At 39.1% G+C, this 47,619-nt stretch carries 50 protein-coding genes, 1 tRNA gene and 2 pseudogenes; 20 read left to right on the forward strand and 33 right to left on the reverse strand.

Annotation, left to right across the window (positions count from 1 at the left end; genetic code table 11):
• The first annotated feature begins 843 nt into the window (after window positions 1-843).
• A complete protein-coding gene (locus tag ACFING_RS04900) occupies window positions 844-1,167 on the forward strand; it encodes a hypothetical protein (RefSeq protein ID WP_375630071.1) in 324 nt (107 codons plus the stop codon).
• 924 nt (window positions 1,168-2,091) lie between these two features.
• On the opposite strand, the gene ACFING_RS04905 is transcribed toward ACFING_RS04900, so the two are convergent.
• The 6 genes from ACFING_RS04905 to ACFING_RS04930 form a co-directional block, all read right to left on the reverse strand.
• A complete protein-coding gene (locus ACFING_RS04905) occupies window positions 2,092-3,252 on the reverse strand; it encodes a DUF6990 domain-containing protein (protein ID WP_375630072.1) in 1,161 nt (386 codons plus the stop codon).
• A gap of 17 nt (window positions 3,253-3,269) precedes the next feature.
• Entirely contained in the window at window positions 3,270-3,641 is a 372-nt protein-coding gene (locus tag ACFING_RS04910) for a hypothetical protein (protein WP_375630073.1), read from the reverse strand.
• A 352-nt stretch (window positions 3,642-3,993) separates the two neighbouring features.
• On the reverse strand, window positions 3,994-4,200 hold the full coding sequence (locus ACFING_RS04915) for a hypothetical protein (RefSeq protein ID WP_375630074.1): 207 nt from the start codon (window positions 4,198-4,200) through the stop codon (window positions 3,994-3,996).
• 135 nt (window positions 4,201-4,335) lie between these two features.
• A complete protein-coding gene (locus tag ACFING_RS04920; RefSeq protein ID WP_375630075.1) occupies window positions 4,336-4,902 on the reverse strand; it encodes a hypothetical protein in 567 nt (188 codons plus the stop codon).
• Between the two features lie 289 nt (window positions 4,903-5,191).
• Window positions 5,192-5,749, reverse strand: coding sequence for a hypothetical protein (locus tag ACFING_RS04925; RefSeq protein WP_375630076.1), 558 nt, complete (start codon window positions 5,747-5,749; stop codon window positions 5,192-5,194).
• Window positions 5,750-5,873: 124 nt separating this feature from the next.
• The gene (locus ACFING_RS04930) at window positions 5,874-6,167 is read right to left on the reverse strand and encodes a hypothetical protein (RefSeq protein WP_375630077.1); all 294 of its coding nucleotides are present in this window, start codon (window positions 6,165-6,167) and stop codon (window positions 5,874-5,876) included.
• A gap of 563 nt (window positions 6,168-6,730) precedes the next feature.
• On the opposite strand from ACFING_RS04930, the gene ACFING_RS04935 reads away from it, so the two are divergent.
• Window positions 6,731-7,294 carry an NADPH-dependent FMN reductase gene (locus ACFING_RS04935; RefSeq protein ID WP_375613628.1) on the forward strand — a complete coding sequence of 188 codons (564 nt, stop codon included), beginning with the start codon at window positions 6,731-6,733 and terminating at the stop codon, window positions 7,292-7,294.
• An 18-nt stretch (window positions 7,295-7,312) separates the two neighbouring features.
• The gene (locus tag ACFING_RS04940; protein ID WP_375630078.1) at window positions 7,313-7,828 is read left to right on the forward strand and encodes a short-chain dehydrogenase; all 516 of its coding nucleotides are present in this window, start codon (window positions 7,313-7,315) and stop codon (window positions 7,826-7,828) included.
• A gap of 352 nt (window positions 7,829-8,180) precedes the next feature.
• Here the strand turns inward: ACFING_RS04940 and ACFING_RS04945 are convergent, their stop codons facing one another.
• The 19 genes from ACFING_RS04945 to ACFING_RS05035 form a co-directional block, all read right to left on the reverse strand.
• A complete protein-coding gene (locus tag ACFING_RS04945; protein ID WP_375630079.1) occupies window positions 8,181-8,336 on the reverse strand; it encodes a hypothetical protein in 156 nt (51 codons plus the stop codon).
• Between the two features lie 777 nt (window positions 8,337-9,113).
• Entirely contained in the window at window positions 9,114-9,290 is a 177-nt protein-coding gene (locus ACFING_RS04950) for a hypothetical protein (RefSeq protein WP_375610218.1), read from the reverse strand.
• A gap of 15 nt (window positions 9,291-9,305) precedes the next feature.
• Entirely contained in the window at window positions 9,306-9,869 is a 564-nt protein-coding gene (locus tag ACFING_RS04955; protein WP_375630080.1) for a hypothetical protein, read from the reverse strand.
• Between the two features lie 10 nt (window positions 9,870-9,879).
• Entirely contained in the window at window positions 9,880-10,254 is a 375-nt protein-coding gene (locus ACFING_RS04960) for a hypothetical protein (RefSeq protein WP_375630081.1), read from the reverse strand.
• Between the two features lie 88 nt (window positions 10,255-10,342).
• Window positions 10,343-11,479 (reverse strand): DUF6990 domain-containing protein, encoded by a 1,137-nt coding sequence (locus ACFING_RS04965; RefSeq protein ID WP_375630106.1) that lies wholly within the window; start codon window positions 11,477-11,479, stop codon window positions 10,343-10,345.
• A gap of 28 nt (window positions 11,480-11,507) precedes the next feature.
• On the reverse strand, window positions 11,508-11,873 hold the full coding sequence (locus ACFING_RS04970) for a hypothetical protein (protein WP_375630082.1): 366 nt from the start codon (window positions 11,871-11,873) through the stop codon (window positions 11,508-11,510).
• Between the two features lie 239 nt (window positions 11,874-12,112).
• A complete protein-coding gene (locus ACFING_RS04975) occupies window positions 12,113-12,478 on the reverse strand; it encodes a hypothetical protein (RefSeq protein ID WP_375630083.1) in 366 nt (121 codons plus the stop codon).
• A gap of 228 nt (window positions 12,479-12,706) precedes the next feature.
• Window positions 12,707-13,063: a hypothetical protein gene (locus tag ACFING_RS04980; RefSeq protein ID WP_375630084.1), complete on the reverse strand. Its 357-nt coding sequence runs from the start codon at window positions 13,061-13,063 to the stop codon at window positions 12,707-12,709.
• A 225-nt stretch (window positions 13,064-13,288) separates the two neighbouring features.
• Window positions 13,289-13,516, reverse strand: a complete 228-nt coding sequence (locus ACFING_RS04985; RefSeq protein WP_375630085.1) for a hypothetical protein — start codon at window positions 13,514-13,516, stop codon at window positions 13,289-13,291.
• 268 nt (window positions 13,517-13,784) lie between these two features.
• Window positions 13,785-13,928, reverse strand: a complete 144-nt coding sequence (locus tag ACFING_RS04990) for a hypothetical protein (RefSeq protein WP_375630086.1) — start codon at window positions 13,926-13,928, stop codon at window positions 13,785-13,787.
• A gap of 676 nt (window positions 13,929-14,604) precedes the next feature.
• The gene (locus tag ACFING_RS04995) at window positions 14,605-14,982 is read right to left on the reverse strand and encodes a hypothetical protein (protein ID WP_375630087.1); all 378 of its coding nucleotides are present in this window, start codon (window positions 14,980-14,982) and stop codon (window positions 14,605-14,607) included.
• Between the two features lie 198 nt (window positions 14,983-15,180).
• Window positions 15,181-15,738 (reverse strand): hypothetical protein, encoded by a 558-nt coding sequence (locus ACFING_RS05000; protein WP_375621568.1) that lies wholly within the window; start codon window positions 15,736-15,738, stop codon window positions 15,181-15,183.
• 57 nt (window positions 15,739-15,795) lie between these two features.
• A complete protein-coding gene (locus ACFING_RS05005; RefSeq protein ID WP_375630088.1) occupies window positions 15,796-16,347 on the reverse strand; it encodes a hypothetical protein in 552 nt (183 codons plus the stop codon).
• Window positions 16,348-16,355: 8 nt separating this feature from the next.
• Window positions 16,356-16,874, reverse strand: a complete 519-nt coding sequence (locus tag ACFING_RS05010; protein WP_375621570.1) for a hypothetical protein — start codon at window positions 16,872-16,874, stop codon at window positions 16,356-16,358.
• 355 nt (window positions 16,875-17,229) lie between these two features.
• Window positions 17,230-17,604, reverse strand: a complete 375-nt coding sequence (locus tag ACFING_RS05015) for a hypothetical protein (RefSeq protein ID WP_375630089.1) — start codon at window positions 17,602-17,604, stop codon at window positions 17,230-17,232.
• Window positions 17,605-17,911: 307 nt separating this feature from the next.
• Window positions 17,912-18,229, reverse strand: coding sequence for a hypothetical protein (locus ACFING_RS05020; RefSeq protein ID WP_375630090.1), 318 nt, complete (start codon window positions 18,227-18,229; stop codon window positions 17,912-17,914).
• Window positions 18,230-18,439: 210 nt separating this feature from the next.
• The gene (locus tag ACFING_RS05025; RefSeq protein ID WP_375630091.1) at window positions 18,440-18,994 is read right to left on the reverse strand and encodes a hypothetical protein; all 555 of its coding nucleotides are present in this window, start codon (window positions 18,992-18,994) and stop codon (window positions 18,440-18,442) included.
• A gap of 48 nt (window positions 18,995-19,042) precedes the next feature.
• Window positions 19,043-19,597: a hypothetical protein gene (locus ACFING_RS05030; protein WP_375630092.1), complete on the reverse strand. Its 555-nt coding sequence runs from the start codon at window positions 19,595-19,597 to the stop codon at window positions 19,043-19,045.
• An 8-nt stretch (window positions 19,598-19,605) separates the two neighbouring features.
• Window positions 19,606-20,127, reverse strand: a complete 522-nt coding sequence (locus ACFING_RS05035) for a hypothetical protein (RefSeq protein WP_375621575.1) — start codon at window positions 20,125-20,127, stop codon at window positions 19,606-19,608.
• Between the two features lie 1,825 nt (window positions 20,128-21,952).
• Between ACFING_RS05035 and ACFING_RS05040 the strand changes: the two genes are divergently transcribed.
• The 4 genes from ACFING_RS05040 to ACFING_RS05055 all read left to right on the forward strand — a co-directional run bounded on the left by ACFING_RS05040 (window position 21,953) and on the right by ACFING_RS05055 (window position 27,714).
• Window positions 21,953-22,519: a hypothetical protein gene (locus ACFING_RS05040; protein WP_375613260.1), complete on the forward strand. Its 567-nt coding sequence runs from the start codon at window positions 21,953-21,955 to the stop codon at window positions 22,517-22,519.
• A 1,747-nt stretch (window positions 22,520-24,266) separates the two neighbouring features.
• Window positions 24,267-25,211 carry a YopJ/AvrA family T3SS effector serine/threonine acetyltransferase gene (locus ACFING_RS05045; protein WP_375610230.1) on the forward strand — a complete coding sequence of 315 codons (945 nt, stop codon included), beginning with the start codon at window positions 24,267-24,269 and terminating at the stop codon, window positions 25,209-25,211.
• A gap of 325 nt (window positions 25,212-25,536) precedes the next feature.
• Window positions 25,537-26,463: a YopJ/AvrA family T3SS effector serine/threonine acetyltransferase gene (locus tag ACFING_RS05050; protein ID WP_375630093.1), complete on the forward strand. Its 927-nt coding sequence runs from the start codon at window positions 25,537-25,539 to the stop codon at window positions 26,461-26,463.
• Window positions 26,464-26,787: 324 nt separating this feature from the next.
• The gene (locus ACFING_RS05055; RefSeq protein ID WP_375630094.1) at window positions 26,788-27,714 is read left to right on the forward strand and encodes a YopJ/AvrA family T3SS effector serine/threonine acetyltransferase; all 927 of its coding nucleotides are present in this window, start codon (window positions 26,788-26,790) and stop codon (window positions 27,712-27,714) included.
• Window positions 27,715-27,887: 173 nt separating this feature from the next.
• Here the strand turns inward: ACFING_RS05055 and ACFING_RS05060 are convergent, their stop codons facing one another.
• Window positions 27,888-28,169, reverse strand: coding sequence for a hypothetical protein (locus tag ACFING_RS05060; RefSeq protein ID WP_375630095.1), 282 nt, complete (start codon window positions 28,167-28,169; stop codon window positions 27,888-27,890).
• A gap of 403 nt (window positions 28,170-28,572) precedes the next feature.
• Here ACFING_RS05060 and ACFING_RS05065 point away from each other — a divergent pair, with 403 nt between their 5' ends.
• The 4 genes from ACFING_RS05065 to ACFING_RS05080 are packed head-to-tail and all read left to right on the forward strand — an operon-like array spanning window position 28,573 to window position 29,809.
• The gene (locus ACFING_RS05065; protein ID WP_375630096.1) at window positions 28,573-29,235 is read left to right on the forward strand and encodes a lysozyme; all 663 of its coding nucleotides are present in this window, start codon (window positions 28,573-28,575) and stop codon (window positions 29,233-29,235) included.
• Complete coding sequence (locus tag ACFING_RS05070; RefSeq protein ID WP_375621580.1) at window positions 29,232-29,468, forward strand: hypothetical protein; 237 nt, start codon at window positions 29,232-29,234, stop codon at window positions 29,466-29,468. The genes ACFING_RS05065 and ACFING_RS05070 overlap by 4 nt, the downstream gene beginning before the upstream one ends.
• Window positions 29,392-29,604, forward strand: coding sequence for a hypothetical protein (locus ACFING_RS05075; protein ID WP_375621581.1), 213 nt, complete (start codon window positions 29,392-29,394; stop codon window positions 29,602-29,604). The genes ACFING_RS05070 and ACFING_RS05075 overlap by 77 nt, the downstream gene beginning before the upstream one ends.
• Complete coding sequence (locus ACFING_RS05080) at window positions 29,597-29,809, forward strand: hypothetical protein (RefSeq protein ID WP_375610233.1); 213 nt, start codon at window positions 29,597-29,599, stop codon at window positions 29,807-29,809. Before ACFING_RS05075 ends, ACFING_RS05080 begins: the two co-directional genes overlap by 8 nt.
• Before the next feature lie 429 nt (window positions 29,810-30,238).
• Here ACFING_RS05080 and ACFING_RS05085 read toward each other — a convergent pair whose 3' ends face one another.
• Window positions 30,239-30,487 (reverse strand): hypothetical protein, encoded by a 249-nt coding sequence (locus ACFING_RS05085; RefSeq protein ID WP_375630097.1) that lies wholly within the window; start codon window positions 30,485-30,487, stop codon window positions 30,239-30,241.
• A gap of 51 nt (window positions 30,488-30,538) precedes the next feature.
• Between ACFING_RS05085 and ACFING_RS05090 the strand changes: the two genes are divergently transcribed.
• The gene (locus ACFING_RS05090; RefSeq protein WP_375630098.1) at window positions 30,539-30,736 is read left to right on the forward strand and encodes a hypothetical protein; all 198 of its coding nucleotides are present in this window, start codon (window positions 30,539-30,541) and stop codon (window positions 30,734-30,736) included.
• 708 nt (window positions 30,737-31,444) lie between these two features.
• Here ACFING_RS05090 and groEL read toward each other — a convergent pair.
• The 3 genes and pseudogenes from groEL to groES all read right to left on the reverse strand — a co-directional run.
• Window positions 31,445-31,638 (reverse strand): annotated as a pseudogene (gene groEL, locus ACFING_RS05095) (chaperonin GroEL); the annotation flags it as partial.
• Between the two features lie 73 nt (window positions 31,639-31,711).
• Window positions 31,712-33,355 (reverse strand): chaperonin GroEL, encoded by a 1,644-nt coding sequence (gene groL, locus ACFING_RS05100; RefSeq protein ID WP_375606493.1) that lies wholly within the window; start codon window positions 33,353-33,355, stop codon window positions 31,712-31,714.
• Between the two features lie 58 nt (window positions 33,356-33,413).
• On the reverse strand, window positions 33,414-33,710 hold the full coding sequence (gene groES, locus ACFING_RS05105) for a co-chaperone GroES (protein ID WP_005774667.1): 297 nt from the start codon (window positions 33,708-33,710) through the stop codon (window positions 33,414-33,416).
• Window positions 33,711-33,937: 227 nt separating this feature from the next.
• Between groES and fumC the strand changes: the two genes are divergently transcribed.
• The 3 genes and pseudogenes from fumC (at window position 33,938) to ACFING_RS05120 (ending at window position 37,960) form a co-directional block, all read left to right on the forward strand.
• Window positions 33,938-35,326: a class II fumarate hydratase gene (gene fumC / locus ACFING_RS05110; protein WP_375611602.1), complete on the forward strand. Its 1,389-nt coding sequence runs from the start codon at window positions 33,938-33,940 to the stop codon at window positions 35,324-35,326.
• Between the two features lie 899 nt (window positions 35,327-36,225).
• Window positions 36,226-36,446: pseudogene (locus ACFING_RS05115) on the forward strand (lyase family protein); the annotation flags it as partial.
• A 626-nt stretch (window positions 36,447-37,072) separates the two neighbouring features.
• Window positions 37,073-37,960: an outer membrane protein gene (locus ACFING_RS05120; RefSeq protein WP_375630099.1), complete on the forward strand. Its 888-nt coding sequence runs from the start codon at window positions 37,073-37,075 to the stop codon at window positions 37,958-37,960.
• Between the two features lie 1,345 nt (window positions 37,961-39,305).
• On the opposite strand, the gene ACFING_RS05125 is transcribed toward ACFING_RS05120, so the two are convergent.
• Window positions 39,306-39,390, reverse strand: a tRNA-Leu gene (locus ACFING_RS05125).
• A gap of 221 nt (window positions 39,391-39,611) precedes the next feature.
• Between ACFING_RS05125 and ACFING_RS05130 the strand changes: the two genes are divergently transcribed.
• Window positions 39,612-40,217, forward strand: coding sequence for a YqaA family protein (locus tag ACFING_RS05130; RefSeq protein ID WP_273790911.1), 606 nt, complete (start codon window positions 39,612-39,614; stop codon window positions 40,215-40,217).
• 12 nt (window positions 40,218-40,229) lie between these two features.
• Window positions 40,230-40,802 (forward strand): disulfide bond formation protein B, encoded by a 573-nt coding sequence (locus ACFING_RS05135; RefSeq protein ID WP_375621583.1) that lies wholly within the window; start codon window positions 40,230-40,232, stop codon window positions 40,800-40,802.
• Here ACFING_RS05135 and ACFING_RS05140 read toward each other — a convergent pair.
• Complete coding sequence (locus ACFING_RS05140) at window positions 40,799-40,933, reverse strand: hypothetical protein (protein ID WP_375621584.1); 135 nt, start codon at window positions 40,931-40,933, stop codon at window positions 40,799-40,801. The two genes, ACFING_RS05135 and ACFING_RS05140, sit on opposite strands and share 4 nt — an antisense overlap.
• 164 nt (window positions 40,934-41,097) lie before the next feature.
• Here ACFING_RS05140 and ACFING_RS05145 point away from each other — a divergent pair, with 164 nt between their 5' ends.
• Window positions 41,098-41,622 carry a type II toxin-antitoxin system PemK/MazF family toxin gene (locus ACFING_RS05145; protein ID WP_273790913.1) on the forward strand — a complete coding sequence of 175 codons (525 nt, stop codon included), beginning with the start codon at window positions 41,098-41,100 and terminating at the stop codon, window positions 41,620-41,622.
• Window positions 41,623-43,512: 1,890 nt separating this feature from the next.
• Here the strand turns inward: ACFING_RS05145 and ACFING_RS05150 are convergent.
• Entirely contained in the window at window positions 43,513-44,151 is a 639-nt protein-coding gene (locus ACFING_RS05150) for a hypothetical protein (protein ID WP_375630100.1), read from the reverse strand.
• Between the two features lie 1,083 nt (window positions 44,152-45,234).
• Between ACFING_RS05150 and ACFING_RS05155 the strand changes: the two genes are divergently transcribed.
• The gene (locus ACFING_RS05155) at window positions 45,235-46,044 is read left to right on the forward strand and encodes a VIT1/CCC1 transporter family protein (protein ID WP_375630101.1); all 810 of its coding nucleotides are present in this window, start codon (window positions 45,235-45,237) and stop codon (window positions 46,042-46,044) included.
• Between the two features lie 259 nt (window positions 46,045-46,303).
• Window positions 46,304-46,834, forward strand: a complete 531-nt coding sequence (gene dut / locus ACFING_RS05160; protein ID WP_375630102.1) for a dUTP diphosphatase — start codon at window positions 46,304-46,306, stop codon at window positions 46,832-46,834.
• Window positions 46,835-47,619 lie beyond the last annotated feature (785 nt).

Below are 47,619 nucleotides of genomic sequence, written 5' to 3' on the forward strand. Positions count from 1 at the left end.
CTCCGACCCTCAAAGGAGGCATCCAATCTATAAGAGGATGCACTCTAGCCCTCAAAAGAGTGCATCCTTCCCCTCAACGGAAACTGCCAAACCCTCATAAAGGCAGTATCCAATCTATAAGAGGATGCACTCTAGCCCTCAAAAGAGTGCATCCTTCCCCTCAACGGAGACTGCCAAACCCTCATAAAGGCAGTATCCAATCTATAAGAGGATGCACTCTAGCCTTCAAAAAGAGTGCATCCTTCCCCTCAACGGAGACCGCCTCAACCCTCATGAGGCAGTATCCAATCTATAAGAGGATGCACTCTAGCCCTCAAAAAGAGTGCATCCTTCCCCTCAAGAGATACCTCCGACCCTCAAAGGAGGCATCCAATCTATAAGAGGATGCACTCTAGCCCTCAAAAGAGTGCATCCTTCCCCTCAAGGGATACCGCCAAACCCTCATAAAGGCAGTATCCAATCTATGGAAAAGATGCACTCCGCCTTCAATAGAGTGAATCCTTCCCTTCAAGGGTTTTACTCAATTTTCATCGCATCTCATTTTTATGAACCCTCATTTTTATGAATCCTTGGTCAAAGGCACAAAAAGAAGTTTGCTAGCAACCATTGTATCACCCACCTTATGGGATTCCACTTGCCTACAGAGCTTTCAAACTTTTTTACGCCTTCATAAAATCGAATCTGAAAGAATTCATTAAGGCAATTAAGAGTAAATTTTGTCAAAATATAGACAAAGTTTATTCTTTTTTGTGATTGTTGTATTTTTACTATAGTTATTTAAATCGAATTTATATATGATACGTATCGATATTTATTTATCGAAATAAATATAGGAGAAAAACTATGAATATCAGATATTTTTTCATAGCTGGGGCTATTACAAGTGGTTTAGCTCTCGCGATTCAAAAATCTGATCGTATAGTCAATAAACAACCCTCTCCTATTGTTGCTCCTTATACTATTGAGAAAACAAATTTACATTTTGTTAAACAAGTAAGGGACACATCGGATACATTGAATATACTGAGAGTCAGTAATAGAAGCGCATCAGAACAAGCATCAATCGACGATATATACGATAAAGCAGAAAATTTATTGAATGCACTAGCTGGTTTTTTAGGATCACTTATTATATATTTCGTACAACTTGTTGCTACTAGAATATAAGATACAAAAAGTTCTTAAAGTAAGGTTATATACATTTTGTATATATTGTAAAATTTAAATAAAAAGGCCCTTTATAAAATAGGGCCTTTTTTAGTTTAATTTTTCCTTTGTTTTAGTTTAGTTTTTATTGTGTTTTTATTTTTATTGGCCAAATATCATCGCCTTCAAAAATGCCATTTTTACTTGTCTCACATCTCAAATGACAAAGGCTCTAACTCCCTAGCTTCGCTCCCATAGCACTTTAGTAAATAAGGGTCCGCAATCTTCTTGTTCTTCCCAAAAATTCTTCTGTTTTCAAGAAAATGACCATGAATCTCCTCTGTCATCGGATTGGCTTACAGATCTCCATGAAGCAGACTGAAAAACACAAAAATACCATAAATTTTTATATCAATATCACCATACTGAAACACTGTTGAAGCTTAACAAGCGCTGCTTCATTGGCAAGGACTTCTTAAAAAGACAAAAAACACCTCAAAGGCAAAAGACCTTAACACTGCTCAAAAATGCCATTTTTTGCCTTCCTCTCCCCTCAAATGACAAAGGCTCTACCCCCTAGCTTCCCTCCCATAGCACTTTAGTCAATAGAGCTTCCCCATAGCGCCTTTAGTCAATGGAGCTCCCCCCATAGCGCCTTTAGTCAATGGACCTTCCCTCATAACGCTTGAATAAGCAATGATTTATGAGAATTTTCTAACAAAACAACAAAACCATCTTAAAGAAGAGAGTAGAATTTATAATTGATTTTTTCCCCTATTCTTGAGGATCAAGCCATTTTCAGTCTATTTTTTTAATCTTGGCTATTATTCTTGATTTTTCGAGCCCTTTATTTTGCTCTGGTAAAAAAGGTGTGAAAGCGCCATGATTGAGACGCTTTCACACCTTTTAAATAAAAGTGCTTTTCTTCAACAGGAAAGTACAACACTAATCAATTTTTATATCCATAAATGCGATTTTACCATCTTTAATATAAGTAATATCAGGAGAATGTTTTACCCCTTCTGCTGCAAAGACGCATGGTTCATCACTCACAATATATCCTTGTTCCCTTAATTCTTGTTTTTTCTCCTCGACTATTTTTTTATGAAAATCTCGTTTTTGATTACACGTATCAGGGGGTCTCACTCTGAAAAACTGATAGTCCATGGCTATAGACCACTTCTCAGCAACCCGTTCCAGTAGATCGTAACTGAACTTTCCTTCCTTTTTCACTTCTTGAGCGATCACCATCGCGCGTTCCAAATGGACTTTTTCAATGGTTTCATCAAAGCCAAGCTTCTCCCCTGCCGTAAAACTTTCGTCATAAGAAGCTAAAGTCTCAACATCGCCAAGTAAGGCAAGAGCAGCAAGATGCAGCAAAGCATAAGGTGCAAACTCTACGTCAGCATCCGGTGCCCATGATAAAGAGTCTTTTTCCCAAGGGGGAATACTATATTGAGAGCGAAACATTTCAAGCAAAGAATCATCTTCCATTGTCCATTTTAAAGTTTTATCGAGAGCTTTCTTTAAAAGCTGGACGCTCACTTTTTCTTCAAAAATTTCCAATCCATTGGGTACAAAATTCATAAATACCGTTGGCACAACCCCAGAATTATGAGGATTAATCGTCTGACAAGCCGCCGCAAAAATACCGCTCATAATTAAAAGTCCGCGATCAAAAGGCGAAAACTCTTCCACTCGTTGCTCGTTATAAAGAAACTGCACTTCACGATCTGGTAAAAAGAGGGTTGCCAAATAATCTCCCTTTCCCTCGATTTCCACCGACCATCCCAAGCTTTTTAAAAGCCCTGTTGCACTTTCTATCGTGAGAATTTCATCATCATCATAATCGGCAGAGAACTCTTTTTCCTTTAGTTGCAAACGCCTCTTCTGCAGCACGGCTTCATCTTTCCAAAACTGCTGCGTTGCAAGATCATTTTCTTTAAGCACTCTTTCCAGCGCGCCTTTCACTTGGAAATTCATTTTCATCCGTTTGAAGACAGAGGTATAAAGAGCTAAAACAAGCATGATAATGATCATGCAAATAACAATCATCACCCAGAATCCGGGATCTAATAGAAATACGGCTATAGGATCACTGTTCATTTTTCCCCTCTCAGTCTTTAAAAAAGCCCGTGCGACAAAGAGCTTATGTGCTCTCGCACAGAGATTGCTTCTTCTAGTTTCTGAATATTTTTTCGCAACTCACCCGTCACTTTGGTGCGAAGCCGTAACATCACCGGAATCAAGAAAAGTGCACAAACCGTTATGATGTCCGTTGTTTTAAAGAGAACGGCATGCACAACATATTGCCACCCTGTCAGCTGCCAATTCAATACACCTGGTATTTCTAGAACCATTTTCCACATGATAATGAGAACAGCAATAGCAAAGATAATTTTATAATCCTTTGCTGAAAGCAACGCTTGCTGGAGCGAAAAAGAATGCGCTCCTTTATGCGTTTCTTGCTCTGATGCCCAATTTTGCTCCTTCATGTATTCCCCTCTCACTCTTGATGAAAAGACCCGTGTGACAGAGAGCTTATTTGCTCTCACACAGAGATTGCTTCTTCTCGTTTCTGGATTTTTTTCCAATTTACGCATTATGATGATGCAAAACCCAAATATCACCGAAATCAAGAAAAGTACACAGGCCGTTATGGCTTACGTCATAATAAAAATTATAATATTCCTGCTACCTTGCCACCCTCTTACCTTCCTCACATTGCAAACAATAAAGATTTTCAAACCACACCAATCTGTAAACAATAGTCACAATTCAGCTTTTTCTTCCTAAAAATTCTCCTATTTTCAAGAAAATGACCCTGCATCCCCACTTCAATAGGATTCATTTCAAAGCTTGAATGAACAAGGTACCTAAAAATACGAAAACAACCCATATACCGCGCGCCCCTACAAGCAAAACCGTTCCTTCCTCACGCCTCAAACGATAAAGTAAGTCCCAAGCACTCACTCTAGGCTCTAAACCCCACGGGCTCTTATTCCCTTTAATCAACACTGATCCATAATCGGCTTTTCTTCCACTCAATGCCACCCAACACTGCTCCTTTAAAGCAATGTTTACGGACAATCCATAAAAAAACACCAAAACATATCAGAGGCAAAATGGTATAGAGAGCAATCCCTATAAAGGCTGAATCTCTCATAATTTCTTCATTATTTTTCCCTCTCATGACTTCTCAAGCGCTGTACCCTGTTCTTGCAAGACGTTTTTCAGTTCTTTTCTTAAACAGCGATACGTTCTCACCTGCTTAAAGACACCATAATAAAGTTGTAAAATCCCCATGGGAATAGCAGCAAACCACAGTGTCACGAACAGAAGCACGAAACTGAATATTATAACAAGAATATCACTCCATTTTTCTCTATCGCCTTTTTTATACCAATCCTTTTGATCGGTTATTTTACCCCGTTGCTGGTTTATTTCTTTCAATTTTTGAGTATTTTTTCTCAACAAAAGCCACAATGTTATGAAGAGTATCAACATAACTGGAAACAAGACCCAAACACACACTATAATAACTTGCCAAAACGCACACAGAGAGAGAAAAAGAGGTGTATCCTGCCACCCTGTCAAGTTCTCTTGGCTACCCAAGGATGGGAGAAAGAAAATCCTGTTCCATAGCTCAATAATGAGAGAGAGAAAACAAATGACAACATACTCTTGCACAGAAAAATAATCTTTCTCGAAAAAATGGCGTAGTGCATTATAAAATGCTGAATTTTTCCCCTTCATTGCTCTTCCTTTTTATGAAAAACGCATTTTTTTATCTCATGCCCGCTCTTTTAAGAACCACGAAAAGTGCGATGCATGGCGCTTCCCTTGTTTTCAACAAAAAACCCCAATTTTCTAAAAGCGTGGTTGCTCTTCCCAATGATTAAGAGCATCTTCCTCATTACAAACCTGATAGGCTTCTTTATCCTCTTTGCCTGATGATTTTCCAACCATCCCCTCTTTCTTGTGTCACGAGAGCTTCTAAACGTTGCCTCTCCCCCCTCACAATAGCGACAAAAGCGCTTTATAGCTAGGCAAGCGCCTTATCGTTCTCTTTTCTTATGCGTTTTAATTCCCGTTTCACTCTACAATACGTTCTCACGCGCTTGAAAACAAAATAATAAAATTCCAAAATGATCATGACAACACCCGCAGGAAAAAAGATTTCTAGCAGAAATATCAACCAAAGGTATGCGATAAAAAAACTGCTTATTTTTTCTCTATTGTTTTTTACCGGATTATTTTGTTGATCGGTTGTGTGACCCCGTTGCTGGATAGCCTCTTCTAACTGCTGAATCTTTTTTTTCAACAAATACGTTAAGATGAGATAAAGCACCAATAAAACAGGTATCAAGGCAACAACACACACCATGATAACTTCACGCAGCACAAAGAGCGCCAAAAGAGCGCTATCCTGCGATACACTCAACGACCACTTGGATTCTAATGGGATCAAAAGAGCTTTATGACCTATCCCAATAAGGATAGAAATAAGACAAATGATAATATGGTCTTTATAAGAACGAAATGATTTTCCAAAAACAACAGAGCACAGTTTGTTATAAAATGTGGAATTTTCCCCCTTCATTTGCTCTTCCTTTTTATACAACTGTTTGTCCTTGACTTTTATAAGAACACGAACAATCTCTCAAGTAAAATTCCGTCCATTGTCGTCAAACAGAATACCCCAGAGAACACTCGTATTGCATATTTTATGTTGCCAATAGTTTTGCCAATTCACGTGCTTGTTTTAAAAAAACACCTCTCAACACTTGCAAACCAACGCGTATCACCCCCATTTCATGAACAGCCCCCATGAAGGGGATAACAATAGCGCCCCCATGAATATATCCCCTTACTATAAACTCTATCACCCCTATTGTTTCAGTAAAAAATGTAATCCGGCGCCATTCATATACGCCCCCTGCGGCCTCTACAATAGCCTTACCCTCCCTTGTAATACGGGGCACGCCATAACTCCATTCCTCAACACGGACAACCCCCAATTACCGCTCCTACAACAACCCCACTCCTGCCCCAAAAACAGACATATCTAGGCTTTTACGATAGCCCTTATCCCTTGAAAAGACAGAAGCATTTTTATTCTTTTCTCAATTATTTTCCGCCCACTTAAGACATGAAAAAAGCAACTTCCATTGATGCGCAAATGATCGCGCAATAAGAGCATTTGAAATGAGAAAATCTTACAACTTTCTTATTCCAATTAAAAAGGCTCAATGATCATTCAAAATACGATGATATCTTCCATTTTTCATTAGAGTTCTTGCAAGCCAATAGCTTAGAATATATTCATAAAAGCGCTTCTAAAACACGAGACAGCCGCTACTTTTGAGATCAAGCATTTTAATATTAATGAAAGCACTAACATTCCCTTGCAAGTTTGAGGTGTTGTTTTGTCAACAATCTTGTTAGCATGGACTGATTCTATGATGATGCGATATCATTACAATTGCTCTTTATAAACAGCATTGATACGCGCCATTTTACTCACACTTCTTTATAAGCCTTGCGTTATAGGCTTGTGGGGAAAAGATAAAGGAGAATCCTGTTGAATATAGCAATTATTTTGGGGTCTGTGCGTCAACCTTCCTTAACAAGAACTTTAGCCAATTATTTAGCGGATTGCCTCATAAAGCGGGGTGCATCACTTCATTGGGTTGATTTGCGTAAACAGCCCTTGCCGATGACAGATCCAGATTATCATCAGCAGGTAGAGGCTAATCCAAGTGCTGCGGTCCGTGAGTTTGTAAAAACCATTGCCGCGGCTGATGGCGTTATTCTAGCAAGCCCCGTTTATCAAGGGTCTTATTCGGGTGTTTTAAAAAATGCTCTTGATAATTTGAGCTATAATGCCTTTTTAAATAAACCTGTTGGGCTTATCTCTCATGGGAGTACGGCCAAAAAATGCGCACAACCTTGTGAACATTTAGTTCCGGTGGTGCACACGCTTTATGGTTATACACTCCAATGTCAAATCGCCTCCTCCAACGAAGATTTTTCCTCAGATGATGAAGGTCGTACTTGGAAAGTTATAAGTGAAGAGGTACAAACCCGTTGTGAAAGACTTGCTGATGAAATGTACACATTTTTAAAGCAAAGAGGTGGGATTTAAAGTAATAAGGGAGGGGGCATGAAAAAAAAGGATGCGCACTATCGTTATTTAGTGGTAGGGGGCACTGGGATGCTTGCCCCTTTGTATCAATCACTAGAGCCGCAAGAAGTGATTATTGCTGCACGCTTTCTTTCCCATAAAGTCCAGCTTGAGGCATTGCACAACAAACAGTTGTGCGTGTCGTTGGATTATGATTGTGCGGCATCAAAGGCACAATTTTTAGAAGCTGTGAAGCAATGGCATGATCTAAAATATTGCATATTATGGATTCATTCGCCCGCCTATGCATTTTCTTGCGCATTAATTGAGCAGTTGGCTCTTTTGCCTAAACCGCCATGTATTCTCCATATTTTTAGTTCCAACACGCATGATCAAATGATCCTCGAGTGCGCGCGCAAAAACAAGGTTGATTTTATCCCCATTCAATTAGGACAAAAAACAACGCCCAAAGGTTTACGATGGCTGCCCCATAAGGAGATAAGCCAACAGGTACTGGATGCCATAAAAAACCATATGAATAAACAAAACTTATGATCAAAACCTCTGCTTTGCAAAGAAGCAGTGCCCCTTCAATCTCTATCCATACCCGAACACCCTCTTGAATAACTCATACTCTCTACATCATAGGCTTTGAGAACGAACAATCCCCCTCCCTTACGCCTCTAAACAGCATGCCTATATCAACAGCTCCAAAACCAAACGTTTTTCTATCCCTTCTCACACGGGCTTATCCCCCTCTGACAACCATCACAGCCCTTGACCAACCACACACACCATTTTACAGTTTCACGCTTTTACGATTTTAAAAATTCACAGAAAACAAGCAAACTGCCGATAAACCGCCCCATTAAAGCCTATACAAGCCTATTACAAACCTATCATCAGCCTATTCATTGCCATCAACCCTTTTCCCCCAACGCCCTCCATTCCCACTTCCCACATTCCAATTTTGACGCATTGCACAATCCAACCATCCTCCATTGGCACCTTTTCTCCCCAACCGCCCCACAACCCTCACGGCTCTTGACCAATCACACACCATTTTACAGTTTCACGTTTTTACGATTTTGAAAATTTACAGAAAACAAGCAAACTGCCGATAAACCGCCCCATTAAAGCCTATACAAGCCTATTACAAACCTATCACCAGCCTATTCATTGCCATCAGCCCTTTTCCCCCAACGCCCTCCATTCCCACATTCCCCCATTCCCCCATTCCAATTTTGACGCATTGCACAATCCAACCTTTACGCCTCCATTGGCACCCTCTTTACCCCATATCCTCCCCACAACCATCACGGCTCTTGACCAACCACACACCCTATTACAGTTTCACGTTTTTACGATTTTGCAAATTCACAGAAAACAAGCAAACTGCCGATAAACCGCCCCATTAAAGCCTATACAAGCCTATTACAAACCTATCACCAGCCTATTCATTGCCATCAGCCCTTTTCCCCCAATGCCCTCCATTCCCCCATTGGCACCCTCTTCTCCCCAACCGCCCCACAACCGTCACAGCTCTTGAGCAACCACACACCCTTTTACAGTTCCACGTTTTTACGATTTTGCAAATTCACAGAAAACAAGCAAACTGCCGATAAACCGCCCCATTAAAGCCTATACAAGCCTATTACAAACCTATCACCAGCCTATTCATTGCCATCATCAGCCCTTTTCCCCCAAACCCCCTCCATTCCTCCATTACCCCATTCCCCCAGAGATCAGCGTAAAATGAGAAAAACAATCGATGCCCTCCTCCCCAAGCCATGAAGCAATGGCATGATCTAAAACTTACGCCTCCCCCATGACACGAGCACTACGTGCGCTTTTTCAGCGCTGCGTTTAATTGTTTGGTAACCTTGTAATACGAGATCAAACGCTTGATAAAAGAAATATACAGTGCCACAATGGGTATTGTTAAGAAAAAATCAAAAACACCCCCCAGCAGAATGATCAAAATCACCGTCCAAGCTGCCGCCATTTCGTAATGCATTTTATCCCCTTCCCTTTATAAATTGATTGATTGGGTTGCTTCAGTCACTTCTTCCAACTGCTGAATCTTCTTTTTCAATCGATGGGTTAAAATTTCACGAAGGATCACAACAACAGGGATCGTTGCAAAAATACATACCGATAAAAAAAACCAGAAAAGCAAGAGAATGACAAAATATTCAAATCTGATCTCATCTATCTCTTTAAAGAAAATCACATAGACATAAGCTTTGAAAAACATAATGATGAAAGAAAGGCATGCGTGGAGGATATAATCTTTGCGTGAAAAAGCGAGCCATTTTTTTAACGAATAGAAACTTATCTGTGTTTCTAGTGTTAAGTTTTGCGGCACTCTCTCTTTTTCTTTTCCGCTTTTTTCAAAGAAACAAAAATGCTGCGGCTGTTCTTTCATCAAACCTCTTTGTTTTTTCACTCTGTAATAGAGCCTCAAACGCTTGATTAAAGAATAATAAGGCGCCACAATAATCATATTCACAAAAATGGCAAAAACTGTAACTGCATTTAGAAAAAAACATCCAATCGGCAGAAAAAAAATAAAAACCGCGATCTCACTCCTCATGCGTATAACCTCATTGATTAATCTCTTGCTGCTTTGTTTTTTCTTTTAGTTTTTTCTTTATTTTTTCCAATTTACGCTCTTTAAAACGACAAATGCCCCACAAAATAGGAAGGGGTGTGAGAAGACAAAACCATATCAACACTGGTAAGAGAAAAATAAGAGAACCAATTCCTTCCCATCTTGTCCATTGCAACGGCTGTACCAGAGACTTTGCACCCGCAGGAACTTCTAAAGCCATCATGATAAGGCATGTACAAAACATGATAAAAAAGCGGTGCCCTATTATTTTACACCGTCCCACCCCTTTACGCATTTCCACTGAAGACACCATAAATTTTCTAAATGAAAAGAAAGACTCTTCAAATGTTGCTTTTTTCTCCTGCATTGTTCCCCTCTGCTTTTACGCTTCGCGCTTTTTACGCATTATTTTTAGGTTTAAGCTCTTTTTAAATTATCTAAACTCTTTATTTTTCTCAATAAATTTTTTCATCAATCCTAATTTCTACATCCATATATTCTAACTCCCCATCCTTTATGTAAAGAATATCGGGACGATAGTTTTTTCCATCAACCTCACAAATCGCGTCCTTTTCATAAACAAAATATCCCTGTTGCCTTAATTCTTGTCTTTTTTCCTCGATCAATTTTTCATAAGAATCTCTTCTTCTATTGCACAAATTGGGATCTGTAGCTCTAAAATATTCATAGCTTTCTACCTCCATGGAAAAATCCTTTGCCGCCTGTTGAAGCAAATCGTAACTGGGTTGCTTTGTCTTTTCTACCGCCTGAGCGATCACCATTGCGCGTTCCAGATGCTCTTCTTCAATGCTTGCCTCAAAGCCCAGCTTCTCACCTTCTATAAAGCTTTTGTGATAAGAGTGTAAGGTTTCAACATCGCCCATCAAAGCCAGAGCCGCAAGATAACGCAGGGAATAAGAAGCCAACCGAGGGACCACCGTTTTGTTTTCCCAAGGCAGGATTCTATATTGAGAGTGAAGCATCTTGCCAAGATCAACCTCAGTCATTGCCTCATCTAAAGCTTTCTCGAGTGCACGACGTAAACATCCAACGCTTACCTTTTCTTCAAAAATTTCCAACCCCTTCACATCAAAACTCAATTCAAGAGCAATCAAGCCTCCAGAATTATAAGGGTCTATCGTTTGGCAAGCCGCCGCATGGATACCAGAAACCACCGCAATTGCACAATCAAATCGCGGATACCCCTTCTCAGCATTATAAAGAAACTGCACTTCACGATCTGGTAAATAATAGGTGGCCAAATGATCTCCTTTTCCTTCAATTTCCACCTTCCACCCCAAACTCTTTAAAAGCGCCGTTGCACTTTCCATCGTTAAGATTTCTTCATCAGAAAGAGAAAACTCTTTTTCCTCAGATAACAGCTTAATCATCGGCATTGCTCCACTAGACGGCTCAAAAGCGACAGGTTGTTCAAGCACGCGGCTTAATTCTTTTGTCACTTGGCAATACAGTCTCACCCGCTTGAAAGTAGAGTAATACAATGCCCAAATAAACATCATGACCACAGCAGAAAGCAGCGTGAAAAGCGTCAAGCCCATACCCCACGAGAGTACAACAATAATATCCATCATTTTAATATCTATCATTTTCTCCGCCCCTTCATGCGCTGTTTTGTTGAGAAGCGGTTTTTCTCCGCTTCCAGATTGCTTGCTCCAACATATCGATCTTTTCTTTCAACAGAACCGTGAAAATGATACGAACCACAAAGGCAACAGGGATGAACAAAAAAATAAACCATGATATAAGCTGCATGATTAACGAGAGAGCTGCCACGACATCCCCTTCCCACTCCGCCAACTTCCACCCAAGCAACATGGGTACGAAGCGAAGAGCCATTCTTAAAGCTGCCACAATGAAAGCAATACAAAAGATGACTTTATAATTTTTGCGTGTCAGAAACGCTTCTTCCAGTGCAAAAGACCGTGGTTCTTTATCCAATGGTGAATTTTTTCCATTGCCCCTCATTTTTTATCCCTCATTTGTTTCAATTTTCAAGCCATTTTCATGAACCGAAGCTTTCGTCCTCACAATGAATGAGGGTTCATCAATATCAAACGCTTGTATCCCTCATCTTTTATAAAGACAATATCAAGGGTGCATTTTTTTTCCATCACCTTCAAACATCACACGAATAGAAACTCTCCTACAACGCATGAGAATATATAAAGACCAGTATAGACCAGTATTCATTTTCTGCCCTCCCTTCACACGCTGTTTTGTTGAGAAGCGGTTTTTCTTCGCTGCCAGATTTCTTGATCCAACATATCGATCTTTTTTTTCAACAAATGCGTAAAGATGATACGGACTACAAAGGCAACAGGAATGAGTACAAAAATTAAATCTAATATAACCTGCACGATGCAAAAGAGAACTGTTATAACATCCCCTTCCCACCCCGCCAACTTCCACTCAAGCCACATGAGTAAGAAGAGAAGAGCCGTTCTTAAAGCTGCCACAATGAAAGCAATGCAAAAGATGACTTTATAATTTTTGCTTGTCAAAAACGCTTCTTCCAGCGAAAAAGACCGTAACTCTTCATCCAATGATACATTTTTTTCATTGCCCCTCATTTTTTATCCCTCATTTGTTTCAATTTCTAAGCCATTTTCATGAACCGAAGCTTTCGTCCTCACAATGGATGAGCGTTCATCAATATCAAGCGCTTGTATCCCTCATCTTTTATAAAGACAATATCAGGGGTGCATTTTTTCATCACCTTCAAACATCGCACGAAGAGAAGGTCTCTTCTAAAACGCATGAGAATATATAAAGACCAGTATTCATTTTCTGCCCTCCCTTCACACGCTGTTTTGTTGGTAAGCCGTTTTTCTTCTCTGCCAGATTTCTTGATCCAACTTATCGATCTTTTTTTTCAACAAACGCGTAAAGATGATACCGACCACAAAGGCAACAGGAATGAGTACAAAAAGAAGCGCTGATATAAAAACCAATATTAATGTTAAAATGAACAGGATATAATTCCACCACCCTGTCAAATCCCACTTAAAAAACATAAAGAATGCCATTATAAAAGCTGCCACAATGAAAGCAATGCAAAAGATGACTTTATAATTTTTGCTTGTCAAAAACGCTTCTTCCAGCGAAAAAGACCGTAACTCTTCATCCAATGATGCATTTTTTCCATTGCCCCTCATTTTTTATCCCTCATTTGTTTCAATTTTTAAGCCATTTTCATGAACCGAAGCTTTCGTCCTCACAATGAATGAGGGTTCATCAATATCAAGCGCTTGTATCCCTCATTTTTTATAAAGACAATATCAGGGGTGCCTTTTTTTCATCACCTTCAAACATCATGTTTTCATCACTCACAGTGTACCCCCTATTATCTTAAGGCTTCTCTTTTCTCCTCGATCAAATTTTCATAAAATATCTTCTTCTATTGCACAAATTTGGGTCTCTGACTCTAAAATTCTAAGTGCTCTTTTTATTTTCAGAAAGATAAGCTGCTTTCCAAAGAAGAAGCAAACGAGTGCAAGAAAATCGTAACGAGGTTGCTTTGTCTTTATGACGATTTGAATCATCAACAAAACCGGCCCAAATTGATTTTTTCGATATTTTTTTTCAAAGCCCAAATTTTCATCTTCCATAAAGCTTTTATGAGAAAGCTGCCAAATGTTAATATCAGCCCTCAATACCAAAGCCCCAAGGGTGTGCAAGTAAAGAAGAAGCCACTTGAGAGATAGCACAATTTCCTTTTCCCAAGGAAGGGTGTTCTATTGAAAGCCAAGCACGCAGACAAGATCAACCTCAGTCCCAGATCAACCTCATTCATTGCCCTCATCAAAAACTTCCTCAAGTACACAGCATAAATGCCTTACGCTTACCTCTTCCTCAAAAAATTTCAATCCCTTTGCCTTAAAATCCACCCCTTTGCCTCAATGCCTCGTTGTCAATCTGGCCCCCCAAAAATGATAAAGCCCTAAAATGATAAGGATTAATCATTTGGCAAGCCGCCGCATGAATACCAGCGCCTCTCACAATTCCATAACCAAATTGCACAAAACCTTTTTCATCCAGAGAGAGAAACTGTCCTTCACGGTCTCGTAAATAAATAGATGTCCCTCTTTTCTTTCAATTTTCCCCCTCCACCCCAAGCTCTTTAAAAGCACTGTTACACTTTCTATGGAGCAAAACGTGTGCTTTTGGCTCACCTTCTCTATGCGTCTTGCCTCTCCACCTGCAAGAAAATGGGCTTTTTTTTCCCCAAACACCAGAATATCTTTTGCTTTAAGTATAGATTTTTCGCTCTCAATATCGCTTGGTAAAACACATTTTTATGCTTGATAAAAAGAAAATAAGTTACAAGATTTTCTCTCTTTAAGAGAACAGAAACAGCAAGTAAAGTCCAAGAGCGGCCTCTCTTCACTTTCCCCTCAGCACTCAAGCAAGAATCCTACTCAAGCAAGAGCCTCAATTCTTTTCAAAACACGACACAAATATAAAAAGGCATAAAACGAGAAGTGTCCCCCATGCTCCTTAATGAACAAGTCAAAGGCAAGGCTCAATAAAAGCCCTCTTCACTTTCCTCTCAGCACTCAAGCAAGAGCACCAACTCAAGCAAGAGCCTCAATTCTTTAAAAAAACACGACACAAATATAAAAAGGCATAAAACGAGAAGTGCACCCCATGCTCCTTAATGAACAAGTCAAAAGCAAGGCTCAACAAAAGCCTCTCTTCACTTTTTCCCCTCGCTCATTTTCCCCTCGCTCATTTTCCCCTCGCTCATTTTCCCCTCGCTCATTTTCCCCTCGCTCACATCGTATAATATGACGGGAGCTCCTTTCTGCTCAACCTCTTCTTCTAATTGCCGTATCATTTTGTTCAACTGACGTGTCACGATAAAACGCATAATAAAAACAATCGGTAAGAATAAAAAAGTACAGGCAAGCATCCATGCCAGTGGCTCGAATACGACAAGAGAAACAAAGTCCTGCCCTCTCCATATCTTAACGACAGCAGTTATAACTATTGGAGCAGTCGCCATGACTGTAGAAAGATAGAATATTTTTTTATAGTCTTGCCAAACAAGAGAAAGCTGTTTTTTATCAAACATTCTGCTGCTTTTTATTTTGGGGAGTTCTGTTTTAAGGCGATATCGCGTTCATTCAGCACGCATTTCAGTTCCTTTTTCACGCGACAATAAAGCCGCGCACGCTTGATAAACAGGTAATAAATGACAACGATTGGCGCCCATATTAAAACACTTAAGAGCGTAAAACACAGGAAAGAAATGGCTATTAATGTTATAAGACTACTCGTCATTTTGTCCCCCTTCCACATTCTGCATACGCATTGCCTGATCGCGTTGTTGTATCGCTTCTTCCAATTGTGGAAGTATTTTGTTCAATTTTCTTGTTAACTTTATGCACATGATCCCAATGATCGGAGAAAAGAGAAGAACCCCTAACCATATAAGGCTCAACAGCTGCATGATAAAGGCAACACTATCATTTTTCCACCATACAAAATTTGCAATAGAGAAAGCAGATTGCAAAACAGAAAAGAGAATAAGGATAAAAAAGATTATTTTACATTCTTTTGAATAAAAAGGCAGAGATTCTTTGAAGTTAAGAAAGCGCATTTTCGCATCAAGGGTCTTATGGGCGAGATTGTGTCTTTTCATTTCTCCCAGATCATTGCGCAATTGTTGTATGGCGTGTTTTTGTTGCGTCGTACTCTTTTTCAAGCCTTGAGCGAGTTTAAAAGATAACCTGATATATTTGATCAACAGGTAAGGAAACCTGACCATAACCATAACCATTAAAATGGCAATGATAATGAACCCTAAAAAAACCAAATGCTGCATCATAATGCTCCCTTTTTTTCCCTATCGCATTGATGTGAAATCATCATTTTTATTCTCTGCTCAAACAAATGTTTCTAATTCCTTTACTGTTTCTTGCACGCCATACTGAAGGAGACTATGGAGAATTAAAATGACAGGTAAAGAAACAACAATACATGTCCAGACCCAAAACAGCAGTCGCATGACAAAATCAATAATGTGAAGCACTATCATAGGCACGTAATTGTGCAAAAAAACCGCAGATTTTGGAAGAAAAGCTGAAAAAACGACAAAACCTGTGCAAAGTGCAACCATAACGAAGGCGATAGAAAAGATCATAAAATAATCTTTTTTTGAGAGAAGCAAAGATTCTTGAAAAGAAAAGGCACGCAACTGTGTTGCAAGAACTGTCCTCTGTCCTCTACCCTCTACCTGATAATGCCCTAAATTCTGCGCTGCACCCTTTTTTAATTTTCGCTGCGTCACCAATAACAAGATTGTCCGTTTTATCAACGAATAATAAAGTGCAACGATTGTCACCACGGTAGAAAGGAATACCATAAAAATTGCAGAACAAATAAAAATTGCCGTTCCTACGTCAATCAACATTCCAATGATTAAAGAAGCGCTCACTTTTCCCCCTATTGTCTTCTGTTAAGAGATTGATTGTCTAGCTGTTGCTGCTCTGGCAAGGTTTCCCATTGTAGCATCATTTCCTTCACATCCCGTTTAAATACGGCGTTAAAGACAAAAAAGAGCGGACAAAAACCAAAAAGAACGCCAAAAATTATTTGCGGTAAGAAACATAAAAAAGCCCAAACACTATTCCACCCCGCATCAAGAACATGCTGAATTATAGGATTTTGGAAAGGGTGTTTAAGACTTTCCTGAAGTCTTTCCTGAAGACTTTCTTGTTTCATTTGTCCCAGTGCTTGGAGCTGTTCTTTGGATATAACGTGAAAAAATTCCAAAGGATCCATATAGGCAGACGCGGAAAAAAGCACCAACAAGAGGATAGCCAAACAACAAATGATGATATAATCGCCTGTTGAAAGAGCCGTCAATTTTTTGAAAGCTTCTGATTGATCCAACACTGGCTGCGATACAAAAGCCTTATCTCCCTTATGGGCAAATTGATGTTGTGATTTATCTTCGATCATACGGATACTCCCCCACTTCTAAAATTCCCACTCTTCAATATTTGATAGCACGCCACCAGCGCGGTAAATTCGCTTAGCACCCTTCTCAGAGTAATGCAAGTATTATAAATCCCCTCTACGTATTTTGTTCATTTGCCCTATACGCGCTTATACATGAAGCACTATACGTGAGGCGCTTACAAGCCACCCCCCCTATCCCCAAGGTGGTGCCCGCATATTGAAAGCCAAGCACGCGGACAAGATCAACCTCAGTCCCAGATCAACCTCATTCATTGCCTCATCAAAAACTTCCTCAAGTACACAGCATAAATGCCTTACGCTTACCTCTTCCTCAAGAAATTTCAATCCCTTTGCCTTAAAATCCACCCCTTTGCCTCAATGCCTCGTTGTCAATCTGGCCCCCCCCAAATGATAAAGCCCTAAAATGATAAGGATTAATCATTTGGCAAGCCGCCGCATGAATACCAGCGCCTCTCACAATTCCATAACCAAATTGCACAAAACCTTTTTCATCCAGAGAGAGAAACTGTCCTTCACGGTCTCGTAAATAAATAACGGTCTCGTAAATAAATAGATGTCCCTCTTTTCTTTCAATTTTCCCCCTCCACCCCAAGCTCTTTAAAAGCACTGTTACACTTTCTATGGAGCAAAACGTGTGCTTTTGGCTCACCTTCTCTATGCGTCTTGCCTCTCCACCTGCAAGAAAATGGGCTTTTTTTTCCCCAAACACCAGAATATCTTTTGCTTTAAGTATAGATTTTTCGCTCTCAATATCGCTTGGTAAAACACATTTTTATGCTTGATAAAAAGAAAATAAGTTACAAGATTTTCTCTCTTTAAGAGAACAGAAACAGCAAGTAAAGTCCAAGAGCGGCCTCTCTTCACTTTCCCCTCAGCACTCAAGCAAGGATCCTACTCAAGCAAGAGCCTCAATTCTTTTCAAAACACGACACAAATATAAAAAGGCATAAAACGAGAAGTGCACCCCATGCTCCTTAATGAACAAGTCAAAAGCAAGGCTCAACGAAAGCCTCTCTTCACTTTTTCCCCTCGCTCACATCGTATAATATGACGGGAGCTCCTTTCTGCTCAACCTCTTCTTCTAATTGCCGTATCATTTTGTTCAACTGACGGGTCACGATAAAACGCATAATAAAAACAATCGGTAAGAATAAAAAAGTACAGGCAAGCAGCCATGCCAGTGGCTCGAATACGACAAGAGAAACAAAGTCCTGCCCTCTCCATATCTTAACGACAACAGTTATAACTATTGGAGCAGTCGCCATGACCGTAGAAAGATAGCATATTTTTTTATAGTCTTGCCAAACAAGAGAAAGCTGTTTTTTATCAAACATTCTGCTGCTTTTTATTTTGGGGAGTTCTGTTTTAAGGCGATATCGCGTTCATTCAGCACGCATTTCAGTTCCTTTTTCACGCGACAATAAAGCCGCGCACGCTTGATAAACAGGTAATAAATGACAACGATTGGCACCCACAATAAAACATTTAAGACCATAAAGAACAGGAAAGAAAAGGCCATTAATGTTATAAGACTACTGGTCATTTTATCCTCCACGCCCATTCTTCATACGAATTGCCTGATCGCGTTGTTGTATTGCTTCTTTCAATTGTTGAAGTTTTTTGTTCAATTTTCTCGTTAATTTTATACACATGATCCCAATGATCGGAAAAAAGAGAAGAAGCCCAAACCATAGAATGCTCAACAGCTGCATGATAACGCCGACCATATCGCTCTTCCACCATACCAAATTTGCGACAAAGAAAGCAGATTGCAAAACAGTAAAGAGGATAAAGATAAAAAAGATTATTTTACATTCTTTTGAAGAAAGAGGCAGAAATTCTTTGAAGTTAAGAAAGCGCATTGTCGCATCAAGGGTCTTATGGGCGAGATTGTGTCTTTTCATTTCTCCCAGATCATTGCACAATTGTTGTATGGCTTGCTTTTTTTGCGTTGTACTCTTTTTCAAGTCTTGAGAGAGTTTAAAAGATAACCTGATATGTTTGATCAACCGGTAAGGAAGCCGGATCATAACCATAAACATTACAATGGCAATGATGGTGAACCCTAAAAAAGCCAAAAATTTTATAACAATAGTCACGTGTTTCCCCTATCGCATTGATGTGAAATCATCATTTTTATTCTCTTCTCAAGCAACCATTTCTAATTTCTTTATTGTTTTTTTCACGCCATAATGAAGGAGACTATGGAAGATTAAAATGACAGGTAAAGCGACAACAATACACGCACAAAACCAAAACAGCAGCTGCATGCCAAAAACGCCAACCTTAAACAATAGAGGCATATAATTGTGTAAAAAAATCACAGATTTTGGAAAAAAAGCAAAAAAAGCGAGCAAAACTGCGAAAACCACAATCACAATGAAAGCTAGAAAAAAGATGATATAATAATCTTTTCTTGAAAGTTCCAAAGATTCTTGAAAAGAAAGGGGGCTGAACTTTATTGCACAAACTGTATTTTGTCCTATGCTGACTTTCTGATTATGCCCCAAATTCTGTAATGCACCCTTTTTTAATTTCCGCCGCATCCCACACAACAATATTGTCCGTTTTATCAAAGAATAATAAAGTACCAAGATTGTCATCAGAGTAGAAAAAAGTATCATGATCTCCCCGAGAAACATGACAGTACTCCACCATACTGTGGTCAAAATTACAAAAGTACTTATAAAAGAAGCAGCCACTTATTTTCCTATTGTGTTCTGTTGAGAAATTGGTTGTCTAGCTGTTGCTGCTCTGGCAATGTATCCCACAGCTTCATCATTTCCTTCACCTCCCGTTTAGAGATAGCGTTAAAGACAAAAAAGAGTGGAAAGAACACCACAAGAACACCAAAAATCATTTGCGGCAAGAGACATAAAAAAGCCCAAACACTATTCCATCCCGCGTCACGCAAAAACACGATTGCAGGATTATTTTCAAAAGGCTGTTTCAAGATCTCCTTAATCATTTTTCGAAGATCTCCTTGTTCCATTTGTCCCAGTGCTTGAAACTGTTCTTTGGATATAACGTGAAAAAACTCCAAAGGATTCATATAGACAGTCGCGGCAAAAAGCACCAACAAGAGGATAGCCAAACACAAAATGATGACGTAATCTTTTCTTGAGAGAGCCGTCCATTTTTTGAAAACCGCACACTGATTTAACACGGGCTGTGACGCAAAAGCCGTATTTCCCTTATGGGCAGATTGGTGTTGTGATTTATCTTCGATCATACGGATATTTTCTCACTTCTAACATGCCCACTCACTCTTTGAGAACATGCAACCAGCAAAACCGGTTTATCTAGCACTCTTTTCACCATGAAACACGCGCTATAAGCCCCTTTAAGTCTATTTTTAAAATTTCTCATACGTGACAACATACAATCCCTAAACCTTACAAGCACAAATGCCATTGTATCCTCTTATCTATTACCCACACTTCAAAAGACAATGTTTCACAAAACTCAACAAGCAAAAATATTCAATCTAAGAGATATCTGATGTGTAAAGTTTACAAACAATACGCTGATTTATAACAATTTATTGTTTTTCATATTAAATGAGAACCCTAAATACCGTAGGATTGTCTTATTCCAAACCTATTCCATATTAAATCAACCCAAACCATGTCTCTTGTGCGTTACAAGCAGAAAGAGCCATATAGAGTAAAACATTAAGAAAGGATGATAAATGCCTCTAAGGAAGCGCCTCAAATGCCAAGGGCTGTCTCAACAATGAGAGCTGGCAAAATGTGTGATGCTATAGACTTTCTTCTTTACAAGCGTAAAAATGGAAGTGTGCAATAGATTTTATATTATTCAAACTTTATATGGATTTCATTGGGGACTTTATCGTTATACCCTTCATGAGCACCCTTGCAAAATGGGCAAAAGAGAGCCCTAAGACATGGCTCTTTAAAAAGCAACACAAAACAAAGTCAAACAAGCAATCGATTATCCAGTATAAAAAACGTGCGACAAACAACCTTAATCCTCATTTGAAAGCTTCTTAATCAAAAAGGCTTCATTTTAAAAATTCTTCATTAAAGATGAAATATCTCACAGCCCCTACATTTGTATAGCCCCTACATTCATCAAGGCATCTCTTATAAAAGCATCTTTTTATAAAGGCATTTTCTTCTTATAAAAACAGCCTCTTTCGATAATGCATTCCGTCCTTTAAACGACATCCCCTCGTCTTATGATGAGATCCATTAAAACGGAAAATTTTATACTCTATAAAGGATACTTATAAAGGATACACCAAACAAAATAGCGAGATCATTCACAGTTTATTTTAAGCCGATAAACGATATTTTATTTGAAAATATAGGGCATCTTATGCTATTATAATAGAATGCGGAGGTTTGCTTTTTGCCGCTCTCTGCCACTCAACAGAAGACAATATATCTCCTATAAAGGATAAAAGTATGCTTAACAGCGTGATGTATATCAAATATCTTGGGAAAGCGCCCAACAACAAAAAAATAAGAGAACCCAAATAAAAAGCTTCCAACTTAAGAAAACAATGACCTTTCAAAAGTGGAATTGAAAAATTTCCACAAAGCGCTCGTGAAAAAAGAGACAAATAATCCCATTAGAAAAAACTTCCTATTAGAAAGACGATGACATGCCCTTGAAATCCATTGTTATTTTTTCATTCACATTTGACAAAAATTTTCCTTCAATCTCTCAAGAACAGTTAAGAAATATTTAAAAAGCAAATAATCCGCTAGCAATAAAAAAATAAGCATGATAGGGGCGGAAGATAAGACTGATAGGGATAAGATAAAAAAGGTAAGAAACCACCTTAAAGATGATTTTTTCGCCCCACACCGTTGCTTTTCTTTGCATTTAAAACGCCTTTAGTATCGTTTGTTTTTTGATCTGCAACGGCTGATATTTCCCAGTATTTGCTCACTCCCCCAGTATTTTCCTCTTTTTAAGTATTTTCCCCCTCTTAAGTATTTGCTCCCCCCAATATTTGCGCCAAGTGCTTTTTACATCACTGTCCCCCATCAACAGACAGTTTCTTTTTCATTCAAATGGTTAAGTTCATGAAAATACGTAAAAAACGCGGTAGATCGAAAATAACAGGAAAGCGAGAGCCCAATAGCTGTATTTCACGTGCCCAAAATTCCAGCGAATCTGCGCTTCAATCTGCGATTGAAATGCGTGCAAAACACTTTGGTTTAAGCCTCGAAGAAGCGAAAAATCCGCTTGTCGGAACCTATATTGGGCGTCTTTGTTTGCTTGGCTATAAAGAGGCTTCATCAGGCATCAGTAAAGAGCAATATGACACGGCGCAACAATACTTGCAAATTAGAAACGACTATTTATGTGCAAAAGGTTTACCAAACGGTTATTATGATGGTTTTACGCACAGCGCATCAGATGAGAAAGCAAAAAAGCAATGGGTCCAAAGAGCAACGGAACACTATGAAGCTATGCAAGAAGCGATTAAAGAAGCACAATATCTACATCGTCAACACAACTTCCATGCGGCATTACACTATCTTGTTATAGAAGATCAACCGCTGCCTAATCTTGTTGGTTCGTTGCGTATTATTCTTGATGCCCTTTATAAACATTTTGACAGTTCTACCCAAAAGAGCCTTGGCTAAAACACCCATCATTTCCTCCCCCTCACAGGATAAAGATTCTCCCCCTCCTTTTATAACATGCCTCTTTATAACCAACCAGCGCCTTTATAAAGGCCCCCTTTGGCAGGGTGCACTTGAGATCCACTGAACTTGCCCTTTCATAGAATTAACAAGCTTAAAGCGCATAACAAACAAGCTTAAAAATATCCACCACGCCCTTTAAAAAAATACTTCAACCTGTCAAAGAAACTTAACCTTATATCTACCCATGCCTCACTTAACCATGCCTCAAAGGACAATAATTCACGGCATATTCACGGCATGGGCAGGATAAATATTGCCCCCTCTTTAAAAAACAGCAACATTCTTCCCTCTACCCCCATTGTAACAAACCACCCTCATCATACACTTCACCCAATATCGCGACATCCTTAGCTCTTCAGACAATTCATTATCGTCATTTTACGTCTTTTCTTGTACAATTCTATATGGCTCTTCTGATCTTATGACGGACAAGAGCTATGGCTTTTATTTCAGCATAATCTGGGTTTCTCATTCAAGATAAATAACGATAAAATATCCACTATAAATCAATAGCTTATCATTAAAACAACCCGTTGATTTTTGACACAATTAAAAGCATCATCCCTTAAACGAAAGAAAAAGCCCCTACCAACAATCTCCTCCCTCATCAACAACTGCACCGATAACCCTCCACACCTATCACACCACCACTAATACGACAGCCAGCACAGCCCCAATCACCCCCACAAATCGCCAACACCTAAAGCTTTGCCCCGCAACACCTTCCAACCACCGCCTTCCTAATTCCATCAATAAAATACCACGGATTTCAAAACCACAATTCTCCCTTCACCTTTCCCCTCCTTTCTCAAAGGAGAAAAAGCATTTACTCAATAAATCTTTATACAGAAACCTTTAGAGACCCCAACAGCCACTCGAAGAGCCATCACGCCTCTAAGCACCCACGAGTCCCCCACCTCGTCATCCCCTCGGAACACCCCCTGCGCAATACCTAAAGCTTTGTTCCACAAACACCTTCCAACCACCGCCTTCCTAATTCCATCAATAAAATACCACGGATTTCAAAACCACAATTCTCCCTTCATCTTGTCCCCGCCTTTCTCAAAGGAGAAAATGTTTTTTGCCACATCAAAAACTTTTCCATTAAAACAATATATTTTGCTGCATAGCCAATGAATGAGCTTTTTTCTGTAGATTTTTTCCCGCGATAAAGGAGGAAAAATAATCGTTTTGCGGTTGACAGAATATGAAAAATCGTATTTAATGATGGGTGCGGCAAGGGGTTTTCTGTGTCCAGATTTCATCGTAAAATTTTCGCATTATCATAGACTATTATAAGTTATTATAAACTGTTATAAAACAGTGTGTTTCGCGACAATGTTTAAAACTTTACGGTTTGAAGGTATCTTTCGTCCTTTTCTGACTGTTTTCTTTTGCATTACACAATTTGCATCACCAACAACTCTATAATTTTGAGATTTTCAAAACAAGTGGTATTCAATAAGGGCTCTCAATAGAACGCCCTAATAATCCCCCCATAAAATACCAATATCATACATCACAGCAATGATGAGCAATACACGCATATAAATATGAAAACAGCATTATTATGCTCTCATCGCCTCACCTTTCAAGATGCAAAGGCTTGTTTTTCAAAACATTGTTTAGCCAGAATTGAAGAAGATAATATCACTTATCGATCATCAACATAGAGGCTAAGATTATGAAGCCACAAGATTCTCCCCCACCACATTCCTCACAAACCCCAGAAGGTGCAAGTGCACCTGAAGGGGCGCATGCAAATGCATCATTAGACACTCTTACTGCACATTTAGAACGGCTTAACATTGAAAAAATAAAAAACACCCCTTTTAATCGTGCGGAATTAAAAGATATTATTGCCGGTTTAGAAAAGCATAATGCCGATGGCAGTTGGATCAAAAATTATTATGATATTTTAGATCTGTACATGATGCCAGCCTTGGTCGATCAAGCAAATCGTAAATATCCAGAGATGAATCTCAAACTTACAAGCCCCCCTGACGGCTTTGCCCTTGCACTCAAAGAAACGCTCGAAAAGGGCATAAAATCTTCTAGGCTGATCGTTAACGCACAAGATAGGGGAATTCATTTTGCGGTTGTCGATCATCAAACCATTGATAATAAAACATCTTTGATCTTTTTTGAACCGACCTTACTGCGTGACACGCTTCCCGCATTACTTGCATTAAGAACGCGACAATCCATTGAACATCACCAATTTCCGAATATTCATTTTGCCATGGTAGAAATGGATATTCAACGAAGCTCCTCTGAATGTGGGATGTTCAGCTTAAGCCTTGCCAAAAAGCTTTATCTCGAAGCTCAAAAATTAGAAAGACTACACAAAGATAATATTAAGGGTGTGTTATGTGAACCAGACACGCCTTTACCTGCTGAAAAATTAGATCCATATCTTCCAGCTCGTTTATACAAACACGTGCAAGGCAGAAGACGTCTTGGGGAATATCTAAAAGCCAATCCAGAAGCAGCACAGGAGAAAGTAAACAAAAAAGGCGAAACTCTAACCGAAAGATTTGAGAGAAGCTTGGTAGCAACAGAGACAAAAACTGTTTCTGTTTCACAACACAGAAAAAGAGCCACAGAATACAAATCTCTAATGATGTAATAAGCGTTTTGGCCATAGCCATATTCCACATTCACAAAGAATGAAGCTCTGCGGCTTTACGGTAAGGCATAAATTGCTGTTAGCAAATCTTCTTTTGAGGTAAAGATGCAAACAGTAAGCAACGTGACCTCTTAAAAGACAAAAAGATACCTTACCTTTGACTCTGAAAAGCAGGGGATTTTTTCTTTCGTAACAAAATTTTTTAAAATAAAGATGATTTCATCTCTTTGTTTTTTTTAGATAAAAATCTTTCCTGCAAACATTGTTTAGCCAGAATTGAAGAAGATAATATCACCTATCGATTATCAATATGGAGGCTAATAGTATGAAGCCACAAGATTCTTCCCTCCCTCATTCCTCACAAACACCAGAAGGAGCAAGTGCAAATGCATCGTTAGACACTCTTACTGCACATTTAGAACAACCCAGTAGCGAAAAAGGCAAAAATATCCCATTCAATCGTGAAGAATTAAAAAGTATCATTGCCCGTTTAGAGGATGATATCTCAACGGGTCGTTGGTTCACAGCTGATTATGCAAGTACAGACCTTAAACTAATGCCAGCCTTGGTCGATCAGGCAAATCGTAAATATCCCGACATGCGTCTTCAATTGGCAGCGTCATCTCACGACTTTGCCCTTGCACTCAAAGAAGCCATCGAAAACGGCGTTCAATCTTCTAGATTTATCATTCACACAAAGGACAGGGGAATCCATTTTTCAGTGATTGATCATCAAACCATCGATGACAAAACCTCCGTGATATTTTTTGAACCTACAACACTCAACAATATGAAACCAGCAGTGCTGGCATTAAGAACACAATTGGCTCTTAAAGCGCATGAGTTGCCCAATTGTTCTTTTGCCATGGTAGAAATGGATATTCAGCGAAGCTCTTCTGAATGTGGAATGTTCAGCTTAGCGCTCGCTAAAAAGCTTCATACCGAATCTCAAAAATTAGAAAGACTGCATAAGGATAATGTTAAGGGTGTATTATGTGAACCAGATACACCTCTATCTCCTGAAAAGTTAGATACATATCTTCCAACCTCTTTTTACAAACACGTGCAAGGAAGAAGACGTCTTGGGGAATATCTAAAAGCCAATCCAGAAGCAGCACAGGAGAAAGTAAACAAAAAAGGCGAAACCCTAAACGAGAGGTTTGAGAGAAGCTTGGTAGCAACAGAGGGAAAAACTGTTTCCGTTTCACAACACAGAAAAAGAGCCACAGAATACAAATCTCTAATGATGTAATAAGCGTTTTGGCCATAGCCATATTCCACATTCACAAAGAATGAAGCTCTGCGGCTTTACGGTAAGGCATAAATTGCTGTTAGCAAATCTTCTTTTGAGGTAAAGATGCAAACAGTAAGCAACGTGACCTCTTAAAAGACAAAAAGATACCTTACCTTTGACTCTGAAAAGCAGGGGATTTTTTCTTTCGTAACAAAATTTTTTAAAATAAAGATGATTTCATCTCTTTGTTTTTTTTAGATAAAAATCTTTCCTGCAAACATTGTTTAGCCAAAATTGAAGAAATAATATCATTTATCAATCATCAATATAGAGGCTAAGATTATGAAGCCACAAGATTCTTCCCTCCCTCATTCCTCACAAACACCAGAAGGAGCAGGTGCAAATGAATCTTTAGAAGACCTTATTGCACGTTTGATGCAAAGTTCCATCCAAACAGAAGAAGAACATGTTGCACCGAGTTCTGACGAATTAAAAGATATTATTACAGGCTTAGAAGATGATCTTGTCACCGGCCGTTGGATTAACGCTTATTATGAAAACACAGATATTAGATTGATGCCGGCTCTCGTAGAAAAAGCAAACAGCAAATATCCAGAAATGAATCTCAAATTGGCTCTTACAGCAGAAGAGTTTTCGCACGCCCTAAAAGAAGTCGTTGAGAGCGACGCAAAATCTGCCCGATTTATAGTAAATTCGGGAAGCAAAATCCACTTTGCCGTCCTTGATTATCAAAAAGTTGATGAGAAAATCTCTTTGATTATGCTTGAACCTACAACATTTCAGAATATCACAGCTTGCAAACTAGGGATAAAAATAAATCAAACCCTTCAATGTCTTCAACTGCCTCCTTATTCTTTTACCACGGCAGAAATGGATATTCAGCGAAGCTCTTCTGAATGTGGGATGTTCAGCTTAAGCCTTGCCAAAAAGCTTCATCTTGAATCTGATAAATTAGCAAGATTGCACAAAGATAATGTTAAGGGTGTATTATGTGAACCCAACTCATCTTTATCTGCTGAAAAGTTAGATTCCTATCTTCCAACCACTTTTTATAAACATGCGCAAGGAAGAAGACGTCTAGAACAATATTTAAAAGTCCATCCGGAAGCTGAACATGAAACAGTCAACAAAAAAGGCGAAACCCTGAGGGAGAGATTTGAAAAAAACTTAAAAACAACAGAGGGAAAAACTGTTTCTATTTCCTCCCACCAAAAAAGGCTCACTGAATACAAATCTTTAACGATGTAAGTGAGGCTTTTTCCATATTCCTATTCATCAAAGAACGAAGAGAGGCTACTTTACGGCTAAGATTTCTCTAAGCAAACCAGCTTTTGCGCTCATAAAACAAAAATAGCCAACAACTTTCCTCTTAAAGAAAAAGCACCATTGTCCTATAAAAACCAGCCCCTCTTAAAATTGTATCAAAATTCCACAGCTCTTGTTAGCCCAAAGCTCTGTGTAACAATGAGACTCTTTGGATAAGCAAAACGTTTGATACATAAAATATTTAATGCTTTCGTCTTCAGTAAAAGCATATGTCTTGTTTTTCTGAGAGTATCCACTTCGTATCTCAAACACCCCCACATCAATGCCATACGACCAAACAACCGCAATAGACCACACTTATCGTGCATCAACCCAACAGCTTCCCGCACCCCAAGAAGGGCTCCATCAAAAACACCAGGACAAGCTCTTAAAATCAACAACCTCTCTTAACGGAAAACACCAGCCCAACTATTTACCCCTCTTTGCCAACTATTTACCCCACTTGCCCAACCATTATCCCACTTACCCAACTATTATCCCACTTGCCCAACTATTATCCCACTTGACCAACCATTATCCCTCTTGCCCAACCATTACCCCTCTTTGCCAACTATTATCCCTCTTGCCCAACCATTACCCCTCTTTGCCAACCATTACCCCTCTTTGCCCAACTATTATCCCTTTTGACCAACCATTCCCCCATTTCCTAAGATGTCATAACCAACCTTTTGATTTCATAAAAGTTTCACATCTCTTCTGTTTTTGAAGCGTGAAAAAATTCATTTTTAATCTGTCAACCAGCCTCACGTTAACGTGAGGCTTTATTTTATGGAGAAGCAAATGAGAAAAATATCTAAAGCAGGGCTTGCGCTCATTAAACAATGGGAAGGATTGCGTTTACAAGCCTATAAAGATGCCATCGGGGTGTGGACAATTGGCTATGGCCATACCAGCGCGGCTGGCAAACCGTTCGTTCACAAGGGCATGATCATTACTGAAAAACAAGCAGAAGAAGTTCTTTCTCAAGATTTAAGACAGTTTGAGAATACCGTTGAAAAACATGTGACGGTTTCTTTAACGGATGAACAATTCGCCGCGCTCGTATCGTTTTGCTATAATATAGGAACATCGGCTTTTTGTAATTCGACCCTGCTCAAAAAACTCAATAATGGCGAATATGAAGCCGTCCCTTCTGAGTTACAAAAGTGGACTAAAGCAGGAGGAAAACGTCTTCACGGTTTAGTGCACCGTCGTGCAGCAGAATCGGGATTATGGGCAAAAGGGGCTTATGTTTCTCCCAACTACCAAACTGTAGAAACGCAAGCTCCAATGGGATTTTTCAAAGCAGAAGCGCTTACACCGATTATTGGTTCTTTTTCTGGACTTGGGGGCTTATTGGCAGGCAATGGTCCCATCCAATGGGCATTAGCAACCATTATGGTTTTAGCCGCCTGCGTTGGCATTTTCTTTGTGGCAAAACGGTTTCGGGAGCAGCGCTTATGATGTGGTGGTTGAAAAAAAATCTGATGATAACAGGAGCGGCTCTGACCGCTTTTTTTATCGCTTTAGCGAAAGCTTTCACTCTTGGAAAGAAGGTTGAACAACAAAAGCAAATAGAAAAAACGCTAAAGTCATCAACAACACGGCTAGAGGTGGAAAATGCAATTAATCAAAAAAGTGATGCTGATGTACGCGCTGCTCTTACTCACTGGTTGCGCGATAAAAACAATCAATGAGCCTTTTTCTTGCGTTGGTTGGATGCCCATTTATTTAGACAAAAAAGATCTCAATGTCATCAGTTCAAATCTCGCAAGAGATATTTTAAAGCATAACAAACAAGGGGAAGGCTTGTGTGGGTGGAAACATGGCTAGAAAAAAAACAGAAAAACAAACAGAGCTTACAGAAAAGGAAAAAGAAGTCCTACAAGAAATCATCACAACGTATAAAAGTGTAAAAATGATGTCACGCTATACGAAATGGATTATATTCATCATTTTCTTATTAGCACTTGATTTTTCACGGATCGTAGATGTGCTGGGAAGTATTTTTACACAAAAATCGAATATTCAGCTCTAAAATAAATAAAAAACGTGAGACGTGTTAAATCTTTTAAATATAAAAAGCCATTCGTTATTTTTTGAAAACATGGAGATTTTATTGATGATTTTTCATGTCTCACGAGAAATTTTTACACGCCTCACAAACGTCGTGCTCTTCACAAACGCTTTCATGAAATGAATTTAAGGGCATGAAGAGAGATTTTTAACCAACGCGTAAGTCAGCAACTTTGGTAACATAAGAAAAGGATCATACCAACATACATTTTTTTAATAAACTATTGATATCCAAATGATTTTATACTCTTCATAAATAACATTGCCAAGAATTTGTATTAAAAGACATTTCTTTTAAAGAAGCGCATAAACAAGCAATGTAATGGTAGCCTTACATAAAGCCTCTCATCTTTACGTTGAATAAAAAAGCAAGCCGGCTCCTCCCACCCTCTCAATGCCCTGCCTCCCAATGCCCTGCCTCCCAATACCCTGCCTCCCAATGCCCTGCCTCCCAATACCCTGCCTCCCAATTTCCCCCTCCCAATGCCCTGCCTCCCAATACCCTGCCTCCCAATTTCCACCCTCTCAATGCCCTGCCTCCCAATGCCCTGCCTCCCAATACCCTGCCTCCCAATACCCTGCCTCCCAATTTCCCCCTCCCAATTCCCTGCCTCTCAATTCCCTGCCTCTCAATTTCCACCCTCTCAATTCCCTTATGTTCTATGCATAAAGGTCAAGTTGAAGAGAATATATGGAAAATCCTTGGCTCGAAAATATGAAAAGAAGGCATGAGGCTACAACAAAATTTCGCGTGCCTTTATCATCAGAAGCATTAAAAATTCTAACACAAGCACGCCTACTGTCTTGTCATGATTTTTTTCGGCTAACTGTCATGGTCCCCTTAGTTCAAAAATTGCTCCCCACTCAAGAATTTTCTGTCACAATATAGGCAACAAACAGAACTTGAGTATAACAACATGGGTTTGGCTCCAATTTAGGTGATGAGCTTACCGAAGAAAAGATGAGAGCAAGGCGAAAAATTAGCTTTTGTCTTTAAGCTTCTGAAATGGGGCAGTCTCCCCATTTCAGAGATCAACGAAACAGAGAGATGCTTATTCTCCTATGCAAAAGCTTGAAATACCAGCATCTTATTCATAAAAAACAAACCAGCCCCATCATGCTCTTTTCAACTCTGTCTTTCCAACGCTCAATAGGTACTAACTCTTAACTACTGACTCTTTTTAACTACTGACTTTTAATGATTGCGTTGGTTCATAAAAACCGTAGTGACCTCTCACCTTATGAAGCACAAACCCAGGATTTTTTAACGATGCATGCATAAACCTGAAATGAAAAAACAGAACTGTATTAGGAATAAATAATTATAAATCAAATAGTTATATTTTTATTAGCACAATATTTTCAAAGGAAACCACGATCCCCGCACAATAGAAACATTTTTCATAAAAACAAGAGAAAAAGCTATGGATTAAGAGTGAAATTCATTCACAATAACGGTAGATCAACCAGAGGAGAATAGAACAATCCTATAAGATAAAGAAACTATCATAAAAGGAAAAACTGTATGAAACGTGAAAAAGCATAAAAAAAACGGGCACAGAAGACCCGTTTCTTTATTACGTCTATGGAAAAGAGCTTAGAAATCCATTCCACCCATTCCACCAGCAGGCATCGGAGGCATTAGTGTATCTTTCTTTGGAACTTCAGCGACCATTGCTTCTGTTGTGATCAGAAGGCTCGCAATTGAAGCCGCATTCTGAAGAGCAGAACGCAAAAACTTTCACGGGATCAACAATTCTTGAAAGCAATCAAATCACCAAATTCACCGGTTGAAAAACATGAAAAGCATAAAAAAAACGGGCACAGAAGGCCCGTTTCTTTATTACTTCTATGAAATAAGAGCTTAGAAATCCATTCCGCCCATTCCACCCATTCCGCCAGCAGGCATCGGAGGCATTGGTGTATCTTTCTTTGGAACTTCAGCAACCATTGCTTCTGTTGTGATCAGAAGGCTCGCAATTGAAGCCGCATTCTGAAGAGCAGAGCGCACAACTTTCACAGGATCAACAATTCCCAAAGCAATCAAATCACCGAATTCACCAGTTGCGGTATTGTAACCATAAGTGTCAGCATTATTTTCCAGCACTTTGCCCACAATAATAGCGGCTTCTTCACCAGCATTGCTTGCAATCTGGCGCGCTGGTGCTTGTAGAGCACGACGAACGATACTAATACCAGCTTCTTGGTCAGGATTACTTCCCTTAACGGTCAACGCATTTGCTGCACGCAACAATGCGGTACCACCACCAGCAACAATACCTTCTTCAACAGCAGCACGTGTTGCATTCAAAGCATCATCAACACGGTCTTTCTTTTCTTTCACTTCAACTTCTGTTGCACCACCCACACGGATAACAGCAACACCACCAGCGAGTTTAGCAAGTCTTTCTTGCAATTTTTCACGGTCATAGTCAGAAGTTGTTTCTTCAATCTGAGCCTTGATTTGATTGACGCGAGCAGTAATTTCAGCCTTTTGTCCAGCACCATCAATAATGGTGGTGTTTTCTTTAGAAATATTCACTTTCTTTGCACGTCCAAGCATATCCAAAGTGACATTTTCAAGTTTAATGCCCACATCTTCAGAAATAACCTGTCCGGATGTCAAGATAGCGATATCCTCTAACATTGCTTTACGACGGTCACCAAATCCAGGAGCTTTTACAGCAGCAATTTTCAAACCACCACGCAATTTGTTGACAACGAGCGTTGCCAAAGCTTCACCTTCCACATCTTCAGCAATAATGAGAAGTGGTTTTCCAGACTGAACAACAGCTTCAAGCACAGGAAGAAGAGATTGCAAATTAGACAATTTCTTTTCGTGAATGAGAATGTAAGGATCATCAAGATCAGCGACCATTTTCTCAGCATTTGTGACAAAATAAGGGGAAAGATACCCACGGTCAAATTGCATTCCTTCAACGACTTCTAATTCCGTTTCAGCGGTTTTAGCTTCTTCAACGGTAATGACGCCTTCATTGCCCACTTTTTCCATAGCATCAGCGATCATTTTACCGATTTCAGCAGCGCCATTAGCGGAAATTGTTCCCACCTGTGCAATTTCTGCTGAAGTTTGAATTTTTTTTGCTTTTTTGAAGAGGTTTGCCACCACTTCTTCAACAGCAGCATCAATCCCACGTTTAAGATCCATTGGGTTCATGCCCGCAGCAACAGCTTTAACACCTTCTTGCACAATAGCTTGTCCTAAAACAGTTGCTGTTGTTGTTCCATCACCAGCGATATCATTGGTTTTAGAAGCAACTTCGCGCAACATTTGTGCACCCATATTTTCGAACTTATCTTCCAGTTCGATTTCCTTTGCAACGGATACACCATCTTTTGTGATACGAGGCGCACCGAATGATTTATCAATCACCACATTGCGACCTTTAGGGCCGAGTGTCACCTTAACAGCATTAGCAAGGATGTCGACACCGCGCAACAAACGCTCACGCGCTTCACGGCCAAATTTGACTTCTTTAGCAGCCATTTAATTTCTCCTTGGAGTTTTCTCAAAATAGTACACAATGAAAAACTAAGTGCTTCAATTAGCCCATAATTCCCATAATGTCAGATTCTTTCATGATGAGGAGGTCTTCCCCATTAATCTTGACTTCAGTTCCAGACCATTTTCCAAACAAAATACGGTCTCCTGTTTTGACTTCTAAAGGCACGCGCTTTCCGTTATCATCGAGAGCGCCATTGCCAACAGCAATCACTTCGCCTTCTTGGGGTTTTTCTTTTGCTGTATCAGGGATGATAATCCCACCAGCCGTTTTATTTTCAGATTCAACCCGACGGACAACGACACGGTCGTGAAGTGGGCGGAATTGTATATTAGCCATGTTTTAAATCCTTAAAACTGAACATAATTGAATTAATCTTAAAAGTTCTTGCTAGCACTCTCAAATTACGAGTGCTAGCATGTGTTAGATATAAAATCGGCATCTCTCAATGTCAAGAATAGCCATAAAAATAATTTCTCTAAATGAAGCTTCAAAGTCTTGCCTCTTATTGCACTTTCGCGTTATCTATCTTTTTTGAGAACCCGTGAACAAAAAAGGATCTTATCATGGTTGAAACACGTCAGGAAACGGATAGCTTTGGAACGATTTCGGTACGTCAAGATCGTTATTGGGGCGCACAAACTGAACGTTCTCTGCATAATTTTAATATTGGCAGTGAAAAGCAGCCTCTTGCCATCATCTATGCCTTAGTCCTTGTCAAAAAAGCAGCAGCGATTGTAAATATGGGCAAAGGAAAACTACCAGAAAATATTGGAAAAGCAATTATTGCCGCCGCTGATGAAGTGCTTGCTGGCGATTTTGATACGCATTTTCCACTGTCCGTCTGGCAAACAGGTTCTGGCACACAAAGCAATATGAATGTCAATGAAGTCATTGCTAATCGTGCTAGTAAGATTTTGGGAGGAAAACTTGGAAGCAAAAAACCAGTTCATCCCAATGACCATGTCAACATGAGCCAATCATCGAACGATTCCTTTCCCACGGCGCTTCACATTGCCACCACGTTGCAAACACGCCAACACTTACTGCCAATCCTTGAAGCTCTTATTGCGACATTAAAACAAAAAGAGCAAGAATTTGCAGATATCATTAAAATCGGCCGCACCCATACGCAAGATGCAACCCCTTTAACCTTAGGGCAAGAATTTTCAGGCTATCGTGCCGCATTAGAAGCCAATTTTCAGCGTATTGAAAATGCTCTAACCGATGTCCAAATGCTTGCTCAAGGTGGTACGGCTGTTGGCACAGGGCTGAATGCGCCAAAAGGTTTTGACGTTGCTTTTGCGCAAACAGTGAGCACTCTCACAGAAATAACGTTCCAAACTGCCAGCAATAAATTTGAAGCACTTGCCCATCATGGTGCCCTTGCGCATTTCCACGGGAGCTTGAATGCTCTCGCTGCTGATCTGTTTAAAATTGCCAATGACATTCGGTTTTTAGGCTCTGGTCCACGTTCCGGTTTAGGGGAACTCAGTCTTCCTGAAAATGAACCCGGATCTTCTATTATGCCCGGCAAAGTCAACCCCACGCAATGTGAAGCCTTAACCATGGTCGCATGCCAAGTTTTTGGTAATCACACCAGCGTAACCTTTGCCGCAAGCCAAGGACATTTTGAACTCAACGTTTATAAACCTGTTATTGGCTATAACGTTTTACAATCAATTACCCTTCTTGGTGATTGCATGCGTTCTTTTGATATGCATTGCATTCAAGGATTACGGGCCAATCGTGTTCATATTCACTCACTCATGGAGCGCTCACTCATGTTAGTCACAGCTCTTGCACCAGAAATTGGCTATGAAAAAGCTGCTGAAATTGCCAAAGCAGCGCATAAAAATGATACAACTTTGCGCACCGAAGCATTAAAAGCAGGTGTTTTTGTAGAGGATTATGACCGATTAGTTGATCCTAAAAAGATGATTGCTCCCCAATAAACAACCCACTAAAAAAGATGCAAACATCTTAAAACAAATCTTTCTGTCAAAAGATCGGGGTGTAAACACCCCGATGATGACCGATAACAATTACCCACAGCGTTCATTTTAGGCTCTGATCCGCATTTATGCTATGGGTGTTTTTGTTGCTTATATTGTACTTAAAAGGCACAACGGTTTTGCAAAGGCATGGATAGTCATAGCTCAACACCCAATGGCTATACTGGCAGAAAGTGATTTAAATGGATATGACCTTAAGGTGTTTTTCATTCTAGCTTCGCGTTTTGATTTTGAAAATCTATTAGCTATCAACCAAACAGAATGAGCTCAAAAAAAATCGGTATTAATAGACATAATTTCAATCAAAGTATAAAAAGATTAATGAATTCATCGTAGTTACGCTTTACAATGTTATCATTATTGATAACATTGGGTAGATAACTCTTATCTCAATGAGATAATGTGTTTATTTATAATGATAATCTAGCGTTATCCATATTGAACGAGAATCCTAAATACCGTAAGATTTTCTCATTTTAAATCGGTCCCATGTTGCATCAATCAAAATCACTGACTTGCACATCACAAACGCAATGAATGTATGAATAGAAATTGTATCCGATAAGGACTACAAACGCCTCTAATGAACCACCTCAAGTGCCAAGGACTGTCACAACGGACAAAGGGGCCTCTTGTCACAACATTGTGGAGAGGACTGTCACAACAACCCCACGAACTGGCAAATATAGTAATGGTACCGGCGTGCTCCTTTATGAAGCGTAAAAGAGATGCTCAATAGATTTATTATTATATCATTCACAATCGCTGTCATGAAATGGGTTTAGGAACATTGAGAAATGTCTCTTTTATGAAGCGTGAAGATGGGGGTGCTCAATAGAGGAACAGCTGTTGGAACAAAATTCAATGCACCGAAAGGTTTTGACCTTTGCTGAAACAATCCGCCCTCTGACGGGGATATCCTTGACAACTCGCAAGAAATTGGAGGCTTTTGCCCATTATAGCGCCCTCACCCATTTCCACAAAAACCTGAATGGTACGCGCTAATCTCTTTAAAATCGCCAACGACTTTCAGTTTTTAGGCTCTCATCCACGTTCTGGCTTTAAGTGAACGGAACGGAGAGTTTATCCGTTTTACATGGCGCATAAGAAACCTCATGAGACTTGAGATTCTCGCACTTTACTCCTTCTTATTCTTCGTATTCCATTCAATCAATCAAAACTATTCGCTTGGATTATCATAAGCAAAAGTGGCATATAGATAAAAAAGAAATAAAGTCGCTCATCCCCTCAAGTGCTCAAAAGGCTATCGCAATACAAAGCTATGCAATATCAGAAACGAGCAAAGAATATGATGGTGCCAATATGCATTTTTTACGATCAATTGAATATGTAAGCACATTGATGTCAATCATAATGGATAATACATTTAATAACAAAAAGTGTTTTAATATATATAAAATAATGTTTTTTTAATAAGTAAAAAGCTTATTTACTATACTATAATTTTTTCTAAAACACAGAGAACACTGAAGGCGTATAAAAAAATCCTGAAAAATCAATATAAACCCAGCATAATAGCATGAAAACAAGTTTTAAGAACGCTTAAATATGGATAATTATAGAGTTTTTGAGTGTTTTAGTTTTCATAATGATATTAAGTATAGATTTTTTTAACCAATTTGTATATAATACGATTTGTATCTGAAATAAATTGGGGACGTTTTTATGAAAACAAAATGTTTAGTTGCACTATCTATTTTCACCTTCATTACCGCTTCAACAGCGCAAGCAGCAGATACGGTAATCTTTAAGCAATCAGAACCGAAGGTTTCATTGCAAGATGTTTCATCGTCACGTATTTCACCGGTTACTGTTTCTGCGCCTTTTTCTTGGTCTGGTTTTTATTTTGGAGGACAAATTGGATATTTTTCCAATAAAAATACTCTAAATTACGCACAAGAAGCCAGGGACGGAAAATGGGCTTTGGTTGATAGAGATTTATCACCGAAACTATCAGGATTGAGAGCAGGTTTGTATGCAGGTTCTAATATTGATCTGGGAGATCTTGTTTTCAGTTTTGATACCGACATGGTCTGGTCTGGGAGGAAAAGCACCCAAACAGACAATGGAAAGAAAATTCTAGATGAATCAAACTCCATTAACATTGCCTTTAAAAAAGCTGGGATTCCTATCATAAAACCTGCAGCTCAGGGTGAAACGATATCCAACTATGGTGACATTGTTGTTAGCAGTGTAACATTGAAAGAAACGTGGTCTGGTGCCACGCGCGCGCGCATTGGTTTTGCTTCCCATCGTCTTATGCCTTATATTGCAGGGGGTATAGCCTATAGACAGATGCAATATATCATGTCACTTTTATCAAAATCGCAAGAAGATTCGACAATTTTTGCTTCTGGCAATGTGTTAGATGAGACAAAAACAATGTTTGGTTACACTGTTGGTGGTGGTTTTGATCTTGCAATGACAGATAATATCATTATGCGGACAGAATATCGTTATTCAGATTTTTTTAAAAAGAAATTTGCAAACGATAACCTTAAAATCTCTTCTCAAACGCATGATGTTCGCTTTGGTATCGCTTATAAATTCTAAGTTTTGTAGAAAAATTGAACGATTAAAAAACCCTGTTAAAAACGGGGTTTTTTAATGCCCCTTTCCCCCTAAAAAGACGTAGATTCTAAAAACCTGTACTAAACTTTAAACAAATAGTCACGAAACAATAAAGCCTCTCCCTCTCTTAAAGCAAGCTCCTATCCTCTCAGCCTTTCATGTAATGCCTTTGGAATATAAAGCTTTACCATCATACCACTGGGCGCCATCGTAAAATAAATGAGAGCCGTTATTTAAGAGATATTTCTTTAAAATAAATATAGATATTGTGCATCAATTGCAGTTTTATAAGATGATGTTGACTTGGCCTCCCCGCTCTTAAAGGATAAAGATTCTAAAAACCCATTTTTAAACACCCATTTTTAAACACCATGTCCGTTTATAAAAGCACAAAAACCCTTGGAGACTCTTGGGGGATATTGGGCGGGCTTCTTTGGGCTCCTCCTCATGGAATGCCCTTAAATCTCAAGCAAGACAAACACTGAAGAATATCCAACACACACCGAAAAAAATACTGTAACGTTTCAAGGAAGTATGCCCTATATGACCACACTTCAAACGACAGTATTTTACCGCTATTGTATGCCAGAGTGGAGAGAGGATATTGCGGTTCTCTGTTTATGTAATTTCTATAACGGGGAGACAGCTTCATTTAGGGAGCACATGAAGTTGTCAAGGTAAAAACCAATTTCCAATCTTACCATTTCCCTCTGCTTTACGACTTTCAAAAGCCTCTAAAGCATAATCTTTTAAGCCTCTCATGCTCCTGTCTTTTAAAGAGAGGAGATTACACATTGCCCCATGTTTTTGTTTCTCACATATCTTTTTGGCGATCACGCCCCTCATGTCATACGACAACGCTTCAAACCAAACACACTCAAATCCAAGATACTTGGATTGCCAATTCACATGCGTGTTTTAAAGAAACAGCTCTCAAAACCCTCAAGCCCATTTTGCGACAGCACCTACAAGAATATAAAATCTATAGAGCACCATCTCTACACTTCATAAAAATGCAAGCTGGCACCATCCATCATATACTTTACCTCCAATGATGCCCTTGAAACGGCATAAGAGGCATTTTTATTCATTTTTTGTAAAATTTCACTCCACGCGAGAGCTCATCTAGCTTGTAACGTACGAGCGACATGATTTTGGTTGATTTACTATAAGCAGACTTGAAATGAGAGAATCCTACGGTATTCGAGGTTTTTCATTCAACATGCAAAACATTGAACACGGTCTATAAATCCCACGTTTTATAACCCCCATGTTTTATAAAACAACGTGATGCGCCATAATAGGATAAAGGAAAATATTTATGAAGTGGTGCGGGTGGTCGGACTCGAACCGACACTCCTCTCGGAACCAGATTTTGAGTCTGGCGCGTCTACCAGTTCCACCACACCCGCACACTGCTATAAAAGACAGGACTATAAAAGACAGACTTGTCGATTATTCCTTTGCACTATATGAAGAAGAACAGATTCGTCAACAGAAGACTTCTCATTTTTTAAGAATTCATATCATTTTCTTATCTATTTTATGAAATACTTTCTTTATTGGATTTCTCTACCGGATTTATAGCAATCTCATTTGTAAAGTCTTTACCTCTTAAACTTATAAAAGCCTCATGATATTAAACAAATTAAAGCTTTGGACGATTTCTTTAGCAAATCGGCGTACAGCACCACACTGGCTTGGTTTCATTGCCTTTATTGAAAGTTCTGTTTTTCCAATTCCCATAGATGTTTTATATATTCCGATGCTTCTTATCCATCAAAAGCGGGTTTATCGCTATGCTTTGATTGCGACAATCTGTTCTGTATTAGGAGGCATTGCCGGTTGGTTTATCGGACATTTTGCCTATGATACCCTTGCCAAACCCATTTTAGAAATTTATGGTAAGGTTGAAAGTTTTGAATCACTGAAAAATAGTGCAACCCTGCAATTTCTCATCATTTTACTGATAACATCAGGTTTTTTTCATCTTCCCCCCATCAAGATTGTCACAATTTTGGCCGGTGTAATGAGTGTACGTCTTGAACTTTTCATGCTTATTTGTATTTTTTCTAGAGGCGCTCGTTTTTATCTTCTCGCGTGGCTGATTAAACATTTTGGACAAAAAGCAATGAATTTTCTAGTACAGCATTTCAAATGGATTGTTCTCATTGGTTGTGTTAGCCTCCTTTTAATTTATGGGATTTTCATAGCTTTTTTAAACAGGAAGCTTTTATAAGGAACAGACTTAATGGCATGCGTTTTGTCTTCTCACCCACTTTTACACAAACACCTTCATCTTGAACCCAGCAGAAAAGAACAAAGTTTATGGGCTTTTTTTCTCGCTTTTTGCTTGTCTGCCACAATAGGGATTGCCCTTGGTTTTGAATATTTCGGAGGATATCTTCCTTGCGATTTATGTCTCATAGAGCGTTTTCCTTATTATGGAGCCATACCATTTTTGCTCTTAGCAGGTTTTGGGGCATGTTTTTTTCGCATAACTGCTTGGATACAACTTTTATTTTTGTGTGTTTTTGTCTTAATGTGCATCAGCCTTGTTTTAGCCGTTTATCATGCGGGTGTTGAATATGGCTTTTGGGCAGCTCCCCTCAGTTGTGGTTTAAGCGCAGTCAGAAAAACCTCAGACATTAACCAGCTGCTTAACCAATTAAACAACATTCATCCTCCTTCTTGTTCTGAAGCATCCGCACGCTTTCTTTTTCTCTCATTTGCCGGTTGGAATGTCGTCTCAAGCCTATTTTTCTCCCTTATAAGCCTCTATATTACTTCAAAAGGGCTCCTTTCAGTCCATAAAAAACTCTAACCATAAAATAGAAACGAAACCGCGTGCACTCGTTCTCTCCAATCGCTTTCCCCTACCAACAACCCTCCAGTCACCAATCCCCACCCAGAACCACCCACCGCCAAACCAACCCACCCACACCAACGAGTCACCAACATCCCTCCTCTAGCGTTGTACTCAAAAGACAAAAATAAGCAGATACATCCATTTTATGGTTTCACCTCTCTGTACTTATAAGCAACATTTTGATAAAAACTCGTGATAGAAAAGCCGTAAAATAATAAGTGAGGGGACCAATAAATATAAATGGTCTGCTATGGCTGAAGATAAGAACACAGAGCCTTCTACCCTATCACCTATTTCCTTAGATATAACCAAACTTGAAGAACCATGTGTTATGATGGAACATGATCATAATGCATGGCGTGAGCATATAAAAGAAAGGGATTTAAATGCGCCTTACGAAAAACCACCTCATATAAAACCACGAATCAAATCGGCACCACGCATCAGACAAGTTTTTTGGTGTGATTTTCCTCATGATTCGATACTCCCGGAATTTTGGAAAAAGCGGCCTGTTTTAGTGCTTTCTAAGAATGCAAAATTATATGGAAATGTGACAGTTTTACCTTTTTCAACGAAATCACAACCCAATAATCCCGCTGCGTATCCAATACAATCTCCCATAGAGAATAAAAAAGCGTGGATTATCTGCAATTATGTCACAACAGTTTCTGTAAGTCGTTTAAGTTGCTCACGTACCGTTCCAAGGTTATCCTGCGAAGATTTTCATAAAGTTGTAGCTCTGATGCTCAAATATTTACCGCATTTACAGTATTGACTTTTGAGAAAAATAAGTGTATCTATATCACCATACACGGCATCAGTAATGGTGGCCGCTTCCCCGCAAGGGGAGATAGGAACGAAGGAGTGGGAAACCGCTCCTTTCGTCATTTTTGGTATTTTTTTGAAAACTGCCATTTTTTGCAACCTTCCCTAGAACATATCCAACATTCATTCTCCACCGTTGTTGTTTTGAAATATCTGCGATTTTGGGTAAGCAGAAGACAATATCCACACCTTGGATCCGGTAAAGTTTCCCACGGAGATTACCGAGATGTTGTACATACTTATCATTTCATTGCACAAAAAATCGTTCTGCCGTTGCTTAAACTTTATATGATTTTCCGCAATGGGAATATCTTTCCAAGATTGAAAAAAATTTCATAATTTGGCATAACAAACAATCCCTTGTTCTTCGCGCTCTTGAAGTGTTCAATCGCTCAATTTACCAAAAGATATTCGACCTCACAACTTGTTTATTTACGTCCCTCAATACGGATGAAGCGGATGAAAAAGCCAGCATTTTTGAAAAGAAAAAAATAGTAAAGAGCATTTAATGATTCAAACGCTTTAAGACTACACAGAATACTCCATTCATCTTTGAACGCATCTGTTTCTGTTAAAGAGAGCTAATAATGCTTATATAATCTGAATAATATTAGTTTACTTACCATATGATAACCGATTGATAACGATAACGCTAAACACAGAACTTACATCACCACACCTCAAAATAGTATTTTTACGAGATAACAAAGAAAATTCTGTAGTAAAACAGAAATCAACACCCAACCGATTTCTATCTCTTCACCAATAACAATTGTTTATTGCCCTAACCGCATTATTTCACCTGTCACACGACCCAACATAGCTTTTACAGATAGATTTTCTTCCCCTTTTCCGAGAAACGATCTATGCTATTTTGGGATTTACTGCTAAATTGCGTATGCTTGCACTTTGAATACCTTTCTCTCACCATATAAAAGGTAGATAAAAAAATAATTTCGTTTATCAGCTTTATTTTAAAGACATACCTATTTTTTACAGGATACGTTTTCCTTTCTATCAGCCCTATCGCATTTAATACACTTGTCGTTTCTAAACATGAACAACCAAGCATCACAATGGAACAATAGACACCCATCACTTTCATGGGCACTTGCATTGACAAGAGATAAACAAGAGCATTGATCACCACACACGGAGCAAAAATCTATAGCGACTACGCCATAGACTTTCGCCACGCACGGGTTATTCTTAAAGCATATTTATGATGAGATAATCATTTATGACATTCTTTTTGTTACACCACAGAACGGGTTTTGCTAACCAGTTTTATTATTGTGCAAATTTTTCAAGAGAAATCCTCACTCGCTCATAGATGACAAGATTTCTTTATGGAGAGAACGTATGGCGCTCAGTTTTGACCTTTTCCATAACAAGGATAAGTTCAAACTTTAACCAACACGACAATACACCTACTCTAAACGATTTATGTACCACCTCATCCGCAACACATTGCCAAATATCCGTACATTTCCTCGAAAAATTTTCACACTTTTACGCATAGTAAAAAAAAGATTAACTTTAATCATGTTGCACTCCATTTTAATTGATTTGGATTTTAAAAATGACCAAAAAAATCAAACAAAAATAGAGAGGTAAGTTACGAAAACTACAGGGTAAATTTTACTGCCGCAAAATGTCTATTTTCCCCCATCTGAACAGTCATTGGAACATTATAAAAATTATTTTCATTGAAAAACAATTACTTATAATCTAGGGAAGAAAAGTAAAAATCTCCCCCAGAAAAAGAGATTACCTTCAAAATTATCAAAAAAAGCAGCACAATTTTAGTGATCTTTTTATTTTTTTTCTTTTGATAAAATTAATTGGCAGGTGTCTTAGGAGCCCCTCCGGTAGGTTCCCAATTCGCAACAGCCGCTAATTCCTCAATGAGCTTCTCTCTTGGTAAATTATTATCATCCACCAACTTGTACTGAACGGCATGTTCACTAAGCCACTTTATAAGCGTTCCTTTAACAGTTTTACCACCCTCAGCCTCACTCACCGCTTCCCATGCTGCAACAATAGCAGCAAGCTTTGGAGCATAACGTGGATGCGTTGGATCTTGAAACGCATAATATTTCTGATCCTTAGTCTCAGCAGAATCATCCTCAGGAAAAAAAAACGCAGGACGCAGACCACGCGACGAAAGCCATTCTTTTAAATCATCAACGAGAACATATGAGGAATATGTCTCTATATAATTAGAAAAACTCGACCATTCTATCTTTAATTGATCGTCTTTTCCTGCCTGAACTATGGCATTATAAGCTCCTCGGAAACAAGCAGTTTTCTCTGATGATACGGAAAGGTTATCTTCGTAAATATCACTCTTTTCTGGTTCCATTTCATCGTGAAACAAACACTTTCCTGGATTTAATCCAACTATTAAAAGCGCTGCCTGCGGTATTGTTAGTTTGTGCAAACCCAAAAACCATTCTAAACTATCATCAATGTCCATAGAGTTCCTCTTTTTTCTGCACAATTTCGCTCTTTTTTAAAAACATCAAAAACGTTTGTTAACGCGTAGAGATTATGCACTTTTCACATTTCAACTCATCCCATACTTTAAATAAAAACACAGCACCCACACTCCTCCTTGTGATACACAAGAAAATGATTTGAATTGATTTAAGATAAGAAGTTTTGAAGTGAGAGAATTTTACTGAATTTTGGGCTTTCATGCAAGATATCAGGCAAGTTACAAGGCGATAAATGCCCCTTCATAAAGCATAAATTTTTATGCGTGATCAAACAATTTGATATGATAATATCTCTGTCATTTATGCACCCCCACCCTTAAACCTGCCCCTGCAATCACAGCACAAAAGATAATTCGTTACACGCTAACAAATCCACCTAAATGCAAAAGCTGTAACAACGCTAAAATGCGCGTAAATATCATAAGAATACTGTCTTACACCTCCACAAGCAGAATGAGTGGCGTAAAAACTGTACAATAAAATGTCATGCCTATAATGAACCGTGCTAAAGACTGTCGCAACACTGGGAGCTAAGGTGTATGATGATGCCGGCTTGCTCTTTTACGAAGCGTAAAGATTAAGAAGACTCAATGGAGTTTATATTATTTCATGGACATTTTGCTGCTCTACCCTTCTATACTCTTCACGGGGCCCCCCACGCGAAATGGGCTTTTATCCCTTGAATAAAGATCTCCTTTAAAAGAATCATTTCAAATTCTAAGAGCTGTTACAGTCTTTTGAACGCATAAAATGAATGATGATGCTAGCTTATTCCTTTCCTATATTCTCGAACATCAATACATTGAAATGCTGAAATGCTCCATTCAAACGCCCCTTTAGCAAAATAAAGCACATTGTCTCTTAAATTTTTTCACGTAATCATTTCTTTCATGCGCCCCTGTCGTCTCCATTTGATAAATCTCCTTGTACTTTCTCAGCATCCCAGCACCTTTTTTCTCAGTGCAACCTTTTTGCAATTTTTCAGTTTTGAACTTTTAGATTGACTTTCGGTTTATTTTTCTTATGTTTTAGAATTATTCTAAAGTGCAAAGGAACAGAAAATGTTGAAATTGTTTTTTTCATTTGTACAACGTAAAGCTCTGTCCTTTCGTTCAGCACAAAACGTGATACTTAAAGCGCTCAAATTAAAAGAGCAACATGCGGCGCTCTATTTAAAATATGCAAAAGCTCTAGAACCTTATTCCTCTAAGGAAGCGGCGGTTTTTACCGCCATGGGGCTTCAAGAGCTTAAAAATTATAAGCAACTTTTGTGCCTTTCTTGCCATAATCGTGCAAACACTATCGGTTCATTATGTGACAGAACTTCTCTTGTGAAAGGAAAGAGCCGCCATCCCTCCCCAAAAACAACAGCGGCAAATCACACCATAAAAAAGCCTTCGAAAACGCAAAGACAAACACTTTTGACTTGGATTCAACCAGGTCTTGCAGGGTTAATGGATGGCTCTGTCTCCACCCTTGCCCCCATTTTTGCCGCAGCTTTTGCCACGGGAGACACGCATCAAACTTTTTTGATAGGGCTCTCAGCTTCAATTGGTGCGGGACTTTCAATGGGTTTCACAGAAGCAGCCCATGATGACGGCAAATTATCAGGGCGTGGTTCGCCATTAAAAAGAGGTCTTGCCAGCGGCATTATGACAACATTAGGAGGACTAGGTCATACTCTTCCCTATTTGATCAACTCTTTTTATGTAGCAACAATTATTGCTTTTATCATTGTTTTTTTCGAACTAGGCGCCATCGTCTGGATTCAGAACAAATACATGTCAACTCCCTTTTGGCGCGCCTCTTTACAGGTCATCATTGGTGGTGCTCTGGTTTTTGCCACGGGTATTCTTATCGGTAGTATCTAAAAAATCTTATCTGTAACCATAATTTAGATCTCAAATAAGCGCATGCCCCTAGGCATAAGCCATCCTTGATGATGCCATTATTGAAAAATGCCATTGATAATGTTAGGTGGTGTTGTGGAATATTTTAAGTCAGTAAGAGATGATAAGCAAGCTCTGGGGACAACCTATATCCACACACCTTTATCGACTTGGTTTTATAGATATCTTTTGTTAAAGTATCATTTTCTTCTAGACCTCATATTTTGGAAATGCCTCGATCATGTCGCACACTGAAACCAACGCCCCTTTAAACAATCATCCTGTCCCTTCTCAATCTTCACATGCCCAGACTTTATTTGTTCAGCGTCTTGCACACGGACAAGGTTTAGAACTTCCTTGCTACGCGACAGCGGGTTCTGCGGGTCTTGATCTACGGGCAGCAATTGGAGAAGAAGAAACGCTTGTTCTTGCCCCTAGGCAGCGGGCACTTATTCCAACAGGTCTCATTTTTCATTTATCTCTTGGGTTTGAAGCACAAATACGTCCACGCTCTGGCTTAGCCTTAAAACACGGCATCACATGCCTCAACACTCCAGGAACGATTGATAGTGACTACCGTGGTGAAGTCAAAGTCCTTCTTATCAATTTAGGACAAGAAGACTTTTCCATCCAACGAGGCATGCGCATTGCCCAAACAGTCATCGCTCCCGTATCCCAAGTCAATGTTTGCGCCATTGAACCAGAGCAAAGTACCCAAAACCATAACGAGAGCCGTGGAACAGGAGGTTTTGGTTCAACGGGACACACTTAAGAAGCTCTGAAAAAATCGCTATCCTTAAAATAACACACACACTTATTCCAACCACTCTTTCACTTAAAACCCCTTGGGCTTTTAAAGTGCAGAAGGAGTGCGCATTTGCTTTCAAAGTTTTTTCACTAAACGCACCTCTAAACAAGCATCTCTCAATTACGTCTCGTGCACTATACAAAACTTCATTATCGCCCGATACCCCTCCCTCATAACAAAAAAATTGGCATTAACCATTGAGCGTTCACACACTGCTTGTAATGTCGACAATCTATACATCATATTGATTTATAATAATAATGAATTGTCTTTCAACTTAAATGAGAAATCTCAATACTGTAAGATTGTTTTATGGCAAGCCTATTTATATTAAATCAATCAAAAGCATGTTTCTCACATTCCAAACGTGGCTAGCATGCAGATAAAAACTGGAAAAATGCCTATAATGAATACGTGTCCTAAACACTATCGCAACATTGGGAAAAAAATATAAATACGATAATGGTGCTCGCTTACTCTTTTGTTAAGCGTAAAGATGGTGATGTTTGATAGGTTTTTTGATTATTTTACGGGGGCTTTACCGTTATACCATTTATGGATAACATGTAAGTTTTATGTAAAAATAACTTGCTGTATTTATACAGCTTTTTTACAGTGAGGGACGCGTAAATAAAAGTTAGGGAATAGGATTTTGCAACACGTCTCTTAATGATTGCGAATCAAGAGTTCTTTTCGGGGTGGTTTTTTAGCAAAACCAGAGGTCCAAAGGGTCTCTAATTCTAAAAAGT

Source organism: Bartonella sp. AP150HLJHH (assembly GCF_042196385.1).
Classification (GTDB): domain Bacteria; phylum Pseudomonadota; class Alphaproteobacteria; order Rhizobiales; family Rhizobiaceae; genus Bartonella.

What these genes read in the sequence shown, in the direction of transcription:
- ACFING_RS05050 (WP_375630093.1), top strand. Translation starts at nt 25,537, where the DNA reads ATGAAGCCACAAGATTCTTCCCTCCCTCATTCCTCACAAACACCAGAA.
- ACFING_RS04970 (WP_375630082.1), bottom strand. Translation starts at nt 11,873, where the DNA reads ATGAGGGGCAATGGAAAAAATTCACCATTGGATAAAGAACCACGGTCT.
- ACFING_RS04940 (WP_375630078.1), top strand. Translation starts at nt 7,313, where the DNA reads ATGAAAAAAAAGGATGCGCACTATCGTTATTTAGTGGTAGGGGGCACT.
- ACFING_RS04925 (WP_375630076.1), bottom strand. Translation starts at nt 5,749, where the DNA reads ATGAAGGGGGAAAATTCCACATTTTATAACAAACTGTGCTCTGTTGTT.
- ACFING_RS05010 (WP_375621570.1), bottom strand. Translation starts at nt 16,874, where the DNA reads ATGATCGAAGATAAATCACAACATCAATTTGCCCATAAGGGAGATAAG.
- ACFING_RS04955 (WP_375630080.1), bottom strand. Translation starts at nt 9,869, where the DNA reads ATGAGGAGTGAGATCGCGGTTTTTATTTTTTTTCTGCCGATTGGATGT.
- ACFING_RS05080 (WP_375610233.1), top strand. Translation starts at nt 29,597, where the DNA reads ATGGCTAGAAAAAAAACAGAAAAACAAACAGAGCTTACAGAAAAGGAA.
- ACFING_RS05155 (WP_375630101.1), top strand. Translation starts at nt 45,235, where the DNA reads ATGTTGAAATTGTTTTTTTCATTTGTACAACGTAAAGCTCTGTCCTTT.
- ACFING_RS05000 (WP_375621568.1), bottom strand. Translation starts at nt 15,738, where the DNA reads ATGATGCAGCATTTGGTTTTTTTAGGGTTCATTATCATTGCCATTTTA.
- fumC (WP_375611602.1), top strand. Translation starts at nt 33,938, where the DNA reads ATGGTTGAAACACGTCAGGAAACGGATAGCTTTGGAACGATTTCGGTA.
- ACFING_RS05075 (WP_375621581.1), top strand. Translation starts at nt 29,392, where the DNA reads ATGCAATTAATCAAAAAAGTGATGCTGATGTACGCGCTGCTCTTACTC.
- groL (WP_375606493.1), bottom strand. Translation starts at nt 33,355, where the DNA reads ATGGCTGCTAAAGAAGTCAAATTTGGCCGTGAAGCGCGTGAGCGTTTG.
- ACFING_RS05135 (WP_375621583.1), top strand. Translation starts at nt 40,230, where the DNA reads ATGGCATGCGTTTTGTCTTCTCACCCACTTTTACACAAACACCTTCAT.
- ACFING_RS05070 (WP_375621580.1), top strand. Translation starts at nt 29,232, where the DNA reads ATGATGTGGTGGTTGAAAAAAAATCTGATGATAACAGGAGCGGCTCTG.
- dut (WP_375630102.1), top strand. Translation starts at nt 46,304, where the DNA reads ATGTCGCACACTGAAACCAACGCCCCTTTAAACAATCATCCTGTCCCT.
- ACFING_RS04945 (WP_375630079.1), bottom strand. Translation starts at nt 8,336, where the DNA reads ATGGTGTGTGATTGGTCAAGAGCCGTGAGGGTTGTGGGGCGGTTGGGG.
- ACFING_RS04975 (WP_375630083.1), bottom strand. Translation starts at nt 12,478, where the DNA reads ATGAGGGGCAATGAAAAAAATGTATCATTGGATGAAGAGTTACGGTCT.
- ACFING_RS04950 (WP_375610218.1), bottom strand. Translation starts at nt 9,290, where the DNA reads ATGCATTACGAAATGGCGGCAGCTTGGACGGTGATTTTGATCATTCTG.
- ACFING_RS05120 (WP_375630099.1), top strand. Translation starts at nt 37,073, where the DNA reads ATGAAAACAAAATGTTTAGTTGCACTATCTATTTTCACCTTCATTACC.
- ACFING_RS05130 (WP_273790911.1), top strand. Translation starts at nt 39,612, where the DNA reads ATGATATTAAACAAATTAAAGCTTTGGACGATTTCTTTAGCAAATCGG.
- groES (WP_005774667.1), bottom strand. Translation starts at nt 33,710, where the DNA reads ATGGCTAATATACAATTCCGCCCACTTCACGACCGTGTCGTTGTCCGT.
- ACFING_RS04995 (WP_375630087.1), bottom strand. Translation starts at nt 14,982, where the DNA reads ATGTTTGATAAAAAACAGCTTTCTCTTGTTTGGCAAGACTATAAAAAA.
- ACFING_RS04905 (WP_375630072.1), bottom strand. Translation starts at nt 3,252, where the DNA reads ATGAACAGTGATCCTATAGCCGTATTTCTATTAGATCCCGGATTCTGG.
- ACFING_RS05090 (WP_375630098.1), top strand. Translation starts at nt 30,539, where the DNA reads ATGGAAAATCCTTGGCTCGAAAATATGAAAAGAAGGCATGAGGCTACA.
- ACFING_RS05150 (WP_375630100.1), bottom strand. Translation starts at nt 44,151, where the DNA reads ATGGACATTGATGATAGTTTAGAATGGTTTTTGGGTTTGCACAAACTA.
- ACFING_RS04920 (WP_375630075.1), bottom strand. Translation starts at nt 4,902, where the DNA reads ATGAAGGGGAAAAATTCAGCATTTTATAATGCACTACGCCATTTTTTC.
- ACFING_RS05035 (WP_375621575.1), bottom strand. Translation starts at nt 20,127, where the DNA reads ATGATCGAAGATAAATCACAACACCAATCTGCCCATAAGGGAAATACG.
- ACFING_RS04960 (WP_375630081.1), bottom strand. Translation starts at nt 10,254, where the DNA reads ATGCAGGAGAAAAAAGCAACATTTGAAGAGTCTTTCTTTTCATTTAGA.
- ACFING_RS04965 (WP_375630106.1), bottom strand. Translation starts at nt 11,479, where the DNA reads ATGATGGATATTATTGTTGTACTCTCGTGGGGTATGGGCTTGACGCTT.
- ACFING_RS05055 (WP_375630094.1), top strand. Translation starts at nt 26,788, where the DNA reads ATGAAGCCACAAGATTCTTCCCTCCCTCATTCCTCACAAACACCAGAA.
- ACFING_RS05040 (WP_375613260.1), top strand. Translation starts at nt 21,953, where the DNA reads ATGAAAATACGTAAAAAACGCGGTAGATCGAAAATAACAGGAAAGCGA.
- ACFING_RS04900 (WP_375630071.1), top strand. Translation starts at nt 844, where the DNA reads ATGAATATCAGATATTTTTTCATAGCTGGGGCTATTACAAGTGGTTTA.
- ACFING_RS04985 (WP_375630085.1), bottom strand. Translation starts at nt 13,516, where the DNA reads ATGGAAGATGAAAATTTGGGCTTTGAAAAAAAATATCGAAAAAATCAA.
- ACFING_RS04910 (WP_375630073.1), bottom strand. Translation starts at nt 3,641, where the DNA reads ATGAAGGAGCAAAATTGGGCATCAGAGCAAGAAACGCATAAAGGAGCG.
- ACFING_RS05045 (WP_375610230.1), top strand. Translation starts at nt 24,267, where the DNA reads ATGAAGCCACAAGATTCTCCCCCACCACATTCCTCACAAACCCCAGAA.
- ACFING_RS04980 (WP_375630084.1), bottom strand. Translation starts at nt 13,063, where the DNA reads ATGAGGGGCAATGGAAAAAATGCATCATTGGATGAAGAGTTACGGTCT.
- ACFING_RS05145 (WP_273790913.1), top strand. Translation starts at nt 41,098, where the DNA reads ATGGCTGAAGATAAGAACACAGAGCCTTCTACCCTATCACCTATTTCC.
- ACFING_RS05020 (WP_375630090.1), bottom strand. Translation starts at nt 18,229, where the DNA reads ATGTTTGATAAAAAACAGCTTTCTCTTGTTTGGCAAGACTATAAAAAA.
- ACFING_RS05065 (WP_375630096.1), top strand. Translation starts at nt 28,573, where the DNA reads ATGAGAAAAATATCTAAAGCAGGGCTTGCGCTCATTAAACAATGGGAA.